The organism is Streptomyces sp. WAC 06738 (assembly GCF_003945505.1).
Lineage (GTDB): Bacteria > Actinomycetota > Actinomycetes > Streptomycetales > Streptomycetaceae > Streptomyces.
The window spans coordinates 6832429-6889335 of record NZ_CP029618.1 but is presented as its reverse complement, the minus strand read 5'-3'; the positions used below and the strand labels follow the sequence as shown (position 1 = coordinate 6889335).

47 protein-coding genes and 1 pseudogene (1 of these 48 only partly in view) are annotated in these 56907 nt (G+C 73.6%); 23 read left to right on the top strand and 25 right to left on the bottom strand.

The features are described 5' to 3' along the window. The first annotated feature begins 19 nt into the window (after positions 1 to 19). The 4 genes from DMB38_RS30070 (at position 20) to DMB38_RS30055 (ending at position 3837) form a co-directional block, all read left to right on the top strand. Positions 20 to 1186 (top strand): class I SAM-dependent methyltransferase, encoded by a 1167-nt coding sequence (locus DMB38_RS30070; RefSeq protein WP_125937782.1) that lies wholly within the window; start codon positions 20 to 22, stop codon positions 1184 to 1186. Positions 1187 to 1472: 286 nt separating this feature from the next. Continuing rightward, the gene (locus DMB38_RS30065; protein WP_346429528.1) at positions 1473 to 1790 is read left to right on the top strand and encodes an SAV_915 family protein; all 318 of its coding nucleotides are present in this window, start codon (positions 1473 to 1475) and stop codon (positions 1788 to 1790) included. Between the two features lie 646 nt (positions 1791 to 2436). Beyond that, entirely contained in the window at positions 2437 to 3288 is an 852-nt protein-coding gene (locus DMB38_RS30060; protein WP_240662546.1) for an endonuclease/exonuclease/phosphatase family protein, read from the top strand. 21 nt (positions 3289 to 3309) lie between these two features. Beyond that, a complete protein-coding gene (locus DMB38_RS30055; protein ID WP_240662545.1) occupies positions 3310 to 3837 on the top strand; it encodes a methyltransferase domain-containing protein in 528 nt (175 codons plus the stop codon). A gap of 6 nt (positions 3838 to 3843) precedes the next feature. Here the strand turns inward: DMB38_RS30055 and DMB38_RS30050 are convergent, their stop codons facing one another. The 5 genes from DMB38_RS30050 to DMB38_RS30030 form a co-directional block, all read right to left on the bottom strand. After that, positions 3844 to 5016 (bottom strand): XdhC/CoxI family protein, encoded by a 1173-nt coding sequence (locus DMB38_RS30050; protein ID WP_125937779.1) that lies wholly within the window; start codon positions 5014 to 5016, stop codon positions 3844 to 3846. 30 nt (positions 5017 to 5046) lie between these two features. Beyond that, positions 5047 to 6510, bottom strand: coding sequence for an NCS2 family permease (locus DMB38_RS30045; protein WP_125937778.1), 1464 nt, complete (start codon positions 6508 to 6510; stop codon positions 5047 to 5049). A 128-nt stretch (positions 6511 to 6638) separates the two neighbouring features. Continuing rightward, positions 6639 to 9029 (bottom strand): xanthine dehydrogenase subunit D, encoded by a 2391-nt coding sequence (gene pucD, locus DMB38_RS30040; RefSeq protein WP_125937777.1) that lies wholly within the window; start codon positions 9027 to 9029, stop codon positions 6639 to 6641. Continuing rightward, the gene (locus DMB38_RS30035; RefSeq protein WP_047018723.1) at positions 9029 to 9499 is read right to left on the bottom strand and encodes a (2Fe-2S)-binding protein; all 471 of its coding nucleotides are present in this window, start codon (positions 9497 to 9499) and stop codon (positions 9029 to 9031) included. Before DMB38_RS30035 ends, pucD begins: the two co-directional genes overlap by 1 nt. Next, a complete protein-coding gene (locus DMB38_RS30030) occupies positions 9499 to 10398 on the bottom strand; it encodes an FAD binding domain-containing protein (RefSeq protein ID WP_125937776.1) in 900 nt (299 codons plus the stop codon). The genes DMB38_RS30035 and DMB38_RS30030 overlap by 1 nt, the downstream gene beginning before the upstream one ends. Positions 10399 to 10656: 258 nt before the next feature. On the opposite strand from DMB38_RS30030, the gene DMB38_RS30025 reads away from it, so the two are divergent. Both DMB38_RS30025 and DMB38_RS30020 read left to right on the top strand, forming a co-directional pair. Next, the gene (locus DMB38_RS30025) at positions 10657 to 12474 is read left to right on the top strand and encodes a PucR family transcriptional regulator ligand-binding domain-containing protein (protein WP_125937775.1); all 1818 of its coding nucleotides are present in this window, start codon (positions 10657 to 10659) and stop codon (positions 12472 to 12474) included. 238 nt (positions 12475 to 12712) lie between these two features. Then, on the top strand, positions 12713 to 13489 hold the full coding sequence (locus DMB38_RS30020) for a hypothetical protein (protein WP_125937774.1): 777 nt from the start codon (positions 12713 to 12715) through the stop codon (positions 13487 to 13489). A 104-nt stretch (positions 13490 to 13593) separates the two neighbouring features. Here the strand turns inward: DMB38_RS30020 and DMB38_RS30015 are convergent, their stop codons facing one another. Further along, a complete protein-coding gene (locus DMB38_RS30015; RefSeq protein WP_240662544.1) occupies positions 13594 to 14505 on the bottom strand; it encodes an EamA family transporter in 912 nt (303 codons plus the stop codon). A gap of 115 nt (positions 14506 to 14620) precedes the next feature. Between DMB38_RS30015 and DMB38_RS30010 the strand changes: the two genes are divergently transcribed. From DMB38_RS30010 to DMB38_RS30000, 3 genes are all read left to right on the top strand, one after another. Then, positions 14621 to 15121 (top strand): Lrp/AsnC family transcriptional regulator, encoded by a 501-nt coding sequence (locus DMB38_RS30010; RefSeq protein WP_125937772.1) that lies wholly within the window; start codon positions 14621 to 14623, stop codon positions 15119 to 15121. A 24-nt stretch (positions 15122 to 15145) separates the two neighbouring features. Beyond that, positions 15146 to 16084, top strand: coding sequence for a LysR family transcriptional regulator (locus DMB38_RS30005; protein WP_125937771.1), 939 nt, complete (start codon positions 15146 to 15148; stop codon positions 16082 to 16084). A gap of 195 nt (positions 16085 to 16279) precedes the next feature. Beyond that, positions 16280 to 16840, top strand: coding sequence for a dihydrofolate reductase family protein (locus DMB38_RS30000; RefSeq protein ID WP_125937770.1), 561 nt, complete (start codon positions 16280 to 16282; stop codon positions 16838 to 16840). Between the two features lie 39 nt (positions 16841 to 16879). Here the strand turns inward: DMB38_RS30000 and DMB38_RS29995 are convergent, their stop codons facing one another. From DMB38_RS29995 to DMB38_RS29985, 3 genes are read right to left on the bottom strand one after another with little or no spacing between them, the layout of a single operon-like run. Then, positions 16880 to 18904 (bottom strand): FAD-dependent oxidoreductase, encoded by a 2025-nt coding sequence (locus DMB38_RS29995; protein WP_240662543.1) that lies wholly within the window; start codon positions 18902 to 18904, stop codon positions 16880 to 16882. A gap of 33 nt (positions 18905 to 18937) precedes the next feature. Then, positions 18938 to 20047 carry a Gfo/Idh/MocA family oxidoreductase gene (locus tag DMB38_RS29990; RefSeq protein ID WP_125937769.1) on the bottom strand — a complete coding sequence of 370 codons (1110 nt, stop codon included), beginning with the start codon at positions 20045 to 20047 and terminating at the stop codon, positions 18938 to 18940. After that, the gene (locus tag DMB38_RS29985; protein WP_125937768.1) at positions 20044 to 20796 is read right to left on the bottom strand and encodes a sugar phosphate isomerase/epimerase; all 753 of its coding nucleotides are present in this window, start codon (positions 20794 to 20796) and stop codon (positions 20044 to 20046) included. The genes DMB38_RS29990 and DMB38_RS29985 overlap by 4 nt, the downstream gene beginning before the upstream one ends. A 138-nt stretch (positions 20797 to 20934) precedes the next feature. Between DMB38_RS29985 and DMB38_RS29980 the strand changes: the two genes are divergently transcribed. Then, positions 20935 to 21933 carry a LacI family DNA-binding transcriptional regulator gene (locus DMB38_RS29980; protein WP_047018714.1) on the top strand — a complete coding sequence of 333 codons (999 nt, stop codon included), beginning with the start codon at positions 20935 to 20937 and terminating at the stop codon, positions 21931 to 21933. A gap of 149 nt (positions 21934 to 22082) precedes the next feature. After that, entirely contained in the window at positions 22083 to 23054 is a 972-nt protein-coding gene (locus DMB38_RS29975) for an acetylxylan esterase (RefSeq protein WP_125937767.1), read from the top strand. Between the two features lie 22 nt (positions 23055 to 23076). Here the strand turns inward: DMB38_RS29975 and DMB38_RS29970 are convergent, their stop codons facing one another. Then, a complete protein-coding gene (locus tag DMB38_RS29970; RefSeq protein ID WP_346429527.1) occupies positions 23077 to 23664 on the bottom strand; it encodes a GntR family transcriptional regulator in 588 nt (195 codons plus the stop codon). Positions 23665 to 23864: 200 nt separating this feature from the next. On the opposite strand from DMB38_RS29970, the gene DMB38_RS29965 reads away from it, so the two are divergent. The 3 genes and pseudogenes from DMB38_RS29965 (at position 23865) to DMB38_RS29955 (ending at position 29145) form a co-directional block, all read left to right on the top strand. Beyond that, positions 23865 to 24764: a (2Fe-2S)-binding protein gene (locus tag DMB38_RS29965; protein ID WP_125937765.1), complete on the top strand. Its 900-nt coding sequence runs from the start codon at positions 23865 to 23867 to the stop codon at positions 24762 to 24764. Positions 24765 to 24876: 112 nt separating this feature from the next. After that, complete coding sequence (locus tag DMB38_RS29960; protein WP_125937764.1) at positions 24877 to 25917, top strand: DUF2637 domain-containing protein; 1041 nt, start codon at positions 24877 to 24879, stop codon at positions 25915 to 25917. 94 nt (positions 25918 to 26011) lie between these two features. Next, positions 26012 to 29145: pseudogene (locus DMB38_RS29955) on the top strand (glycoside hydrolase family 38 C-terminal domain-containing protein). A 34-nt stretch (positions 29146 to 29179) separates the two neighbouring features. Here DMB38_RS29955 and DMB38_RS29950 read toward each other — a convergent pair. Continuing rightward, a complete protein-coding gene (locus DMB38_RS29950; protein WP_240662542.1) occupies positions 29180 to 30217 on the bottom strand; it encodes a protein phosphatase 2C domain-containing protein in 1038 nt (345 codons plus the stop codon). A 1399-nt stretch (positions 30218 to 31616) separates the two neighbouring features. Here DMB38_RS29950 and DMB38_RS29945 point away from each other — a divergent pair. Beyond that, positions 31617 to 32612, top strand: coding sequence for a helix-turn-helix domain-containing protein (locus DMB38_RS29945; RefSeq protein WP_125939373.1), 996 nt, complete (start codon positions 31617 to 31619; stop codon positions 32610 to 32612). Between the two features lie 108 nt (positions 32613 to 32720). Further along, positions 32721 to 33308, top strand: a complete 588-nt coding sequence (locus DMB38_RS29940) for a TetR family transcriptional regulator (RefSeq protein WP_125939372.1) — start codon at positions 32721 to 32723, stop codon at positions 33306 to 33308. 87 nt (positions 33309 to 33395) lie between these two features. Here the strand turns inward: DMB38_RS29940 and rsgA are convergent, their stop codons facing one another. Beyond that, on the bottom strand, positions 33396 to 34514 hold the full coding sequence (rsgA, locus tag DMB38_RS29935) for a ribosome small subunit-dependent GTPase A (protein WP_125937762.1): 1119 nt from the start codon (positions 34512 to 34514) through the stop codon (positions 33396 to 33398). Between the two features lie 292 nt (positions 34515 to 34806). On the opposite strand from rsgA, the gene polX reads away from it, so the two are divergent. Then, positions 34807 to 36549, top strand: coding sequence for a DNA polymerase/3'-5' exonuclease PolX (gene polX / locus DMB38_RS29930; RefSeq protein ID WP_206337851.1), 1743 nt, complete (start codon positions 34807 to 34809; stop codon positions 36547 to 36549). Between the two features lie 123 nt (positions 36550 to 36672). On the opposite strand, the gene DMB38_RS29925 is transcribed toward polX, so the two are convergent. Further along, positions 36673 to 37932 (bottom strand): YihY/virulence factor BrkB family protein, encoded by a 1260-nt coding sequence (locus DMB38_RS29925; protein ID WP_125937760.1) that lies wholly within the window; start codon positions 37930 to 37932, stop codon positions 36673 to 36675. Here DMB38_RS29925 and DMB38_RS29920 point away from each other — a divergent pair. After that, the gene (locus DMB38_RS29920) at positions 37915 to 39570 is read left to right on the top strand and encodes an acyl-CoA dehydrogenase family protein (protein WP_125937759.1); all 1656 of its coding nucleotides are present in this window, start codon (positions 37915 to 37917) and stop codon (positions 39568 to 39570) included. The two genes, DMB38_RS29925 and DMB38_RS29920, sit on opposite strands and share 18 nt — an antisense overlap. A gap of 302 nt (positions 39571 to 39872) precedes the next feature. On the opposite strand, the gene DMB38_RS29910 is transcribed toward DMB38_RS29920, so the two are convergent. Beyond that, a complete protein-coding gene (locus DMB38_RS29910; RefSeq protein WP_023536348.1) occupies positions 39873 to 40265 on the bottom strand; it encodes a helix-turn-helix domain-containing protein in 393 nt (130 codons plus the stop codon). 119 nt (positions 40266 to 40384) lie between these two features. On the opposite strand from DMB38_RS29910, the gene DMB38_RS29905 reads away from it, so the two are divergent. The 5 genes from DMB38_RS29905 to DMB38_RS29885 all read left to right on the top strand — a co-directional run bounded on the left by DMB38_RS29905 (position 40385) and on the right by DMB38_RS29885 (position 48511). Further along, positions 40385 to 42625 (top strand): LLM class flavin-dependent oxidoreductase, encoded by a 2241-nt coding sequence (locus DMB38_RS29905; RefSeq protein WP_125937757.1) that lies wholly within the window; start codon positions 40385 to 40387, stop codon positions 42623 to 42625. Then, positions 42622 to 43524 (top strand): LLM class flavin-dependent oxidoreductase, encoded by a 903-nt coding sequence (locus DMB38_RS29900; RefSeq protein WP_125937756.1) that lies wholly within the window; start codon positions 42622 to 42624, stop codon positions 43522 to 43524. The genes DMB38_RS29905 and DMB38_RS29900 overlap by 4 nt, the downstream gene beginning before the upstream one ends. Further along, on the top strand, positions 43524 to 46295 hold the full coding sequence (locus DMB38_RS29895) for a LuxR family transcriptional regulator (RefSeq protein WP_125937755.1): 2772 nt from the start codon (positions 43524 to 43526) through the stop codon (positions 46293 to 46295). The genes DMB38_RS29900 and DMB38_RS29895 overlap by 1 nt, the downstream gene beginning before the upstream one ends. 158 nt (positions 46296 to 46453) lie before the next feature. Next, the gene (locus tag DMB38_RS29890; RefSeq protein ID WP_125937754.1) at positions 46454 to 47893 is read left to right on the top strand and encodes an aldehyde dehydrogenase family protein; all 1440 of its coding nucleotides are present in this window, start codon (positions 46454 to 46456) and stop codon (positions 47891 to 47893) included. 27 nt (positions 47894 to 47920) lie between these two features. Further along, entirely contained in the window at positions 47921 to 48511 is a 591-nt protein-coding gene (locus DMB38_RS29885; RefSeq protein ID WP_125937753.1) for an antibiotic biosynthesis monooxygenase, read from the top strand. A gap of 42 nt (positions 48512 to 48553) precedes the next feature. On the opposite strand, the gene DMB38_RS36275 is transcribed toward DMB38_RS29885, so the two are convergent. The 11 genes from DMB38_RS36275 to DMB38_RS29835 form a co-directional block, all read right to left on the bottom strand. Continuing rightward, positions 48554 to 48721 carry a hypothetical protein gene (locus tag DMB38_RS36275; protein ID WP_164716140.1) on the bottom strand — a complete coding sequence of 56 codons (168 nt, stop codon included), beginning with the start codon at positions 48719 to 48721 and terminating at the stop codon, positions 48554 to 48556. A gap of 19 nt (positions 48722 to 48740) precedes the next feature. Then, the gene (locus DMB38_RS29880) at positions 48741 to 49175 is read right to left on the bottom strand and encodes a hypothetical protein (RefSeq protein WP_125937752.1); all 435 of its coding nucleotides are present in this window, start codon (positions 49173 to 49175) and stop codon (positions 48741 to 48743) included. 142 nt (positions 49176 to 49317) lie between these two features. Further along, on the bottom strand, positions 49318 to 49785 hold the full coding sequence (locus DMB38_RS29875; RefSeq protein ID WP_125937751.1) for a hypothetical protein: 468 nt from the start codon (positions 49783 to 49785) through the stop codon (positions 49318 to 49320). 86 nt (positions 49786 to 49871) lie between these two features. Continuing rightward, positions 49872 to 50399 (bottom strand): transposase, encoded by a 528-nt coding sequence (locus DMB38_RS29870; RefSeq protein WP_240662773.1) that lies wholly within the window; start codon positions 50397 to 50399, stop codon positions 49872 to 49874. Continuing rightward, on the bottom strand, positions 50396 to 50935 hold the full coding sequence (locus tag DMB38_RS29865) for a winged helix-turn-helix domain-containing protein (RefSeq protein ID WP_125937750.1): 540 nt from the start codon (positions 50933 to 50935) through the stop codon (positions 50396 to 50398). The genes DMB38_RS29870 and DMB38_RS29865 overlap by 4 nt, the downstream gene beginning before the upstream one ends. A 151-nt stretch (positions 50936 to 51086) precedes the next feature. Further along, positions 51087 to 52229 (bottom strand): Gfo/Idh/MocA family oxidoreductase, encoded by a 1143-nt coding sequence (locus DMB38_RS29860; RefSeq protein WP_125937749.1) that lies wholly within the window; start codon positions 52227 to 52229, stop codon positions 51087 to 51089. A gap of 168 nt (positions 52230 to 52397) precedes the next feature. Further along, entirely contained in the window at positions 52398 to 53120 is a 723-nt protein-coding gene (locus tag DMB38_RS29855) for an alpha/beta hydrolase (protein ID WP_125937748.1), read from the bottom strand. Between the two features lie 51 nt (positions 53121 to 53171). After that, complete coding sequence (locus DMB38_RS29850; protein WP_125937747.1) at positions 53172 to 54077, bottom strand: NADP-dependent oxidoreductase; 906 nt, start codon at positions 54075 to 54077, stop codon at positions 53172 to 53174. 115 nt (positions 54078 to 54192) lie between these two features. Then, positions 54193 to 55275 (bottom strand): MBL fold metallo-hydrolase, encoded by a 1083-nt coding sequence (locus DMB38_RS29845; RefSeq protein WP_125937746.1) that lies wholly within the window; start codon positions 55273 to 55275, stop codon positions 54193 to 54195. A 46-nt stretch (positions 55276 to 55321) separates the two neighbouring features. Continuing rightward, the gene (locus tag DMB38_RS29840; protein WP_125937745.1) at positions 55322 to 56437 is read right to left on the bottom strand and encodes an NAD(P)-dependent alcohol dehydrogenase; all 1116 of its coding nucleotides are present in this window, start codon (positions 56435 to 56437) and stop codon (positions 55322 to 55324) included. A 194-nt stretch (positions 56438 to 56631) separates the two neighbouring features. After that, positions 56632 to 56907, bottom strand: partial view of a Gfo/Idh/MocA family oxidoreductase gene (locus DMB38_RS29835; RefSeq protein WP_125937744.1) — the 3' portion only. The gene runs 816 nt beyond the window's last position; only the last 276 of its 1092 coding nucleotides appear in the window; its start codon lies beyond the right edge, outside the window; its stop codon occupies positions 56632 to 56634.

The window sequence follows — 56907 nt, the reverse complement described above, 5'->3', positions numbered from 1 at the left end:
CAGGCGGGAAAATGGACCCGTGGCCGATCACCCCATCCTGAGCTGGAACGCGGACGGGCGCGCGCGGACCGCCCGCTGGTACACCGCGGGCGGCACCCCGCCGCCGCGGCGCGTGGTGCCCGCGGACGACCGGATGTGCGCCGACATCGCGTACCGGCTGGTGTGCGAGGGCACGGCCGTGCTGTGGCAGGGCGACTACCACGGCGGGCGCCAGCTCCTCGCCGCGCTGGGCCGCCGCATCGACCGTCGCGCCACCCGCCGCGGCCGGCGGCCGGCCGCACCGGCGGGCGGCCGGGCGACCGGCCCGGCGGACGCCTTCCACCGGCACCGGCAGGCCAGGGGCCACCGGGCGCGGGTCCTCGGCATGCTGCTGGTCCCGCTCGAACCCGGCCCGCGGGGCCCGGCCGTGCCGCTGCGCCGGGCGCCCGACGTCGGCGAGGCGGCGATCGAGGCGTACGGGCCCGTGACCGAGCCGGGCGCGGTGGCGCTGCGCGAACTGCTCGGCGCGCTGGGGGCTCACGAGTGGCGCCGCAAGGGCGTGGACATACCGGCGCTGGGCGCCCGGGTGCATCCGCACTACGGGGTCTTCTCGCCGGTGCGCGGCGAGTACGTGGACCTGGTGGCCGAGGCTCCGCTGCCGGCGAAGTCGCTGGCGTTCGACGTGGGCACCGGGACCGGAGTGCTCGCGGCGGTGCTGGCGCGCCGGGGGGTGGAGCGGGTCGTCGCCACCGACACCGACCCGCGCGCGCTGGCCTGCGCCCGCGACAACGTCGACCGGCTCGGCCTGGCCGACCAGGTCGAGGTGGTGGAGGGGAACCTGTTCCCGCCGGGGCGCGCACCGCTGGTCGTCTGCAATCCGCCGTGGCTGCCCGCCAAGCCGACCTCCGCCCTGGAGCACGCCGTCTACGACCCCGGGGGCGGCATGCTGCACGGCTTCCTCGCCGGTCTCGCGGCGCATCTGGAGCCGGGCGGCGAGGGCTGGCTGGTCCTCTCCGACCTGGCCGAGCACCTGGGGCTGCGCGGCCGCGGGGAGCTGCATGCGGCGATCGAGGCGGCGGGGCTGCGGGTGGCGGCCCGCCACGACACCCGCCCCCGGCACCGCAAGGCGGCGGACCCGTCGGACCCGCTGCACGCGGCACGGGCGGCGGAGGTCACGTCGCTGTGGCGGCTCACCGCGGCGCGGTGAGAGGGGCCGGGTCGGGGGCCGGCCGAGGGGCGGCGTGACAGGGCGTGCGGCCGGGCGTGAAGGGTCGGCCGCGCGCGGAGGGCGTCCGGCATGTGGGCACGGCGCCTCCCGTCGCTCCACCGTCGCGGCGCCTCTGACCGGCGGTTGTTCCGGGAGGTTCCCGTGGGGTGGTCTCGCATCGCGGAACACGGGTGCCTGCGGGGGCAGGGGCCCGTACCGTCGGAGTGTGGACACCTCCGGACCCGCCGCCCCCGCTCCCCGACGCCGACCTCAGTTGTACGTTCCCGTGGAGGACGGAAAGGGCGGGATGCGGCTGCGGATGTTCCGTACGCCGCTGGGCACGCGCACGGCGGTGGCGTTCACGAGCCAGGCCGCGCTGGTGCGCGCGCTCGGCCCCGAGCAGAAGTGGGTGCGCCTGGGAGAGCCGGCGCTGCGCGCGCTGACCGCCCCGGTGGGCGCCGAACGGATCACCGTGGACCCGCTGCTCACCGCGCGCCGGCCGTACGCCCACTTCACCCCGCCGCGGTCCCAGGGTGAGCCGCGCCCCCAGCAGCGCCCCACGCCGCCGTCCTCCCCGACGCCGCAGCAGCCGGCGACCCACTGACGGGCGGTCCCCGCCCGCGCGCTCGGACGGTCCGCAGCTCCGGCGCCCGCCCGGGGCAGGCATCTTTGGCACCCCTTCCGCTGCCCACGGCGGCAGTACCCGTCCGGCGACCGGGGCGTGAGGCCGCCCGACTCTCCAGGGGACCGTGCGGGCACCGCCGGACCGGCTGAGGGAAGATCGGGGGCCGGAGGCGACGACAGGGGACACGGTGGGGACGCTCGACGGACAGCGCGAGAACGCCGGCGGCGGGAGGGCGCGGGACCCGGCGGAGCGCGGGAGCCGCGCGGGCGCGGGCGACGCGGCCGGTGCCGCGGACCGGTCGCACCCACCGCAGGCCGGGGCCGCGCACGGGCTCCCACGGCACAACGGCCGGGCCGCATCCGCAGGAGTTCCGCGTGCTGACACGCTCCCCGGCTCCGCAGAGACGGACGGCGGAAGCGCCGACCACGCCGGGAACGCACCCCGTCCCGCGGATCCCGGAGGGCCGCCGGGCACGGTGCGGGGTGAGGATTCCGCTCGGCAGCACGCCGCAGCGGGGGCGGCCCGGCGCTCCCCGCGCCTGCGGCTCGCCCTTGTCCTCGCCGGGGGGCTGCCCCTGCTGCCCGTCTCCGCGGTTCTCGGGTTCCGTGTCGCCGGCGGCGACGGTGTGACTCCCCTGCCGCAGCTCGCCGCCTTCCTGCCCTGGCTGCTCGTGCCCGGCGGTTTCGGTCTGCTGCTGATGGGACTCGCCCGCAGCCGGGCAGGAGTCGTGTGGGCGCTCGTCGTCGTCGCCGGGACGGCCTGGTTCGTACGGCCCTACGAGTCCGCCGCGGAGCCGCCCTCCTCTCCGCCCAGGGAGGAGTTCCGGCTGCTCTCCGCCAACCTCAGGTTCGGCGACGCCACCCCCGCCCTGCGCACCGCGCTGCGCGCGTACGAGCCGGACGTCGCCCTGGTCCAGGAGTGCGACAGCCGTTGCGTGGAGGCCCTGCGCGGTCCGGCGCTGCGGGCCGCGTACCCGTACCGCGTCATCGACGGCGGCGATCCCGCCGAGGGCTCCGCCATCCTCAGCAGGTACCCGCTGACCGAGGAGCCGGGCGTGCCCGGCACGCTGTCGATGCCCGCGGCCACCGCGCGGGTCGCGGGCGAGCGGGTGCGGCTCCAGGTGGTGCACCCGATGCCGCCGACGCCCGGGTCCATGGACGCCTGGCGCACCGAGCTGGGGCGCCTGCGGGACGCCGCCGCGGCGCGCGGGGAGGTGCCCACGGTCTTCGGCGGCGACTTCAACTCCTCGCAGGACCACGAGGCGTTCCGCGACATCCTCGACACCGGCCTGCGGGACAGCGCCATGCTCCTCGGCCGCTCGCGCACCCCCACCTGGCCGGCGTCGGCGACGCCCCTCTTCGGCACCCAGATCGACCACGTGCTGGTGAGCGACCGGCTGAGCCCCGCCGGGATCGAGTTCCCCGAGCTGGCCGGGACCGACCACCGCGCGGTGCTGGTGGAGCTGCAGTTGCGCTGAGCCGTGGCCGATACTGCCCGTATGGACCGTCACGAGTGGGCCGCGCGGACGCTGGCCGTACGGCCGGGCGACAGGGTGCTGGAGATCGGCGCCGGGCACGGGGTGACCGCGTCGCACGTCTGCGCGGAGCTGGCCGGGGCGCCGCGGGACGGGGCGCCGCGGTTCGTCGGCCTGGACCGGTCCGCGAAGATGACCGCCGCGGCCGGGCGGCGCAACGCCGCCCACGTCGCCGCCGGGCTCGCGGAGTTCAGGACCGGCGCCTTCCCGGCGGACCTCGCGTCCTGGCAGCCCTTCGACGTCGCGTACGCGTTCAACGTGCGGCTGCTGTGGACGGAGCCCGCCGCCGCCCGCGCGGCCGCCGTGCTGCTGCGGCCCGGCGGACGGCTGAGCGTGTTCTTCCAGTTGCCCGCCTGGAGCGCCGCGACCCACCGCGAGGTCGCCGCGCGGGCGGCGCGGACGCTGACCGCGGGCGGGCTGGCGGTGACCGCGGACGGGCAGGACGAGACCGTCGAGTGCGGCTACGTCACCGCCGAGACCCCGTCCGGCTGAGGCGTCTCAGGCCACGTCGCCGATCCGGCCCGCCGCCCCCCGCTCCCGGTGGATCGGCGTGTGCGCGCCCGTCAGCGGCACCCCCGTGCCGCCCCGGCGGGCCGCGACGATCTCCCCGGCGATGGAGACCGCGACCTCCTCCGGCGAGCGGGCGCCGAGGTCGAGGCCGATCGGCGAGCGCAGCCGGGCGAGTTCGAGGTCGGTGACGCCCGCCTCGCGCAGCCGCCGGTTGCGGTCCAGGTGCGTACGGCGCGAGCCCATCGCGCCGACGTACGCCACGGGCAGCCGGAGCGCGGCGGTGAGCAGCGGCACGTCGAACTTGGGGTCGTGCGTGAGCACGCACAGCACCGTGCGCCCGTCCAGCTCGCCCGCGGCCAGCGCGTCCGCCAGGTACTCGTGCGGCCACCGCACCGCCACCTCGTCGGCCTCCGGGAACCGGCGGGCCGTGGCGAAGACGGGGCGGGCGTCGCAGAGGGTGACGTGGTAGCCGAGGAACTTGCCGATGCGGACCAGCGCGTGCGCGAAGTCGATCGCGCCGAAGACCACCATCCGCGGCGCCGGCACGCTCACCTCCACCAGCAGCGTCACCGGCTCCCCGCAGCGCGCGCCCGCCGCGCCGACCGACACCGTGTCCGTACGCCCCGCGTCGAGCAGCGCGGCGGCCTCGGCGGCGGCGGTGCGCTCCAGTGCGGCACCGTCCCAGTCGGGCAGGCCGGGCAGCGGGCCCGCGAAGCGGCCGTCGTACGTGCCGTCGGGGCGTACCAGCAGCGCCTGCCCGAGCAGCGCGGCCGGGCCGCCGACGACCCGCGCGACCGCCGCGGCCCCGCCCTCCGCGGCGGCGGCCAGTGCCGTACGGAGCACGCCGTCCGCACTGACCGGCGTGACGAGGATGTCGATCTCCCCGCCGCAGGTGAGCCCCACCGCGAAGGCGTCGTCGTCGGAGTAGCCGAAGGTCTCCAGCACCGCCTCGCCGGTTTCGAGGACCTCCCGGCACAGCTCGTACACCGCGCCCTCGACGCAGCCGCCGGACACGCTGCCGACCGCCGTGCCCCCGGCGTCCACCGCCAGCGCGGCGCCCGGGCCGCGCGGCGCGGAGCCGCTGGTGCCCACGACGGTGGCGACGGCGAAGGGGCGGCCCTCCGCGCACCACCGGGCGAGGTCGGCAGCGATGTCCAGCATGCTGATCAGCTCCTCACAAGGCCCCTGGTCCTATTTGACACCCATCCACTGCTCGATCGGATGGAGCGCGAAGAAGACGACGAAGACGGCCGTGAGCACCCACATGAAGGGGCCGGGCTCGCACCACTTGCCCTGGGCGGCCCTGATCGCCGTGTACGAGATGACGCCGGCGGCGACGCCCGCCGTGATGGAGTACGTGAACGGCATGAGCACGACCGTCAGGAACACCGGCACGGCCACGCCCCGGTCGGCCCAGTCCACGTGCCGTGCGTTCGCCATCATCATGGCGCCGATGACCACCAGCGCCGCGGCAGCCACGTTGCCCGGCACGATCTGCGCCAGCGGGGTGAAGAGCAGCCCCAGCGCGAAGAGCAGCCCGGCGACCACGCTCGACAGACCGGTGCGGGCGCCCTCGCCGACGCCGGTCGCGGACTCCACGAACACCGTCTGCCCGGAGGCCCCCGCGGCGCCGCCGACCGCGCCGCCGGCGCCGTCGATGAAGAGCGCCCGCGACAGCCCCGGCATCCGGCCCTTCTCGTCGGTGAGCTTCGCCTCCGTACCGACGCCGATGATGGTGGCCATCGCGTCGAAGAACCCGGCCAGCACCAGCGTGAAGACGATCATGCCGACGGTCATCACGCCGACGTCGCCCCAGCCGCGGAACGACACCTCGCCGAGGAGGCCGAAGTCCGGCGTCGAGGTGATCCCGCCGGCCGGCAGTTCGGGCGCCCGGCCGTTCGCCCACGCCTCCGGCTTGAGGCCGGCGACCGCGTTGACGACGACCGCGGCGACCGTGCCGGCGACGATGCCGATGAGGATGGCGCCGGGCACGTCGCGCGCCTGGAGCATGAAGATCAGCAGCAGGGTGAGGCAGAAGACGAGCACGGGCCAGCCGCGGAGCTGGTCGTTCACCCCGAGGGTGACGATCTTCGCCTCGCCGGCCTGCACGAACCCGGCGTTCACCAGGCCGATCAGGGCGATGAACATGCCGATGCCCATGGTGATGGCGTGCTTGAGGGCCAGCGGGATCGCGTTCATGATCATCTCGCGCAGGCCGGTGACGGCCAGCAGCATGATCACGACGCCGTACGCGACGCACATGCCCATCGCCTGCGGCCATGTCATCTGCGGCGCGACCTGGCTGGCGAGCACGCCCGAGACGCTGAGCCCGGCGGCGGCGGCCAGCGGCACCTTGCCGAAGAAGCCCAGCAGCAGCGTGGTGACCGCGGCGGCCAGCGCGGTGGCGGTGATGAGTGCCGACGGGGCCAGCACGTTGCCCGCCGCGTCCTCGCCGCCCAGGATCAGCGGGTTGAGGAGCAGGATGTAGGCCATCGCCATGAAGGTGGTGAGCCCGCCGCGCACCTCGCGCGCGACCGTGGAGCCGCGCCGGGATATCCCGAAGTAGCGGTCGAGCCACGAGGTGCGGCCGGAGGCGGCGGTGCCGGGCGGGCGGGACGGCGCTTCGGCGCGCCGGTCGACGGAGGACTGGGTCATGCGTTCTCCCAAGGTTCACAGGGGCACCCGCGGTTGCGGGATTTGGGATGGGTGGTGCTGCACGACCCGGGGGACGGCCCGAGGCGGAGGCGGAACTGCTGGTGCGTCGGTCTCGTTTCCGGTGGGGTTCAGGTGCCGGTGAGGTGCTCCGGCCGTACCGGGGCCTTGGTGAGGGCCAGTCCCGTGGCCTGGCGGATGGCGGCGAGCACCGCCGGGGTCGCCGAGAGCGTGGACGCCTCGCCGACGCCGCGCAGCCCGTACGGCGCGTGCGGGTCGGCCAGTTCGAGCACGTCGACGGGGATGGCCGGGGTGTCGAGGATGGTCGGGATCAGGTAGTCGGTGAACGAGGGGTTGCGCACCCGCCCCGTCGCCGGGTCGACCACGATCTCCTCCATCACCGCCACGCCCAGGCCCTGCGTGGTGCCGCCCTGGATCTGCCCGACGACGGACAGCGGGTTGAGCGCCTTGCCGACGTCCTGGGCGCAGGCCAGCTCGACGACCTTGACCAGGCCGAGTTCGGTGTCGACCTCGACGACGGCGCGGTGCGCGGCGAAGGAGTACTGGACGTGGCCGAAGCCCTGTCCCGTCTCGATGTCGAAGGGCTCGGTGGGCCGGTGCCTGAAGGGCAGTTCGACGTCCACGGGCGGCTCGCCGTCGAGCACGTCCGAAAGGTCGGCGAGGACCTCGCCGCCGTCCGTGACGACCTTGCCGCCCTCCAGCAGCAGTTCGGCCGTCGCCCACGCGGGGTGGTACGTGCCGAGCTTGCGCCGGCCGAGGGCGAGGACCTGCTCGCGCACCGCCGCGCAGGCGTTCCGTACCGCGCCGCCCGTCATGTACGTCTGCCGGGAGGCGGAGGTGGAGCCCGCGGAGCCGACCCGGGTGTCGGCCGGGGCGATGACCACGCGGGCGACGCCCAGTTCGGTGCGGGCGATCTGCGCCTGCACGGTGATGCCGCCCTGCCCGACCTCGGCGGCCGCGGTGTGCACGGTGACCACCGGCTCGCCGCCGACGGCCTCCAGCCGCACCCGGGCGGTGGAGAAGTCGTCGAAGCCCTCGGAGAAGCCGACGTTCTTGATGCCGACCGCGTAGCCGACGCCCCGTACGACGCCCTCGCCGTGGGTGGTGTTGGACAGCCCGCCGGGCAGCGCCCGTACGTCCGCCGTGCCGCCCGCGCTCTCCCACTGCCGCTCCGGCGGCAGCGGCCTGGCCTGCACGCGGCGCAGGATCTCCGCGACCGGCGCCGGGGAGTCGACCCGCTGTCCGGTCGGCAGCCGCGAGCCCTCGGACATGGCGTTCACCTGCCGGAACGCCACCGGGTCCATGCCGACCGCCGCGGCGAGCCGGTCCATCTGCGCCTCGTACGCGAAGCACGCCTGGACGGCGCCGAAGCCGCGCATCGCGCCGCAGGGCGGGTTGTTGGTGTAGAGGCCGACCGCCTCGATCTCGACGTCCTCGATGACGTACGGGCCCATGGACAGCGACGCCGCGTTGCCGACGACGGCCGGGGTGGAGGAGGCGTACGCGCCGCCGTCGAGGACGATGCGGCAGCGGGCGTGGGTGATCCGTCCTTCGGCGGTGACGCCGTGCTCGTAGCGGATCCTGGCCGGGTGGCGGTGCACGTGGCCGAAGAAGGACTCGAAGCGGTCGTAGACCATCTTCACCGGCTTGCCGGTACGCAGCGCCAGCAGGCAGGCGTGGATCTGCATCGACAGGTCCTCGCGCCCGCCGAAGGCGCCGCCGACGCCGGAGAGCGTCATGCGCACCTTCTCCTCCGGCAGCCCGAGCACCGGGGCGATCTGCCGCCGGTCGGCGTGGAGCCACTGGGTGGCGACGTACAGGTCGACGCCGCCGTCCTCCGCGGGCACCGCGAGGCCCGACTCCGGGCCGAGGAACGCCTGGTCCTGCATGCCGAACTCGTACTCGCCGGTGACGATGTGGTCCGCCCTGCGGGCCGCCGCGGCGGCGTCGCCGCGGACGATCGGCTGGCGGTGGACGATGTTCGGGTGCGGTACGTGCGGCGCGTGGTCGTCGGTGCGGTCGGGGTGCAGCACGGGCGCGCCGGGGGCGAGCGCGGACTCCTCGTCGGTGACCAGCGGCAGCTCCCGCCACTCGATGCGGATCTTCGCGGCGGCCCGGCGGGCGGTCTCGGGATGGTCCGCGGCGACCAGCGCGACCGGCTCGCCGTGGTGGCGCACCCGGCCGGCGGCGAGCGCGGGGGTGTCGGCGATCTCCAGGCCGTAGTTCTTCTGCCGGGCGGGCAGGTCGTCGTACGTGAGCACGGCGTAGACCCCGGCCTGGGCGAGGGCGGCGGAGGTGTCGATCGCGACGATCTCGGCGTGCGCGTACGGCGAGCGCAGCGTGTGGCCCCAGATCATGTCCTCGTGCCACAGGTCGGAGGAGTACGCGAACTCCCCGGTGACCTTCAGCGTGCCGTCGGGGCGCAGCTTGGACTCGCCGATGCCGCCGGCGGTCCGCGAACCCTGGGTGAGGCTCGTCGGGATGCGGGTGACGTCGGACATCAGGCCCCCTCGCCCCGGCGGGCGGCGGCGAGCCGGACCGCGTCGAGGATCTTCTCGTAGCCGGTGCAGCGGCACAGGTTGCCCGACAGGCCCTCGCGGATGTCGGCGTCCGACGGTGACGGGTTGTGTTCCAGAAGGTCGTCCGCGGCGACCAGCAGACCCGGGGTGCAGAAGCCGCACTGCACGGCGCCGGCGTCGACGAACGCCTGCTGGACGGCGGAGAGACCGTCCTCGGCCAGCCCTTCGACGGTGACGACCTCGCGGCCCTCGGCCTGCCCGGCGGCGACCAGGCAGGCGCACACCGGCACGCCGTCCAGCCGTACCGTGCAGGAGCCGCACTCCCCCTGCTCGCAGGCGTTCTTCGAGCCCGGCAGGCCCATCCGCTCGCGCAGCACGTACAGCAGGCTCTCGCCCTCCCAGACGTCGTCGGCCTGCTGCTCGCGGCCGTTGACGGTGAACGTCACCCGCATCACGCGGCTCCTTCCGCTCGTGTGGCCCCCGCCGCGCCCCGGCGGTACGACTCCCAGGTCCAGCCGAGGGTGCGGCGCGCCATGACGCCGACCGCGTGCCGGCGGTAGCGCGCGCTGCCGCGCACGTCGTCGATGGGGTTGCAGGCGCCCGCCGCCAGCTCGGCGAACTGCCGGGCGAGCGCGGGGGGCAGGGTCCGGCCGCTCTCCCAGTGGCCGCCCTCGGCCAGCGCCGCGTTGAGGAACTCCTCGGCGGCGGTGGCGCGCACGGGCGTCGGCGCGGCCGAGCCGATGCCGGTACGGACCGTGCGGGTGTCGGGGTGCAGCGCGATGCCGAACGCGCACACGGCGATCACCATGGCGTTGCGGGTGCCGACCTTCGAGAACTCCTGCGGTCCGGTGGCCTTCTTGACGTGCACCCACTTGATCAGCTCGTCGGGCGCGAGCGCGTTGCGCTTGACGCCGGTGAAGAACTCGTCGATCGGGATCCGCCTGCCGCCGCGTACGGACTCCACCTCGACCTCCGCGCCCGCGGCCAGCAGCGCCGGGTGCGCGTCGCCGGCCGGGGAGGCGGTGCCGAGGTTGCCGCCGACGCCGCCGCGGTTGCGGATCTGCGGGGACGCCACGGTGTGCGCCGCCCGCGCCAGACCCGGCAGCGCCCCGGCCAGCTCCGCCACGATGCGCGCGTACGGCACGGAGGCGCCGAGCCGCACGCTCTCCGCTCCCGTCTCCCACTCCCCCAGCTCGCCGATGCGGTTGAGGTCGAGCAGGTACTCCGGACGGCGGTGGTCGAAGTTGATCTCGACCATGAGGTCCGTGCCGCCCGCGATCGGTACGGCCTCCGGATGCTCGGCCTTGGCGGCGAGCGCTTCCGCCCAGCTTGCGGGGCGCAGGAAGTCCATGGATCCTCTCGGCTTTCCCTCGAAAGTGCGGCTGCGTGCTAGTGCTGTTGACGGAACGTGGCCCAAGTACACAGAAACGCCGCCGTCCGGGTGCAGTCACGGAAAACATGAAGCAAGGGGCAGGCCGGAACCCGGTTCTTGTAGTTTCGAACGAAGTCCGGGGCATCCTTCCCCTGCGGGACATCCCACGACGACCGCCCGGCGGCCCGCCCGCACGGGTGGGCCGGCCGGCGCACGAGCGACAGCAAGGGGACGCGCATGAGGCTGCGGGCACTCCTGGACTCCGAGGCGCTGGGCCTGCGGCTCCTCGGCGGCGCGGACGAGCTGGACCGCACGGTGCGGGGCGTGATGACCACCGACCTGACGGATCCGAGCCGCTATCTGTCGGGCGGCGAGCTCGTCCTCACCGGGCTCGCCTGGCGGCACGGGCCGCAGGACTCGGAGCCCTTCGTACGGATCCTTGCCGCGGCCGGCGTCGCCGGGCTCGCGGCGGGCGAGGCGGAGCTGTCGGGGGCGGGGGTGCCGGAGGACCTGGTGCGCGCGTGCGCGCGGCACCGGCTGCCGCTCTTCGCGGTGGACGAGGACGTCGCGTTCGCCACCATCACCGAGCACGTCGTACGGCAGGTCTCGGGCGAGCGGGCCGGCGATCTGGCGGCCGTGGTCGAGCGGCACCGCCGGCTGATGTCGTCCGGGCCCGCGGGCGGCGGCCCCGATGTGGTGCTCGACCTCCTCGGCTCCGATCTGGACCTGCGCGCGTGGGTGCTCTCCCCCACCGGCCGGCAGATCGCCGGCACCGCGGCCGGTGCGGCCGGGGGGCGGCTGCCCGCGCAGTTGCGGGCGCAGTTGGCCGGCGAGCACCTCGGGGCGCTGCGCGGCGGCCGGCCGGGGCCGCACCGGGTGACGCTGCCGGCGGCTGGCGGGGGCGTGACGTACTCGCTCTTCCCCGTCGGCGGCGGGCGGGACCTGCGCGAGACGGTGCTCTCGGACTGGCTGCTGGCGGTGGAGGCGGACGCCGGGGAGTGGCCGCCGGAGCGGCTGGACCTGGTGCACGGCGTCACGCAGTTGATCGCCGTGGAACGGGAGCGGCGCGACGCCGCGCGGTCGGTGCGGCGGCGGCTGGCGCAGGAGGTGCTGGAGCTGGTGCAGGCCGGGGCGCAGCCCGCGGAGATCGCGGCCCGGCTGCGGGTGGCGGTGCCGGCGCTGCTGCCGGGGACCGGGGCGGCGCCGCAGTGGCAGGTGGTGGTGGCGCGGGTCGAGTGGGAGGTCCCGTACGGGCAGCCGGGGATCGGGGGCGGTCCTGTGGCGCAGGCGATGCTGGAGGAGATGCTCGCGGGCGCGGACCGGGACCCGGCCGAGCGGATCGCGGTGGCGCACACCGGCGACGAGGCGGTGGCGCTGGTGCCGCTGCCCGCGGTCCCGGCGCGGGGGGCGGCGGACGGGGAGCCGGAGGCGGGCGGCGCGGACCCCGGCGCGGGGGGCGGGCGGTCCCGCAAGGGCGCCGACGAGGGCGCCGGGAGCGGCCGCGCGCGCTCCGGCGGCCCGAGCGCGGTCGCCGGCCCCGGCGCGGCGGCAGGCGCGCGCGGGCTGCGCGCCGCGGCGCTGCTCGCCGCCGTACGGGAGCCGCTGTCCCGCGCGCTGGCCGACGACGGCCGGCTCACGCTCGGCATCAGCGCCGCGGTGGACTCCCCGGAGGGGCTGCGCGGCGCCCTGGAGGAGGCCCGGCACGCGCGCCGGGTCGCCGCCGCCCGGCCGGGCAGCGTGTGCGCCGCGGGCCACGAGGAGCTGGCCTCGCACGTGCTGCTGCTGCCCTTCGTCCCCGACGACGTACGCCGCGCGTTCACCGCCCGGCTGCTGGACCCGCTGCGCGCGTACGACCACCGCCACCGGGCGGAGCTGGTGACGACCCTGGAGGCGTTCCTCGACTGCGACGGCTCCTGGACCCGCTGCGCCGCCCGCCTCCACCTGCACGTGAACACGCTGCGCTACCGGGTGGGCCGGATCGAGCAGCTCACCGGCCGGGACCTGGCCCGGCTGGAGGACAAGCTCGACTTCTTCCTCGCCCTGCGCATGCGCTGACCGCCGCCGACCGCGAGAGCGGCCTCTTCACTGAACGGCTGCGTCCGCGCCGTACGTTCGTGCGCGTCGTTCCCGTGCCGCGGGCAATCCGTTGGCCAAGATCTTGTGAAGTCGTTCACGCAAGCCCTTGGCCCAGGGCAGACTTCGTGCTGAGATTCGACTCACACTGGGCTGCGTTGATTCTTGTTGTTCCTTGGCTCGACGGCGCGTTGGGGAGGCAAAAGTGGCGGATACCGCCATGGCACGGTCGGAATCGGTGATGTCGGAGGATCCGCTGGAGCGGGCGATCTGGCGGCTGCGCTCGCGCGGCTGCTGGGACGACGCCGCGGCGCTCCTCGACGACGCCGCCGGGACCGACGCCGAGGCGGCGCGGCAGCGCGCGGCGCTGCTGGTGGAGCAGTGCATGTTCACGGCCGCCGGCTGGGAGCGCGCGGAGGACGCGGTGCGCAACGCGGAGGCGCTGTCGATCGACGGGGAGAACCGCGGCGTCACGGCGTGCGAGCGGGGCTATCTCGCGTACGCCTCGACGCTCTTCCAGGAGCGCGACCGCTCCGACGAGGCCCGTGCGGCGCTCGGCCGCGCCGCGGCGCTGCTGGCGCCGACGTCGCCGTACCGGCCGATGCTCGACTTCCGGCGCGGTCTCGTCGCCCAGCACCTGACGAAGAACGCGACGGCGGCGCTGGCGGCCTTCCGCCGCGCCCACGCGGGCGCGGTGGAGCAGGGCGACCTGCTGCTGTGCTCGTTCACCTGGCGCCACCTGGCCTCGCTCGCGGCCGACGCCGGCGACCTCGCCGAGGCGCGGCACGGCTTCCGCGAGTCGCTGCGGCTCCGCGAGGAGGTGGGCTATCTGATCGGTACGGCGCCGGCCCTGATGGCGCTGGCCGACGTGGAGTCGGAGCCGGAGGCGGGCCGGCTGCGGGCGGAGGCGACGCGGCTCGTGCGGCTGCTGGACGGGGTGCCGTCGTGGCTGGCGGAGCAGTTGGGCGAGGAGCCCCGGCGGGTGGCGGCGGACTGACGCGGCCCGGGGCCCGGCGAGCGGCCGGGGCCGGCGCGTGGCGCAGGGGTGTCCGGCCGTAGGGACAGTCCATTTCCGGCCGTCTTCACCACCCGTACCCGCGGCTACGCGCGCGCCGCCGCGTCCCGCTCCCGGTGCGCCGCGACGCCCGCGACGACCAGCGCGATGCCCGCCGCCTCGGCCGCGCCCGGCACCTGGCCGAGGACGGCCACGCCCATGACCGCCGCCGTCGCCGGCAGCAGCGACAGCATCAGCGCGAACGTCGCCCGCGGCACCCGCGCCATGGCGAGCTGGTCGCACACGTACGGGATCACCGACGAGCACACCCCCACCCCGAACGCCGCCGCCAGCAGCACCGGCGACGTCACGGCCGCCGCGCCCTGCGCGAGCCCCGCCGGCGCCGCGACCACCGCCGCCACCAGCATCGCCGCGCCGAGCCGCCCCACCCCGGACGCGCCGCCGTCGGCCGCGAGCCGGTGGCCGAGGACGACGTAGAGCACGAACAGCGCGCAGTTGCCGAACGCCAGCGCGAGCCCGAGCGGTTCCGCGACCAGGTGCACGTCGGTGAGGAGCGCGACGCCCGCGAGGACCAGCGCCAGCGCGGCGACGTTCCGCCTGGTCCGCACCCCCGCCGCGGCCAGCACCACGGGCCCCAGGAACTCCACCGCCCCGACCGTCCCCAGCGGCAGCCGTTCAAGGGCCAGATAGAACGTGCAGTTCATGGTGGCGAGCACGGCCCCCATCGCGACCAGCAGCCGCCGCTGGTACGGCGTCGCCGCCCGCCAGTCGCGCCACGGCCGCCGCCAGACGGCGAAGACCAGCGCGGCCGAGGCGATCCGGAGCCAGGCGACGCCGAGGACGTCGAGGCGGGCGAAGAGCAGGACGGCGCAGGCCGGGCCGAGGTAGTGGAAGACCGCGGAGGAGACGAGGAACGCCGGCGGCGGCACCCGCTCGGCGGCGAGGGCGAGCCGGCCGCCGGAGGCAGCGGCGGGGCTGCGGGGCAGGGAGTCGGCCACGGGGGAATCGTCGCAACGCACGCCTCCGCGGACCATGGCGAACCGGAAAGCCCGGCGGCGGATCACTTTCCGCTCCGGGGTACGAAACGGGCGTCCCCCGTGCCAAGGTGAAACGGTGGACGCACTCGACCGCTCGATCCTCACCGAACTCGACGCCGACCCCCGCCTGTCCATGGCAGAGCTGGCCCGGCGTACCGGGGTCTCCGTGCCCACCGCCCGCGAGCGGGTGCGGCGGCTGGAGGAGTCCCGGGTGATCCGCGGCTACCGCCTGGACGTCGACCCGGCCGCCCTGGGCTACCCGGTGGCGGCGTTCGTCCGGGTGCGTCCCGGGCCGGGGCAGTTGCCGCGGATCGCGGCGCTGGCGCGGAGCCTGCCGCAGGTCAGCGAGTGCCACCGGATCACCGGCGAGGACTGCTTCCTGCTCAAGGTGCACGCGACGGACCTCGACACCTTCGAGGAGGTGCTCGACCGCTTCCTGCTGCACGGGCAGACGACGACCTCGATCGTCCAGTCCACGGCGGTGCCGCCGCGGACGCCGGGGCTCGGCGCGTACGCGGAGGAGGAGGCCGGGAGCGGCGGCGGCACGGGAGCCGGGGCGCGGGGCCGGGTTCCGTAGCGGCTGCGGCTAGGGTTGCCGGGCGTGGACCTCGATGCCGTGCGCACCTTCGTCGCCGCCGCCGACACCGGCCAGTTCCAGGAGGCGGCGGCCGAGCTGATGCTCACCCAGCAGGCCGTCTCCAAGCGCATCGCCGGGCTGGAGAAGGGCCTCGGGGTGCGGCTGTTCACCCGTACCGCGCGCGGCGCGAAGCTCACCATCGACGGCCAGGCGTTCCTGCCCCACGCCCGCACGCTGCTGCGGGCCGCGGAGCGGGCCGCGGCGTCCGTACGGCCCGGGAGCCGGGCGCTGCGCGTGGACGTGGTCGGGCGCCGGGTCGCCACCGCCGGACTGCTGCGCGACTTCCACCGCGCGCACCCCGAGGTGGAGCTGGACGTCGTCACCGTCTACGGCGGCGGCCCGGCCGTCGAGGCGGTACGCGACGGCACGATCGACGCGACGTTCCGCACCCTGCCGCCGCCCGGCCGGAAGCTGCCCGACGACATCGCCGTCGGGTACGTGATGTACGAACCGGTGCAGCTCGTCACCGGCCCGGCGCACGAGTTCGCGGGCGCCCGCTCCGTCAGGCCCGCGCAGCTCGCCGGGCACCGGATCTGGATGCCGGGCAACGCGCCGGGCACCGAGTGGGCCGCGTACTACGAGGACATGGCGGCGGAGTTCGGCTTCGTCATCGACGCGGTGGGCCCGGACTTCGGTGTGGAGAGCCTGCTCGACACGATCGCCGGATCGGCCACGGTGGGCACGTTCCTCAGCGAGCGGACCCCGCTGGTCTGGCCCGTCGACTACGACCTGTGCCGCATCCCGCTGCTCGACCCGACCCCCGTCTACCCGCACCTGCTGCACTGGCACACCGACAACGCACACCCCGGCCTGACCCTGCTCCGCGACTACGCCGCCGCCCGAGCCCCCCGGCACACCCCCACGGACCCCGCCGGCACCTGGGCCCCGGCGTGGTCCCGCTGACCGCCCCGCGGACCGGCCGCCCCCCCGGCCGCCCGCCGACCCGCAAGGGCACACGAGCCCGCGGCCGCCCGGGTGAGGCAGAGGCAGGCGCCGGGGCGCCGTCGCGGCGGGAGGCGGCGATGAGTTCGCGGCTGCCGGCTGGTCTGTCGTGCAGCGGGTGCGTTCGCGCCGGCGTGACGAGCCAAGGAGCCGCACATGTTCGACCTCGAACCGCAACGGGCCGCCGGCAAGGTCCTCCTCCACTTCAGCATGTCGCTCGACGGCTTCGTCGCGGGCCCCGGCCACTCCATGGACTGGCTGGCCGGCGTCACCGGCCGCGACGGCGTGCTGGAGGAGTACGTCGAGACCACCGGCGCGGTCCTGGGCGGGCGGAACGGCTGGGACCGCGACCCGACCGCCCGGCCCTACACCGAGGACTGGAAGGGCCGGATCTTCGTCCTCACCCATCGTCCGGAGAGCGCCACGCCCGCCGACGGCGTCACGTTCCTCGACTGCGACGTGGCCGAGGCGGTGCGGATCGGGCTGGCGGCCGCCGGCGGCAAGAACCTCGAAGTCCTCTCCCCCACCATCGGCCGCCAACTGCTCGAACGCGGCCTGGTCGACGAGATCGACCTGCACATCGCGCCCGTCCTGCTCGGTGACGGGATCCGGCTCTTCGACAACCCCGGCGGCCCGCCGGTAAGGCTGCGGCACGCCCAGGGGCCGCAGCCCTTCGCCGAGGTCGACGTGCGCTACCGCCTCGTCGCGGACGGGTAGAAGGGGAGGCAGCCGCCGCCGGGTGACGGCGGGCCTCCGTCAGGACGCGCCCGCCGCCGGGGTGAAGCGCACCGCGTCCGCTACCACGTAGCCGTCGGTGGCGTCGTTGCGTATCCGTACGCCCGCCGCCGTTCCCGCCGCGAAGGTGTGCCGGCCCAGCACCACCCACTGCCCGCCGCGCGAGCGCTGGTCGACGGTGTACGTCTGCGTGCCCCCGGCGTGCTCCACGTCCACCGGCACGTTCGTCGCGCGGTTGGCGTCCGCGGTCCACCACAGCGCGACGTCCCACGCGCCGGCGGCCGGCAGCTCGGGCCGGAAGCGCATCCAGGCCGTGCCCTTGCCGGTGTTGTCGTCGTGCACGTAGTCGGAGCCGTAGTAGTTCGGGATCGAGGTGCTGCTCCGCCAGGTGCCCGCGGAGGTGACGCCCGTCGCCGAGACGTTGTCGACGACGATCTCCCCCGGCTCGCTCGGCGGCCACTCCAGGAACTGCCCGTCCGCGCGCAGCCGCGCCTGGAGCGCCGCGACCGGCACCCGCTGCACCACGCCGCCGCGGTCGAGCGCCATCCGCGCGGCGGTCGCCGCGGACTGCGCGAGGATCATGAAGACCGGCTCCATCCGGATCGACCCGTACGCGATGTGCGAGGCGGAGAGCGCGACGGGCACCAGCAGGTTGGTGCACTGCGCGCGCTTCGGCGTCAGCGAGCGGTAGCTGATCCCGTACGGCGCCCGCACCCCGACCTGCACGTCGCCCTCGTTGCGCGCCACGCCGTCCACGACCAGGCGGCGGCAGTTGTGCGAGTCCATCGTGTACGAGGCGAGCCCCACGGAGTCCGGGGCGCGCACCGCGCCGCGGCAGTCGTGCTCGGTCATGACGTACGCGGAGACCATGCGGCGCGCCTCGCGGATGTAGAGCAGCGGCGGCCAGCCGCCGTAGCCGGTGAACTCGTCGCGCGGCAGGCCCCAGGCGGCGGTCTGGGCGCGCACGGACTCCGGCAGCCGCGGGTCGTTGGCGAGGAACCACATCAGGCCCTGCTGGTAGTCGGCGTGTTCCGCGTGGATGCGGGCGCGCTCGGCGTACGTGCCGGTCGGATAGCCGAAGTTGAAGCCGATGTTGTCGGTGGAGAACGCGCCGTTGTTGTTGGAGTCGGTCTTGCCGCCGCCCATCTGGTGGGTGGTGTAGAACGGGCCGCGCCAGCCCGCCTGGACGTAGCGCAGGAGCAGTTCGTAGCGCATCGGGTCGTAGCCGGCGGGCTTGGGGAAGGGGATGCGGTCGGCGGCCTGGGTGAGGCACATCCGGAAGCAGTACGCCTGGATCGCCTCGTCCGCCGTGCCATTGGGCGCCAGCGCGTCGGCGGCGACGCCGGGCAGCAGGCCGCTGGCGGGGCTGCCGGGGGTGACGTAGGGGTCGACGGGGTGGACGAACTGGTGCTTGTCGCGGTGCTGGACGCCGTTGAGGGTCTCGCCGTACGCGGCGTTGCCCTCGCGTCCGGTGGTGAAGTCGACGCCGGCACGGGCCATCAAGTCGCCCTCGTACGTCGCGTCCACGAACACCCCGCCCTCGTAGGCGCGGCCGTCGTCGGTGACGAGGAGGCGGATGCGGTCGCCGCGGCGGTCGACGGAGCGCAGCCGGGCCTCCAGGACCACGGGCACGTCGTGCTCGGCGAGCAGGTCGGCGAAGACCTCGGAGGCGACGTGCGGTTCGAAGGTGTAGCGGGCCGGGGAGTCGTCGGTGACGGGCGTGCCGTGGTACTTGGCGTACACCCGGCGGTAGAACTCCAGGGCCAGGCCGCCGATGGCGGAGGTGTTGCCGGTGTCGGTGGCGCCGAGGCCGCTGGTGGTGAGGCCGCCGATGTGCCGGGTGGGCTCCAGCACCACGGCGGTGCCGCCCATCCGGCGCATCTGCACGGCGGCGATCACCCCGGCCGAGGTGCCGCCGTAGACCACCAGGTCGGCCCGGACGGGGCCGCGGCCCCCCGCGTACGCCATCGGGCCCAGGGCGGGCAGCGCGAGACCCGCGCCGCCCGCGGCCAGCAAACCACGTCGAGAAAGCGCTTTCTCTGCCATGGTTCCGGAGTGTGCCCGCGCCCCGGAGGGACGTCAACGCATCCGTACGCCCGGATCCCAGTCGGCCGGCAGCGCCGCCGGCACGGTGAAGCCGGCGCCCGCGACGGGCACGAACTCCCCGTCCCGCGCCGACTTCTCGACCGCCGCCATGGTCTCCAGCACGTGCTGCGCCAGTTCCCCCGAGGCGCGGTGCGGCTCGCCCGCGGCCAGCGCCCTGGCCATGTCGAGCACGCCCATGCCGCGCCCGGCGGTCGCACCCGCCGCCTCGATCTCCGTCCACTCCGCCGAGCCCGTGGGGCGCAGCCGCAGGGAGCCGTCGAAGCGGTTGGGGTCGGGCAGCGCGAGGGTGGCCTCGGTGCCGGTGATCTCCACGAACCCCTGCCGGTTCAGCGGGGAGTCGAAGCTGACCACCAGCGAGGCGGTCTGGCCCGCGGCGTAGTCGAGGAGCGCCGCGACATGCGTGGGCACCTCCACCGGGAACTCCGTGCCGGCCTTCGGCCCGGAGCCGACCACCCGGGTCTCGCGCGCCCTGCTGGCCACCGCCGCGACCCGCCGGGCCGGGCCGAAGAGCGTGGCCAGACAGGTCAGGTAGTACGGGCCCATGTCGAAGAGCGGCCCGCCGCCCCGCAGGAAGTAGAACTCCGGGCTGGGATGCCACGACTCCGGGCCCGGGGTCTGCAGCAGTGCGAGACCGCTCAGCGGCACGCCTATCGCCCCGTCGTCGACGAGCCGGCGGGCCGTCTGCAGCCCGGCGCCGAGGAACGTGTCCGGAGCGCAGCCGAGCCGCACGCCCGCCCCGGCGGCCCGGGTGACCAGCTCGGCGCCGGAGACGGGGTCGAGGGTCAGCGGCTTCTCGTTCCACACGTGCTTGCCGGCGCCGATCGCCGCCGCGGCCACGTCGTGGTGGGCGGCGGGGAGGGTGAGGTTGACGACCAGCTCGACGCCGGGGTGGGCGAGGGCGTCCTCGGTGCTGCCGTGCGCCGGTACGCCGTAGGCGGCGGCCTGGGCGGCGGCACGCTCCGCGTCGAGGTCGGCGCAGAAGAGCACGCGCAGGTCGGGGAAGGCGGTGAGGTTCGTCAGGTACTGGTCGCTGATCGTGCCGCAGCCGACGACGGCGACGCCCAGGGGCTCTCCTGCGGTCATCGGCGCTTCCCCTCCAGCCAGTCGAAGCTCTCGCGGACGGCGGTGAGCATGTCGGTGGCGCAGGCGTCGAGTTCGACGATGTGCCGGCGGGCGCCCGCGCCCGCGGCGAGCACGTCCTCGACGGGCATCCGGCCGGCGCCGACGGCGGTCATCGGGTCGTCCTTGGTGACGGGCCCGTCCTTGATGTGCAGGTGCGTGACGCGCTCGCCGAGGCGGCCGAGCAGCGCGGGCACGTCCTGGCCGCCGACCGCTGCCCAGTACGTGTCCACCTCGAACTGCACCGGGGCGTCGAGCCCGGCGAGGAGGTCAGCCAGCACCTCCAGCGCGGGGACGCCGCCGACGTGCTGGGACAGCTCGAACTCGTGGTTGTGGTAGCCGAGCGCGAGGCCGTGCCCCGCGGCGCGCTTCGCGGCCTCGGCCAGCTCGCCGGCCACGGCGCGCACCCCCTCGCCGTCGGCGAACCGCTCCGGCGGCAGATACGGCACGAAGACGGTGTCGGCGCCGACCGTGCGCGCGCCCCGGAAGGCGGCGTCGGCCTGCTCGGGACCGGCGAGCACGTGCGCGTGGACGGAGCCGGCCGCGAGGCCCGCCGTGTCCAGGTCGGCGCGGAGCTCCTCGGGGTCGGTCAGTACGTCGTAGCACTCGACCTGGCGGTAGCCGAAGCCGGCCAGGGCGGCGAACGTGCCGGGGCGGTCGGCGGCGATCTCGTCGCGAACGGTGTAGAGCTGCACGCCCAGGGACGGGCTCATGGTCTCCTCCGGCGATCGTTTTCGACAATTTTTCGCTCGCCAGTTGACGCTAGAAGCCGGGCAGACCTCCGTCAACACCCTTGACAGGGTCGGAAGTCGGCGGTCAGGCTGGCCGGAGTTTTCGAAAAGGACTCCGCCATGCCGCCCGAACAGGCCACGCTCAGCGACATCGCCGCCCGCGCCGGCGTCTCGGTGTCGACCGTCTCCAAGGTCCTGCACGCCCGCACCGACGTCGCCCCCGCCACCCGCGAGCGCATCGCGCGGCTGCTCGCCGACCACGGCTACCGGCCGTCCCGCGGCGCCGGCGTCGTCGACCTCGTCATCGGCAGCCTCAACAGCCCGTGGGCGGACGCGCTCGTCACCGGCGCGGTCGAGGCGGGCGCCGAGGCCGACTGCCGGATCGTCATCGACAGCGTGCCCGACAGCGCCGACGTCCTGCGCCACACCCTGGAGCGCATCATGGCGCGCGGGAGCGACGGCGTCCTCCTCGTCCACCAGGTACCCGCGCCGGAGACCCGCGCGCGGCTGGCGGCCAAGCGCATCCCGCTGGTCGCCATCGACCCGCCGGCGGAACCGGGCGCGGGCGTACGTTCCGTGGGCTGCACGAACTGGCAGGGCGGCCTCGCCGCGACCCGCCACCTCATCGAGCTGGGCCACCGCCGCATCGCCACCCTCACCGGGCCGCTGACGATCTGGTCCGCCCGCGCCCGCTTCGACGGCTACCGCGCCGCGCTGCTGGAGGCGGGGCTGCCGGTGGCGGAGGAACTGATCCGCAACGCCGACTTCTTCGCGCCCGACGGCCGCGCCGGTGCGCTGGCGCTGCTCGACCTGCCCGAGCCGCCGACCGCGGTGGTCGCGGCGAACGACGGGCAGGCGTTCGGCGTGCTCCAGGCCCTGGCGGAACGGGGGCTGCGGGCGCCGGCGGACATGAGCGTCACCGGCTTCGACGACACCCCGGTCGCCGCCTGGGCGGCACCGCCGCTGACCACCGTCGCGCAGCCGCTGGAGGCGATGGCGGCCACCGCGTTCCGGATGCTCCGGCTGCACGGCGAGGGCGGGGCGGCACAGCCCGAGCAGGTGGAGCTGGCCACGACCCTGACGGTACGCGCCTCCACGGGCCCGCCGCCGGCCCGCTGAGCCCGGAGCGCCCGCGCCCCTCGCCGGATGCGTTCCGTACGCGCCGGGTACCGGCATTCCGTACGCGCCGCACCGCCTTCCCCCCGCACCCCGTCCGCACCCGCCGTCCCACAGCCCGCACCGCCGCCACGACCGACTGGAGCGTCCCCATGGCCCTGTTCGACCTCCCCCTCGCCGAGCTGCGCGACTACCGCCCCGAGCGCGAGGAGCCCGCCGACTTCGACGACTTCTGGACCCGCACCCTCGCCGGGGCCCAGGACGCGGCGGGCGACCCGGCGCCGGAGTTCCGCCCGTACCCGACGGGCCTGACGGCCGTCGACGTGCACGACGTGTCCTTCGCCGGCTGGGGCGGCCACCGCATCTCCGCCTGGCTCGTCCTGCCGCGCGGCGCCGACGGGCCCGTGCCGTGCGTCATGCACTACATCGGCTACGGCGGCGGCCGCGGGCTCCCGCACGACCACCTGTTCTGGCCCGCCGCGGGCCGCGCCGTCTTCGTCGTCGACACCCGAGGCCAGGGCGCCGCCCACCGCGACAACGCCGGCTCCACCCCCGACCCGTACGGCACGGGCAACGCCCAGACGCCCGGCTTCATGACCCGCGGCGTGCTCGACCCGGAGGAGTACTACTACCGCCGCGTCTTCACCGACGCCGTGCGCGCCGTGGACGCCGCCGCCGCGCACCCGGCGGTGGACGGCGACCGGATCGCGGTGAGCGGCGGCAGCCAGGGCGGCGCGATCGCCACCGCGGTCGCCGGGCTGCACCCCGGTGTGCGGGCGGCGATGATCGACGTGCCGTTCCTCAACCACTTCCGCCGGGCGGTGACGATCACCGACAAGAACCCGTACCAGGAGCTGGTCCTCTTCCTGGCGACCCAGCGGGACGCGGAGGAGCGGGTGTTCCGGACGCTCTCGTACTTCGACGGCCTCAACTTCGCGGCGCGCGCCCGGGTGCCGGCGCTGTACTCGGTGGCGCTGATGGACGAGGTGTGCCCGCCGTCGACGGTCTTCGCGTCGTACAACCACTGGGGCGGGCCGAAGGACATCGAGGTCTACCCGTGGAACGGCCACGAGGGCGGCGGGAACGACCACCGGGTGACCTCGCTGGCCTGGCTGCAGGCGTAGCGGCCCGCGGCCGTACGCCCCGTCAGGGCCGCTCCGGGGCGCCCAGCAGCTCCCGCAGCACCGCCTCGGCCGCCGCCGCGTCCCCCGCCGCCAGCGCGTCGACCAGCGCCTGCCGGCGGTCCCGCGTGGCCGCCGGGGGCCGTGCCCTGGCCCGCAGTTCGCCCGCGACGCGGGCCAGTTGGCGGTTGCCGGAGAGCGCCGCAAGCGCCTCGTGGAACTCCGCGTCGTCCCCGGTCAGCCGGCTCAGCGTCAGCAGGCGCCCGGCCGGCGGCCCGGCCGCCAGCCGGTGCAGCAGCGGTACGAGGAGCAGCGCGCGCACCTCCGCCAGCTCGGCCAGATCGCGGGCGCTGGGCGCGAGGATCCGGAAGCCGCGGTTCGGCAGTATCTCCACCGCGCCCTCCGCGGCGAGTCGCTGCATGGCCTCGCGCACCGGGGTCGCCGAGACGCCGAACCGCTCGCCCAGCGCGGGCGCGGAGTACACCTCGCCGGCCCGCAGTTCGCCGCCGGCCACCGCGGCGCGCAGCGCGTCGAGCACCTGGCCGCGTACGGAGTGGCGGCGCACCCGGGCCGGGGCGCGGCGCCGGCCGGGTCCCGCCGGCGGGTGCGGCACGTCCTCCACTGCTTCCCCCGATTCCCCCGATGTCCCGATTCGCGACGGAAGAACGCCCGGCGGGCGGCGCTCGCGCCCCACGGTAACCCGGTGCCCCTTGCCCCTTCCCGGATCAAGCGGGTTAAGGTTAGCCTTACCTCAACCCGTCGACGGGTCGAGAACACGTCACGCCCCGCCGAGCCCAGGGTGGTCACCGCACGATGTCCGCGCCCGCAGTGCCCCAGCCGCTCGCCGCCGCCGGAGCCCCGCCCGCGCGGCCCGCCGGCACCCCGGTCACCGCGGCGTACGCACGGCTCAGCGAGGTGCTGCCCTTCCTCGCCGTCACCGAACTCGGCCCCGCGGACCCGCTGCCCGCGGGACCCGGCTGGGTGGCCGCCGCCGATCTCGCCGCCGGCGGCCCCGCCCTCGACGACTTCCTCGCCTGGGACGCCGAGCAGGTCCGCCGCACGTACGGCGAGGACGCCCGCCCCGACGTGGTCGCCAGCTTCGGCCTGCACCGCTACGCCTGGTCCGCCTGCCTGCTGGTCACCCTCCCCTGGTTCCTGCTCCGCCGCGTGCCCCGCGTCCCGCTGGACGCCGTGGCCCTGCACCGCAACGCCGACGGCAGCCGCATGCGCCTGGCCGTCCACGGCGGCGCGTTCGCCTGCCTGCCCGACGACCCGGCCGCGGGACTGCCCGGCGCCCGCGTCGTCGCCGGCGAGGAGGCGCTGCGCGCCGAGGTGCGGGCGGCCGTGGCCGAGCATCTGGAGCCGGTGCTCGCCGCGTTCGGCCCGCGGATGCGCCGCGGGCCGCGGGCGCTGTGGGGGATGGCGACGGACGAGATCGTCGAGGGCCTGTGGTACCTCGGGGACCTGCTGGGCGAGGAGGAGCGGGCGATGGCCGAGACCGGGCAGCTCCTGCCCGGCACCGGAGGGGCCACCGCCCCGTACGCCGGCGGCGCCGCCTTCCGCACGCTCACCGGGCCCGCCGGGCAGTCCCTGGCCACCCGGGACCGCGCGAGCTGCTGCATGTACTACACGCTGCGGCCCGAGGACACCTGCGTGACCTGCCCGCGCACCTGCGACGCGGAGCGCGTCGCCCGGCTCGTCGCAAGCTCTTAGCACAGAAGCCATCCCATTGAGTGGCTGATTTCGTTTCCTCCGGAATCGCGCGGGAATTCCGCGAGTATCGGTCCCCGAGTCACCCGTCATCCGGCGAGGCAAGGGACATCCGATGGGATTCAACGGGATACCGCTGAGCTGGGCCCTCCCGGCCGCCGTGCTGCTGCTCGGCGTGCTCGCGGCCGTCGCCGTCGTGGTCCGCGGCCGGCAGAAGGCCGACGAGCCCGCGGACTCCTGGGAGGCCGGCGAGCAGCGCCGGCGCCGCAAGGAGGCGATGTACGGCACGCTCGCGTACGTCCTGCTCTTCTGCTGCGCCGCGGTCGCCGCCGCGCTCTCCTTCCACGGCCTGGTCGGCTTCGGCCGGCAGAACCTGGGCCTGTCGGGCGGCTGGGAGTACCTGGTCCCCTTCGGGCTCGACGGCGCCGCGATGTTCTGCTCCGTCATCGCCGTACGCGAGGCCAGCAACGGCGACGCGGCGCTCGGCTCCCGGCTGCTGGTGTGGACGTTCGCGGGCGCGGCCGCCTGGTTCAACTGGGTGCACGCGCCGCGGGGTACGGGCCACGCGGGCGCGCCGCAGTTCTTCGCCGGCATGTCGCTCTCGGCCGCGGTGCTCTTCGACCGGGCGCTGAAGCAGACCCGCAGGGCCGCGCTGCGTGAGCAGGGGCTGGTGCCCCGGCCGCTGCCGCAGATCCGGTTCGTACGGTGGCTGCGGGCGCCGCGGGAGACGTTCCGCGCGTGGTCGCTGATGCTCCTCGAAGGCGTACGCACGCTGGACGAGGCCGTCGACGAGGTGCGCCAGGACAGCAGGGACGAGGCGCGCCGGCGGGCGGAGGAGCGCGAGCAGGCCCGGCTGGAGCGGGCCCGGTTGAAGGCCCTCGGCAAGCACCAGCGCGCGCTGGCCCCCGGCGAGTTCACCGCGGCGCGTGCCGAGCCGCAGGTGGCGCTCACGCCGGAGCCGGTCACGGAGGCGGCGCGGTTCCCGCTGCGGTCGCGCTCGGCGCCGGAGACCCGGCCGGCGGTGGCCGGCGGTCCTTCCGGCGGCCAGCCTCCGGCGAAGTCCGTCGCCGCGGCCGCGGGCCCGGACGACGCGCTCGCGGCACCGCTGGACACCCTGGAGCAGAAGCTCACGGCGATGGAGAACCAGTACCGCTGACGGTGCTCCCGTGACGATCGAGGTGGTGGGTCCTCTTGCCCGGTCGGCCGCGCGCAGGTTAGGCAGATCACAGCGACGACTGTGAGGAGCCGCGATGCACGACGACCGACTGCTGGCGGAGGGCCGGCTGGACCGCGCGCTGCGCCAGTTCATCCGACCCGCCCAGTACACCGAACGCGTCCCCCTGGAGCTGTCGGTGTGGCACCGGCCGGGTGAGCCGGTGCCGGCGGACGAGGCACTGAAGATCCCCCGGAGGAGTACGAGCCCTTCACCGTCGGCACCGCCTGGGGGCCGCCGTGGTCGACCAGTTGGTTCCGGCTGACCGGCACCGTGCCCGCGGGCTGGGCGGGGCGGCGCGTCGAGGCGGTGATCGACCCCGGGTTCGGCACCGAGATGCCCGGGTTCCAGGCCGAGGGGCTGGTGTACGACGCGGCCGGTGCGCCCGTCAAGGGCGTGCACCCGCGCAACCGCCATGTGCCCATCGCCTCCCCCGCGGCCGGCGGCGAGCCCGTACGGCTGCTGCTGGAGGCCGCCGCGAACCCCGCGGTGCTCCAGGACTTCACCCCCACCCTCCTCGGCGATCTGCGCACCGCGGGCGACGCGCCGTTGTACACCTTCCGCTCCGCCGACCTCGCCGTCCTCAACGAGGACGTGTGGCATCTGGTCCTCGACATCGAGGTGCTGTCGGAGCTGATGCACGAGCTGCCGGTGGACCGCGGCCGCCGGCACGACATCCTGCACACCCTGGACCGCATGCTCGACGTGCTCGACCTGCACGACGTGCCCGGCACGGCCGCCGCCGCCCGCGCGGTGCTGGCCCCGGCGCTGGCGCAGCCCGCGGCGGCCAGCGCCCACCGCGCGTACGCCGCGGGGCACGCGCACATCGACTCCGCCTGGCTGTGGCCGCTGCGCGAGACGGTGCGCAAGGCGTCGCGGACGTTCGCGAACGTCACCGAGCTGGCGCTCTCCGGGGACTACCCGGAGCTGGTCTTCGCCTGCTCGCAGGCGCAGCAGTACGCCTGGGTCAAGCAGCACCAGCCGCAGATCTACGAGCGTATCCGCGCGGCCGTGCGGACCGGGCAGTTCGTGCCGGTCGGCTCGATGTGGGTGGAGTCGGACGCCAACATGCCGGGCGGCGAGGCGCTGGCCCGGCAACTGATCCACGGCAAACGGTTCTTCGCCGAGGAGTTCGGCGTGGACACGCAGGAGGTGTGGCTGCCGGACTCCTTCGGCTACACCGCGGCGTTCCCGCAGCTCGCGCGGCTGGCGGGGATCCGGTGGTTCCTCACCCAGAAGCTGTCGTGGAACCAGACCAACAAGATGCCGCACCACACCTTCTGGTGGGAGGGCATCGACGGCACCCGGGTCTTCACCCACTTCCCGCCGGTGGACACGTACAACGCCACCATGCACGCCTCCGAACTGTCGCTCGCCGAGCGCAACTTCGCCGACAAGGGGCGGGCGAGCATGTCGCTGGTGCCCTTCGGGTACGGCGACGGGGGCGGCGGGCCGACGCGCGAGATGCTGGAGAAGGCGCGCCGGCTGCGCTCGCTGGAGGGCTCGCCGCGGGTGGAGGTGGCCAACCCGGCGGTGTTCTTCGCGGCGGCCGAGGAGGAGTACGGGGCGGCGGCGCCGGTGTGGTCCGGCGAGCTGTACCTGGAGTTCCACCGCGGCACGTACACCAGCCAGGCCGACACCAAGAGCGGTAACCGGCGCAGCGAGCACCTGCTGCGCGAGGCGGAGCTGTGGGCGACGGCGGCGGCGCTGGCGGATCCGGCGTACGCGTACCCGTACGAGGAGCTGGACCGGATCTGGAAGACGGTGCTGCTGCACCAGTTCCACGACATCCTGCCGGGCTCGTCGATCGCCTGGGTGCACCGGGAGGCGGCGCAGACGTACGCGGCGGTGGCGGAGGAGCTGGCGGGGATCACGGCCGCGGCGGTCGCGGCACTGGGCGCCCCGGACGGCGACGGGGTCGCGGTGCTGAACGCGTCGCCGTACGACCGGGGGGAGGTCGTGGAGCTGGCCGCGGAGGAGGCGACCGCGCTGCCGCCGGAGGCGGTGACGCAGCCGCTGGGCGACGGCCGGTCGCTGGCGCGGGTGGACGCGCCGGCGCTGGGCGCGGGTACGGCGGGCGCGGCGGCCGGGGCCGAGGTGACGGCGGTGCGGGACGGCGCGCAGGTGGTGCTCGACAACGGGCTGCTGCGGGTCGTCGTCGACGGCGACGGGCTGGTGGCCTCGGTACGCGACCTCACCGCCGGCCGCGAGGTGCTGGCGCCGGGGGCCCGCGCCAACCTGCTCCAGCTCCACCCGGACCACCCCAACCAGTGGGACGCCTGGGACATCGACAAGTTCTACCGGCGCACCCGCACCGACCTGGTGGACGCCGAGTCGGTGGAGGTCACCGAGTCGGGGCCGCTGCGCGCGGCCGTGCGGGTGGTGCGTACCACCGGCCGTTCGCGGATCGTGCAGGACATCAGCCTGGCCGCGGAGAGCGGGCGGGTGGACTTCACCACCGAGGTCGACTGGCGGGAGGAGGAGAAGGTCCTCAAGGCCGCGTTCCCGCTGGACGTGCACGCGGACCGGTCCACGTCCGAGATCCAGTTCGGGCACGTGCACCGGCCGACGCACGCCAACACGAGCTGGGACGCGGCGAAGTTCGAGATCTGCGCGCACCGCTGGCTGCACGTGGGCGAGCCGGGGTACGGCGTGGCGGTGCTCAACGACGCCACGTACGGCCACGACGTGACGCGCGAGGCGCACGAGGCGGGCCTCGGCACGACGGTGCGGCTGACGATCCTGCGGGCGCCGAAGTTCCCGGACCCGGAGACGGACCTCGGCGTCCACCGCTACCGGTACGCGCTGCTGCCGGGCGCGGACGTCGGCGCGGCGGTGGAGCAGGGTCTGGCGCTGAACCTGCCGCTGCGCACGGCGCGTACGGCGGCGCGGCCGCCCCTGGTGTCGGTGAGCGATCCGGCGATCACGGTGGAGTCGGTGAAGCCGGCGGAGGACCGGAGCGGCGATGTGGTGGTCCGGGTGTACGAGTCGCGCGGGGGCCGGGCGGCGGGGACGCTCACGACATCGTTCGCGGTCGGTGACGTCCGGGTGACGGATCTCCTGGAGCGTCCGCTGGACTCGTCCGACGCGGCGCGGGAGGAGGACGGTGGGGTGTCGCTGCGGCTGCGCCCCTTCCAGATCCTGACGCTGAGGATGCGGCCCGTACGGTGAGGTGAGGGGGCCCGGCCGCGCCGGGCCCCCTTGCTCAGCTCTCCCAGAGGGCGGCGGCGGTGCGGTCGTCGGCGAAGCCCTTGGCGCGCAGTTGGACGTCCCCGAGGAACGCCGCGAGCCCGGGCGGCGCCTCCTCGCCGCGCCACCGCTCCCCCAGCTCGGCCGCCAGCCCGGGGGCGCCGCGCAGCGGCTCGGCGAACCCGGGGCTGCACAGCAGCAGTACGTCGCCGGGCCTGCCCTCCGAGGCGCGGAAGGCGAACGGGGCGGGCTCGCCGGGGTCGGGGGTGTCCACGAGCGCGCCGAATCCGGGCGGCGGCGGTCCCGCGGGGGCGGAGCGCTGCGGCTGGACGCCGAGGTCGACGGTGAGCCGGGGATCGGCGGGGGGCCCGGGTGCCGGGGGCGGGGCCTGCGGGGCCTCCTCCTCCGGCGGGGCGGGCTCCAGGTCCTGCCACTCGTCGCCGCGCAGCCGGAAGAGCCCGCCGGTTCCGGTGCCGAAGAAGACCCGGGTGCGGCAGCGGGGGTCCGCGGAGAGCAGCAGGCAGCGCAGCCCGGCGGTGTACCCGGCGGGGTCCACCCCGAACTCCTCGGCCTGCGCGCGCATCAGCCCGTACGTCCGCCCGGTCAGCCGGTGGAGCCCGCCCTTCAGGGCGGCGCGGCGCCCGGTCCTGATGTCCTCGGACAGCCGCGCCCGGCTCCTGCCGACGGCCTCGCCCATCCACCGTACGAGCGAGTCGGCGGCCCGGTCGGTACGGGGCACGCCGCGCGCGCCGGTCGCGACGGCGACGAACACCAGCGCGTCCTCGCCGCCGCCGAACCGGGCGGTGAGGAGTGCGTCACGGCGCTGCTCGCCGCGGTAGCGGGGGCTGTCACCGCGGGTGGAGGCGGCCCGTAGCGTGAAGGACCCGTACCGCGCACCGTCGAGGACGGTGTCGGGCACCAAATCCGCCAGCGCCCCGGGCGCCACCTCGGGCAAGGCGGTCGGCTCGGCCTCGTAGGTGGGCGGTCCCCCACCGACGAACTCCCCGCCGCGGCGGGCCCATTCGACGTCGGTGAGGGTGTCGGTGACGGACACCTGCCGCAGGCGCATGGTGGCGGGCGGGGGTTCGTCGGTGTCGGGCTGCGGTGCGGAGCCCGCCCGTGGGGCGGGGCAGGGGGCACGGGCGCGGGTGCCGCCGAGCCGGAAGGCAGGGGTTCGGGGGCGGTGGGCTGCGCTGGAGCGGGTGTCCGGGCGGCGGGGGGTTCCTGCCGGACGGCGGGCGGGACAGGTGCGGGCGACTCCGGCGCCCCGGGGGCCCGTTGTCCCGGCACGGGCACGGCGGGCGGCGCCGGTTGCCCGGCGGCGGCGGGCGCCTGCCGGACAGGAGGCGGAGCCGGTGACTCCGGGCCCTCGGAGGACCGTTGGCCCGGCGCAGGCGCCGCGGGGGCACCGAATCCGGCCTCCGGCACGGCGGGCGGCTTCGCCGCCGCCGGGGCGGCCTCCGGGGGCCCGGACGGCAGCGCCTCCGCGGGGGCAGGCGATACGGCGCCCACCGGGTCCGGCGACACCCCATCCGCCGGGATCGATCCGCCGGCCGCTCCTGGACCGGTCGGCGCAACGTCCACCGGGGCGCTCCGTCCGGCGGCCGACCCCGCGTCAGCCGGGGCGGTTTCCCCCGGCGCCTGGTCCACAGGCTCCGCCGAGTCCGGCGACACCGCGTCCGCCGGGGTGGGCGTGTCGCGTTCGTTCGCCTCGGTCCCCTCCCGCTCCGGCAATGCCTCTTCCGCCGGGGCGCGTTCGGCCGTTTCCCGCGGGGCGGGCTGCGAAGGAGCGCTCGCCGCGCGGTCCCGGTCCGCCGAGTCCCACCACGGGGCGGCCTCTTCCGCCGCCGGCCCGGGAGGCTCCACCGGCTCCGGCTCCGGCTCCGGCTCCGGTTTCCGGTCCGGCTCCGGTTCCCGGTCCTGGACGCGCTCGGCCGGTCGCGGCACCGGCCCGTCGTCCTCCCGCAGGCCCGCGAACACGTCGTCCGTCCAGCCGCGGCCCGCCGGCTCCGCGCGCTCCGTGAACCCCGGGACCCCCGCCACCGACGGCGGCGGTGTCGAAGAGGCGGGCGGCGGCGGGTAGTCGGGGTCCCGCATCTGGTCGTACGGCTCCGCCGCCGACGGCCGGGCCGGACGCGACGGACTCGACGAGCCGGCCGCCCCCGGCGGAGCCGCTCCGCGCGGAGCGGGGTCCGCCTCCTCGTCCACCGCCCGCGCCACCGACGCGAAGCGGTCGTCGAGGGTGTCGCCCGCGCGCTGCGGGCCGGTGTCCGGCACCCCCTCCTCGTACAGGTCGTGCCACCACTCGTCCTCGGTGCGGCGTTCCCCCGCCGTCTCCCCCTGGCGATCCATGCTCCCTATTGTTCCCCGCCGCCCCTCGCCGCAAGGGCAGGACCGGCAAGATCACGGCAAGGGCCTTCCACCCGACCCACCGGTACGGTCAGGATGTGCAGGTGCTCGGTGCCATCGGACTCGACGACGTACAGGAGACGGCCTACCGCGCGCTGGTCGCACTCGGCGCCGCCGACGTCCCCGAGCTGGCGCGGCGGTTGACGCTGCCCGAGCCGGAGGCGGTGCGGACGCTGCGGCGGCTGGAGCAGCACGGGCTGGCGGCGCAGTCGTCGGCGCGGCCGGGGCGCTGGGTGGCGGCGCCGCCGTCGGTCGCGCTGGGGGCGCTGCTGATCCAGCAGCGGCACGAGCTGGAGCGCGCCGAGCTGGCCGCCGCCCTGCTCGCCGAGGAGTACCGCGCGGAGGCCGGCGAGCCCGCCGACGTGCACGACCTGGTCGAGGTGGTGACCGGCGCCGGCGCGGTGGCGCACCGGTTCCTCCAACTCCAGCTCGGCGCCGAGCAGGAGGTGTGCGCGCTGGTGACGCGGGAGCCGCTGGCCGTACGGAGCCAGGACAACACCGCGGAGGAGAAGGCCGCGGGCCGCGGCGTGCGGTTCCGGGTGGTGCTGGAGCGCTCCCGGCTGCTGGCCCCCGGCACGGTCGCCGAGGCGGCGGAGGCGCTGCGCAGGAACGAGGAGCTGCGGGTCGCGGACGTGGTGCCGACGAAGCTGGTGATCGCCGACGGTGCGACGGCGATGGTGCCGATGTTCGCCGAGGCCGGTGAGCCGGCCGCGCTGGTGGTGCACGCGAGCGGACTGCTGGAGTCGCTGACGGGCCTCTTCGAGAGCCTGTGGCGGCAGGCGCTGCCCCTCCGGCTCACCACGGGCGGTGCGGCGGTGGTGGAGCAGGCGGCGGACGGGCCCGACGCGGTGGACCTGCAGATCCTCGGCCTGCTGCTGGCGGGCCTCACGGACGCGAGCGCCGCCAAGCAACTGGACCTGGGGCTGCGGACCGTACAGCGGCGCGTGAAGCGGCTGATGGAGATCGCCGGGGTGCACACGCGGCTGCAGTTGGGCTGGTACGCGCACGAACGCGGCTGGTGCGCCGAGCAGCGGTCCTGACCCGCCGGCGCAGCCGCCGGACGGCGACCCCCGGTGGCAGCGCGCCACCGGGTGCCGTGCACGGCATCGCCGTAAGGTTGCCGGGTGAGTTCCGGCCCCGACGTCTCGATGGCCCAGCGCAAGCGCCGGCTCGTCGCCGACGAGCTGAGCGAGGCGGCGCTGCGGTTGCTGGCGTCGAAGGGATTCGACGCGGTCACCGTCGACGAGATCGCCGCCACGGCCGGCGTCTCCAAGCGCACGTTCTTCCGGTACTTCGCCTCCAAGGAGGACGTGGTCGTCCGGTTCCTGGCGGGGCTGGGCGGCGGTATGCGCGCGGCGCTGGCGGCCCGCCCGGAGGGCGAGCCGCCTTCCGCGGCGCTGCGGGAGACCGTCCGGGCCGCGCTGGCCACCTGCGCCGACCAGCCCGGCAGGATGCTGCGGGTGGTCCGGCTGGTCCTCGGCACGCCCGCCCTGCGGGCGCGTTTCCTGGAGTGCCAGGACCGGTGGCGCGACGACCTGGCGGCGGAGCTGGCGCGGCGCCCGGGGCTTGGCCCCGGCAGCGGCCTGTACCCCCAACTGGCCGCCGGGATGGCGCTCGGCGCCTTCGACACCGTGCTGCGGCGGTGGAGCGGCAGCGACGGCGCCGAGGACCCCGCCGGGCTGACCGACCGGGCGTTCGCCACGCTGGCCCCGGCGCTGGACGCCGCCGCCGGGTGAGCCGCGGCGGCGGATCACCCCGCTGACGTACGGCGGCAGGCGCCCCCTGGAGGGCTCGGGGGGCGCCGCGCCCGCTCGCGCCCTGCCTCAGCCTCTCCCCTTGCGCGCCCGTGCCTCGCGCTCCGCCGCGTCGCGGCGCTTCCAGTCCCGCCGCCGGTCGGCCTGCACCCGCAGGTCCGTGCGCGCGGCGATGCGGGCGTTCTCGCGCTGGAGCTTGCGGTAGCTCTCCAGGCGGCGCGGGTGCAGCTCGCCGTCCTCCAGCGCCGCGAGCACCGCGCAGCCCGGTTCCGCGGTGTGCGTGCAGTCGGGGAAGCGGCAGCGGGCGGCCAGTTCCTCGATCTCCGCGAAGACCTGGCCGAGCCCGGCGTCGGCCTCCCACAGGCCGACGCCGCGCAGGCCCGGGGTGTCGATGAGGACGCCGCCGCCGGGCAGCGGCAGCAGGTCCCGGGAGACTGTGGTGTGCCGGCCCTTGCCGTCCGCGTCGCGCACCTCGTGGACGCGCTGGGTGTCCTCCCCCAGCAGGGCGTTGGCCAGCGTGGACTTCCCCGCCCCCGAGGCGCCGAGCAGCACGGAGGTGCCGGTGGACAGCGCGGCGGCCACCTGCGGGACGCCCGCGCCGGTGGCGGCGCTGACCGCGAGGACCGCGGTGCCGGGCGCGAGTTCCCCGACGTCGGCGACGAGGTGTCCGAGGACCACGGGGTCCGCGACCAGGTCGGCCTTGGTGAGCACGACCAGAGGTTGCGCGCCGCTGGACCAGGCGAGGGAGAGCAGCCGTTCCAGCCGGGCGGGTTCGATGTCGGCGGCGCTCGCCGCCGCGAGCGAGACGGCGATGACGGCGTGGTCGACGTTGGCGGCGATGACCTGGCCCTCGGAGCGTTTGGACGAAGCCGAGCGGAGAAAGGCCGTGCGGCGCGGCAGCAGGGCCTGTACGGCGAAGCGCTCGCCCGGTTCGAGCGCCGCCCAGTCGCCGGTGCAGGGCAGCCGGGTGAGGTCGGCTGTCCGGCCGGCGGCGCGGTCGGCGGCGGCAAGGCGGGCGGTGGTGGCGCGGACGGGTCCGGCCTCGGTGAGGGCGATGCAGGAGCCGCGGTCCACCCGCGCGATACGGGCCGGGATCAGACCTTCCGACTCGTACGGCGCGAAGGCGTCGGCGGCGGCCTCATCCCAGCCGTAGGCGATCAGGCGGTGGGGTGCGGGGAGGTGTGTCAACAGAGCGACCCTTCAGAAAGGAGCGGGCGTGCGGCTGTCCTGCGGGGACTGCGCCCCTGACGGCTTCGGTCATGGCCCTCACCTCCCTGGTCGATACCGGTCACGTGGTGCGCTGAAAGCGTATGCAGCCGCGCACGTATCCCGCCACGGGTTTTCCCCGCCGCCGCGATCGCCGCGTCCCGCCGCGCTCGCCCGGCGGGGCGGGGCGATCGGCGGCATGCTTGTGCGCAGGGGAGCGTCGCCGGCGCGGCTCCGCTCCCGTACCCCCGCAGCCTCCGCGACGTGGACCGAGGTGACCGACGTGGCGTCCAACGAGGAGGTCGCCGCGCTCCTTCAGGAGTACGCCGACCTGCTGTCCATCACCGGCGGCGACGCCTTCAAGGCGCGCGCCTACGAGCGCGCCGCCCGCGCGGTCGCCAACCACTCCGCCGACGTGGCCGCGCTGAACGCCAAGGAGCTCAAGGAGATCCCCGGAGTGGGCGCCTCCATCGCGGGCAAGGTCGGCGAATACCTCCGTACGGGCCACATGGCGGCGGTCGAGGAGGCCCGCGGGCGGATCCCGGCCGGGGTCCGCGAGCTGATCGCGATCCCCGCGCTCGGCCCGAAGCGCGCGCTGGTCCTCTACGAGGAACTGGGCGTGTCCTCCGTCGACGAGCTGGCGACGGCCATCGGCGAGCACCGGCTGCGCGACCTCAAGGGCTTCGGGCCCAAGAGCGAGGAGAAGCTGCTCCACGGCATCGACCTGCTGCGCTCGGCCACCGGCCGGATCCCCGTCGACACCGCGCTCGCGCTCGCCGACGACATCGTCGCGCGACTGTCCACAGTGACCGGCTGCGAGCGCTGCGCGTACGCGGGCTCGCTCCGCCGCCGCCGCGGGACCGTGGGCGACCTCGACGTGCTCGCCGCCGCGGCCGACTCCGCGCCGCTGATGGCGGCGTTCACCGGGCTGCCGCTGGTCGGCGAGGTCATCGGCTCCGGCGAGACGAAGACGAGCATCCGCACCACCGGCGGCGTCCAGGTCGACCTGCGGGTGGTGCCGCCGGGCGCCTGGGGCGCGGCGCTGCTCTACTTCACCGGCTCCAAGCAGCACAACATCCGCCTCCGCGAGATCGCCGTGCGCAAGAAGCTGAAGCTGTCGGAGTACGGGCTCTTCCACGCCCGCAGCGAACGCCGCATCCGGGTCACGACGGAGGAGGACGTCTACGCCCGCCTCGGCCTGCCCTGGATCCCGCCGCCGCTCCGCGAGGACCGCGGCGAGATCGAGGCCGCGGCCGACGGCGGGCTGCCGGAGCCGGTGACGGAGGACGACCTCCGCGGCGACCTGCACACCCACACCGACCTCACCGACGGCATCGACACGCTGGAGGCGATGGTCGAGGCCGCCCGGGAGCGCGGCTACGCGTACTACGCGATCACCGACCACGCCCCCGAGCTGCGCATGCAGCGCATGACCAGGGAGAAGATGCTCGCCCAGCGCGAGACGGTGGCGGAGCTGGACGCCCGCTACCGGCGGCGCTCGGGCGGGCTGCGGCTGCTGCACGGCACGGAGCTGAACATCGCGCCGGACGGTTCGGTCGACTGGCCGGGTGAGTTCCTGGAGACGTTCGACATCTGCGTCGCCTCGGTGCACTCGCACTTCACCCAGCCGAAGGACGAGATGACCCGCCGCTTCCTCGCCGCGGTCGAGAACCCGCACGTGCACGTCATCGGCCACCCCACCACCCGCAAGGCGGGCAAGCGGCCGGCGGTCGAGGCGGACTGGGACGCGGTCTTCGCGGCCTGCGCCCGTACGGGCACGGCGCTGGAGGTGAACGCCCACCCCAACCGGCTCGACCTGCCGGACGAGCTGATCCTGCGCGCGCGTGGCCACGGCGTGAAGTTCGCCGTGGACAGCGACGCGCACTCGGTGCCGGACCTGGCGAACATGCGCTACGGGGTGGGCATCGCGCAGCGCGGCTGGCTGACGCCCGCGGACGTGATCAACACCTGGCCGCTGGCGAAGCTGCGCCGCTTCCTGCGGGCGAAGGGCACCTGAGGCGGCGGCGGGACGGGGCGGCCGGGGCAGCGGGCGACGACACGGGCGGGCGGCATGTTCCGCGGGAGCGCCGGACCGCGGTCGGGCGCCTGCCACCGCCCGGGGCAGCGGATACGCCCGCGGTCACTTCACCTCGTGCCGCTCCCCGCCCACCCGGTCGTCCGGATCGTCCCACTCCTCCGGCCCCTGCCACTCCGCCGGCCGCACCGGCCGGCCCTTCGCCGCCGCCCTGCGGCTCTCCTCCGCCGCCTCCTCCTCTTCCTCCGCCCACTCCGGCTCGGGCTCCCGCGCCCGCTCCTCCGCCGAGGCGTCCCCGTCGAGTCCGCGCAGGCGCGCCTGCCGCTCCGCCGAGGCCGCCGCGACCAGGCGGGCCGCCGCCTCCTCCCGGGCGCGGGCGGTCTCGGCGCGGCCGGTGGCGGTGGCCACGGACGGCCAGACGCGGTCGAACGCGGCGTTGACCGCCGCGCCGACCAGCACCGCGAACGCCGACACGCCGAACCAGAGCAGCACCGCGACGGGCGCGGCCAGCGAGCCGTAGATCGTCGGACCCGCCACCGCGTTCACCAGGTAGAGCCGCAGCAGCACGCTGCCCAGCAGCCACATGCCGAGCGCCACCAGCGCCCCCGGCAGGTCCTCGCGCCAGGGTGAGCGCACGGGGACGGCCGCGTGGTAGAGCGTCGTGAGGAAGGCGACGGAGAGCACCACGACGACCGGCCAGTACAGCACCCGTACGGCCGTCTCGCTCCACGGCAGCAGCTTCACCACCGCGTCAGGACCCGCCACCATCAGCGGCAGCGCCACCACGCCCATGACCAGGGCCACGAGGTAGAGCCCGAACGCCAGCAGCCGCGTCTTGACGATGCCGCGGTGGCCTTCGAGCCCGTACATGATCGTGATGGTGTCGATGAAGACGTTCACCGCCCGCGAGCCCGACCAGAGCGCGAGCGCGAAGCCGAAGGAGATGAGGTCGGCGCGCCCGCCGCGGGTGACGTCGTCGAGCAGCGGGCGGACGATCTCGTCGACGCCCTTGGCGGTCAGGACCGTGTCGGAGGCATTGATGATGTTGTGCCGGATGGTCTCGACGTCGATGAGCCACTGGTCGAAGTAGCCCAGCAGGCCGAGGAGGCCGAGGAGCAGCGGCGGCAGCGAGAGCAGGCTGAAGAACGCGGCCTCGGCGGCGAGCCCGATGACGCGGTGCTGCATGCAGGAATTGACGGTGTCCTTCAGCAGCAGCCAGGCGACCCGGCGCTTGGGGAGGTTCTGGTACAGGGCGCGGGCCCGGCCCAGCCGACCGCGGGGTTCGCCGCGTCCGCCCAGTTCCGCACCCGTTTCCCGTTCTGCTCCCACCTGCCTACCGTAGCTGTCATGGCAGCAGGTACTCATACGGTGACGAATCAGGCACCGCCCCTGGTCGGCTACGACGTCTACGCCGCCGACGCGGCCCTCACCGAGGCGGTCGAGCGGTACGTCGCGCCCGAGCGGCACGCCGAGGCGGACGCGGAGCTGACCGCCCTCGGCCGGGCGGCCGGCTCCGCCGAGGCGCAGCGGTGGGGCGCCGAGGCGAACGCCTCGCCGCCCGTGCTGCACACCCACGACCGCTACGGCCACCGCCTCGACGAGGTCTCCTTCCACCCCTCGTGGCACCGGCTGCTGGCACGCGGGGTGGCGGCCGGGCTGACGGACGCCTGGGGGCGTCCTGACGGGCACGTGCGGCGGGCGGCCGGGTTCCTGGTGTGGACGCAGGCCGAGGCGGGGCACGGCTGCCCGCTGTCGATGACGCACGCAGCGGTGCCCGCGCTGCGCGCGCAGCCGGAGCTGGCGGCGGTGTGGGAGCCGCTGCTCACCTCGCGGACGTACGAGCCGGGCCTGGCGCCCGCCGCCGCGAAGGCGGGTGCGCTGGCCGGCATGGGGATGACGGAGAAGCAGGGCGGCTCGGACGTACGGGCCAACACCACCCGGGCGGAGCCCGCAGGGGACGGTGCGTACGCCCTGACGGGCCACAAGTGGTTCTGCTCGGCGCCGATGTCGGACGCCTTCCTGGTGCTCGCGCGGACGCCGGACGGCGCCGGATCCGGCGGGCCCACCTGCTTCCTGCTGCCGCGCGTACTGCCGGACGGCAGCCGCAACACCTTCCTGCTCCAGCGGCTCAAGGACAAGCTCGGCAACCGCTCGAACGCCTCCGCGGAGGTCGAGTTCGACGGCACGACGCTCGCCTGGCGGGTCGGCGAGGAGGGCCGCGGGATCCCGGCGATCATCGAGATGGTCGCCGCCACCCGGGTCGACTGCGCGACCGCCGCGGCGGCCGTGATGCGGCAGGCGGTGGCGCAGGCGGTGCACCACTGCACGTACCGCACGGCGTTCGGCGGGGTCCTCGCCGACAAGCCGCTGATGCGCAACGTGCTGGCGGACCTGGCGCTGGAGTCGGAGGCCGCGACGGCGCTCGCGCTGCGGCTGGCGGCGGCGTACGACGCGGGCACGGACGAGGAACTGGCGTTCCTGCGGCTGGCGGTGCCGGCGGCGAAGTACTGGGTGACGAAGCGGTGCACGCCGGTGGCGGCGGAGGCGCTGGAGTGCCTGGGCGGCAACGGGTACGTCGAGGACTCGGGGATGCCGCGGCTCCTGCGCGAGGCGCCGCTGAACTCGATCTGGGAGGGCTCGGGCAACGTCCAGGCGCTCGACCTGCTGCGCGCGCTGGGGCGGGAGCCGCGGGCGGTGGACGCCGTGCTCACCGAGATCGGCCGCGCCCGCGGCGCCGACCACCGGCTGGACCGGGCGGTGAAGGACCTGCTCACCGAACTGGCGGACCTGGCGGGCGTCGAGACCCGGGCGCGCCGGCTCGCGGAGCGGCTGGCGCTGGTGCTGCAGGGAGCGCTGCTCGTACGGCACGCGCCCGCGGCGGTCGCGGACGCCTTCTGCGCCTCGCGGCTGGGCGGCGAATGGGGTACGGAGCTGGGGACGCTGCCGCACGGGCTGAACCTGCGGGCGGTGGTGGACCGCGCCCGGCCGGTGCCCGCGCCCTAGGTGTATTGATCACGCGCGTTGTTAACCGTCGTGGGTATTGATCATGGCGAAGACCTCCGGTGTGGTGGAGGTGTCGAGTCTTCACCGCGCGGAGGTCTTCGTGTCCCACCGTAATGCCCGGCTGACCGTTCATGGCAGGCGGCTGCTGGTCGATGGCCGGCCACACCACGGGAAAGATCGTCGTGGTCCCGTAACCCGTTCCTGCCCCGCACCGCTGAAGCCACACCGCGAGCGGCCGCCCGCGCAATCACCGGCCCCGGTACGCAACGGATCGGGTGCGTGGGCGGCATGCGACCAGTTCGTCAGGTGTCCATGTCCTCGTTCTTGGCACTCCATTCGATCAGCGGATGCAGGACACGCATCAGGCTGGCGCCTTGTTCGGTGGGCCGGTACGTGATCTGGACCGGCGTCGTCGGTACCACGAGCCGCTCAATGAGTCGGTGACCCTCGAGCTCACGCAGACGCTGGGACAGAAGGTGGTTCGAGATTCCGGGGATCCGCGCTCGGTAGTCGACGAATCGGCGCGCGCCCCGCATCGCCGCCAGAAGCACCGCGGCGCTCCACTTCTTGCCCACGATCTCGACCGAGCGCTGAAAACTGCGGCACACGTCGTCGTCGATGTGTTCGTAGCCCGCTTCCGGGCGGCTCTGGCCCGCGGTGGCGGAGGAATCATCGGGCTGTCGAGGACCGGTCATACGGTCACGATACTGGAGCGTGTCACTTTTGATGACCTGGTCATGTCCCGCTTGTTGCCTGTGATCATCGCCGTGCAGCCTTGGTCCATGAACGCACACCCGGCCTGTCACCACGCGCGATGAACTACGGGCACGCGCTGAGGTTCGGGCTGCACCTGCCCTCTGACGCCGACTGCGGTCCCGGCCGGTTGGTCGCAGTGGCGGGCCTGGCCGAGCAGTGGGGACTGGACTTGCTGGTCGTCCCGGCCGGAACCGCCGGCGACGATCTCGAACCGTCGACTGTGGCGTCCTGGATCGCCGCGGCGACGGTCTCTCTCGGACTGGTGCTGGAGGCACGCCCCGCCACCCTCCATCCGGCGATGCTCGCACGAGCCGTCGCAAGCCTGGATCGGCTCACCGAAGGCAGGGTCGAACTGGCTTTCCGAGCGGGCCCGTCAGCCGCCGTGTCCGGGACAGCCGATTCGGTCGCGGCACTGGGTGAAGCGATCGCCGTCGTTCGCGAGCTCTGGAATGTCCTCGACCTTGGCCTTGGCCGGTTCACCGGCCGCTTCTACCGTCTGGCGGGAGCTGAGAAGGCCGCGCCCGCGCACGACGTGCCGATCTCCGTGGACGGCCAGGGCCAAGACCTGCTCCGGCTGGTCGGGCTGCGGGCTGACGAGTGGTCGACGGGGTGCGACGCCGTCACGTTGACGCAGGGCAACCGCGCAGTCGACGAGGCGGCGCGAGGGGCCGGCCGTGATCCCCGCGAGATCCGCAGACGGGTCACGATCCGCGGTGGCTTCGGCGAGCGGACAGGCAGGTTCACCGGGACCGCCGCGGACTGGGTGAACGACCTGCTGCCACTCGTCGTCGAGCACGGGGTGGGCACCATCGTGCTGGACACCGTGGAGCGAGACGTCGCGGCAGGCTTCGCGAGCGAGGTCGCCCCGGCCCTGCGGGCGGCCGTGGACGGGGTGCTTCCGCGCGGATGGTCGGGCGCGCGGGTCCGGCGGTCCGCCGTGCGCGCCAGGCGCCGGCCGGGGATCGACTACGAGGGCGCTCCGCCGGAGATGGCCGAGGTCGTCGAGCCCGGTGATCCGGCCTACGCCCGGCTGCGGTCCGGGTACCTGCGCGGCGGTGCGCCCGGGATCATCCTGCGGGCGGCGACGAACGAGCAGGTGACCCGGGCGCTCGCGTTCGCCCGCCGGCATCCCGGCGTGGCCCTGTCTCGGCGCAGCGCCGGACACGGGGTCTCCGGCCGCTCCACCAATCACGGCGGGATCGTCATCGACGTGTCACTGATGAATGCGATCGAGGTGCTCGACAGGAAGACACGCCGGGTGCGCATCGGCCCGGGTGCGCGCTGGGCCGAGGTGGCGGCCGCACTGGAGCCCTACGGCTGGGCGTTGAGTTCGGGCGACTACGGGGGCGTCGGGGTGGGCGGCCTCGCCACGGCGGGGGGCATCGGGTACCTCGCGCGCGGGCACGGACTGACCATCGACCGCCTGCGGGCCGTGGAGATGGTGCTCGCGGACGGCTCCGTCGTGCGGGCCGACGATTCGGAGAACCCCCATCTCTTCTGGGCCGTGCGAGGGGCGGGCGCGAACTTCGGGATCGTCACTGCTTTCGAGTTCGAGGCCGACGACGTGGGTGCGATCGCCTTCGCCCGGCTCACCCAGGACGCGAGCGACCTCGAGCGCTACCTCGTCGAGTGGGGCCGGGCGGTCGAGGACTCACCGCGAGACCTCACCAGCTTCGTCATCGTGCCGCCCCCGCGCGGTGGGCGACCAGCACTCGCGGTGAGCCGCACCATGGTCGACTCCTCGGATCCGGAGACCGTGCGCGCCCGGCTGGAGCCCCTGGCCGCGATCTCCGCGATGTACGCCCAGGACATCGTCATCACGTCCTACGCGGCCGTGATGGACAACGCGAGCGATGACCCACCGGTCTCCCACGGTGAACCGGTCTCACGCAGCGGTCTGCTCCGGCACGTGACCCCGCAGTTCGCCGCGGCGGCGGCTCGCATGATCCGCAGCGGCGCGATCGGATGGTTCCAGCTCCGCTCGGTCGGCGGCGCCGTCGCCGATGTTCCCGCGGACGCCACGGCCTACGCCCACCGCGAGGCGAACTTCTCGCTGGTGGTGATGGGCGGTGCCGACGAGGTGGTCGACCGGGCCTGGGCCCGGCTGAGCCCTTTCCTCGACGGCCTCTACATCAGCTTCGAGTCCAGCCTCCGGCCCGAGCGGATCGCCGCGGCCTGGCCCCCACGGACCCTCTCGCGTCTGCGTGAGCTGAAGAGCGTCTACGACCCCGAGGGCGTGTTCGGCGACAACTTCGCCCTCACGCCCGCCGCGAACCACCCCGGAGGAAGCACCCCATGAGCGACTACGGCCACGAACTGTGGTTCGGCAGCTTCATCACCCCCACCGCCCGCCCGCCTCAGGCGCCGGTCGAGCTGGCCCTGACCTCCGAGAGGGCCGGCCTCGACCTGGTCAGCTTCCAGGACCACCCCTACCAGTCGGCGTTCCAGGACACCTGGACCCTGATGTCGTACGTCGCCGCACGCACCGAACGGATCCGGATCAGCGGCAACGTGCTGAGCCTTCCGCTGCGGCCCCCCGGCGTACTGGCCCGCGCCGCCGCGAGCCTGGACCGGCTGACCGGCGGGCGAGTCGAACTGGGCATCGGCGCGGGCGCGTTCTGGGACGGCATCGTCGCGATGGGAGGCCGCCGGCTCGAACCGGCCCAGGCCGTGCGGGCGGTGGAGGAAGCCGTGGACGTGATCCGGGGGCTGTGGGCCACCGACGAGACCGGGCCCCTCCGTGTCACGGGGGAGTTCTACACCGTGAACGGCGCCAAGCGCGGCCCGGCGCCCGCGCATCGCATCCCGATCCGCATCGGTGCCTACAAGCCGCGCATGCTCCGGCTGACGGGCAAGATCGCCGACGGTTGGCTGCCCTCCCTGAGTTTCCTGCCCGAGGGCCCGGCATCGCTGCGCGCGATGAACCAACAGATCGACGAGGCCGCATCCGCCGCCGGTCGGGAGCCCGCGGCGGTCAGCCGCCTGCTCAACCTGAGCGGCCGATTCACGTCCGGCGCCGGCGGCGGCCTGCTGCAGGGGACTCCCGGCGACTGGGCCGAACAGATCGCCGACCTCGCCCTGCAGTACGGCGTGTCCGGGTTCATCCTCGCCTCGGACGAGCCTGCCGACCTGAACCTCTTCGGTCACGAGGTCGCGCCGCGCGCCCGCGAACTCGTCCAGTCCGAACGCGTGACGTGATGCGGTGGGCGCGTGGCGGGCCCGGTGACGGAGCTGCGACAGCGGCAGCGCCGACGGAGCTGTTCGGACGCCGCGAGGAGACCGCGGTTCTCGACGGGCTGCTTACGCAGGCCCGTGGCGGGAGCGGTGGCGCGCTCGTGGTGTGGGGCGAGCCGGGTATCGGCAAGTCTGCTCTGCTTCGCCACGTGCACGGCCAGGCCGCGGACTTCGTCCGGCTGAGCCACTCGGCCACCCGGCCCGAGTCGGACCTGGCTTTCGCGGGGCTGCACGGGCTGCTGCGACCGCTGGCCGATCGTGTCGAGCTGCTGGCGACGGCCCAGGCCGCCGCTGTGCGTACCGCGCTCGGGCTGAGCGGTGAGCCGACGGACCGCCTGGTGGTCGGGGCGGCCGTGCTGTCGCTGCTCTGCGGACTCGCCGAGCGGCAGCCCGTGCTCGTCGTGGTGGACGACGGGCAGTGGCTCGACGAGGCCACCGCGCTGTGCCTGGGGTTCGTCGCTCGACGCGTGGGAGCGCATCCCGTGGTCGTCGTGCTCGCCGATCACAGCGATCCGGCCGCCCGGCCCTGGGAAGGCGTGGCCGACGTGCGGGTCGACGGCCTGAGCGACGAAAGCGCACGGCAGCTTGTGGCGGCCGTGGCGCCGCTCACCGACAAGGCGACGACGCGGAACATGGTCCGGGAGGCCGGGGGCAACCCCTTGGCGCTGCACGAACTGGCCACGCTCGGGGGCGACATCGACGACGCCGAGCATCGCCGGAAGCGAGGACGACCGCCCGTCGGGCCGCGCCTGCAGCGGGCTTTCCGTGCCGGGATCGAGGCCCTGAGCCCTCCGGCGCAGTTGCTGACCGTGCTCGCGGCGGCCGAGGAGCACGGCGACCGGCTCACGGTGCAGCGGGCCGGCCGTGCGTCGGGTGCCGGTGACGCCGTCTGGGAAGAAGTGACCAACGCGGGCCTGCTCCACGTGGCGGGCAACCGCGTCGGTTTCCGGCACCCCGTCGTGAGCAGGGCCGTCTACGAGGGCTGCGGTGCCGCGACGAGGCGCCGGGCTCACCGCGCCCTGGCCGCCACGATGCCGGACGAGGCGGAGGAGCGCGCATGGCATCTCGCCGCCCTGGCCCACGGACGCGATGAGGACGTCGCGCGGCTCCTCGAACGGACCGCCGCCCGCTCCCGGCTCCGCGGGGCCACGAACACGGCGGCACGGGCGTGGTGGCGGGCCGCCGAACTGTCGGCCGCACCGATCGACGCCTCACAACGCCTTGCCGAGGCGGCCAGGGCTTCCTGGGACGCCGGGTGGGCAGCCACGGCGGAGCGCCTGCTCGATGACGCGGAACGGCTGGCCCCCGGTGCTCACGTCGCCCGGCGGAGCAGGGGTCTGCGGGGGATCATGGAGTTCGCCCGGGGCATGCCCGAGATGGCGCACCACTTCCTGATCACCGACATGAAGCGCGTCCCGGAACCGGGAACGGCGCTGGAACTGGGCACGCTGGCCATGCGCGCCGCCTGGTCCGTCGGACGCGGCGACCTGCGGGACAGAGCGCTGGAGCTGCTGCTCGAAGACGACGTCGGGGGCCGGACCGGATTACCCGGCACGGTTGCCTGGTGGAGCGACGACGTGTCTGCCGACGCGGCGCCGGCGGACACCCCCGACCTCGGTGATGCCGCCGCGCGGGCCCGTACGACCATCCTGCCGTTGCTGCCGCCGACACCCCTCGCCCTGGCCTGGGGGATCGACAAGCCGATGGCGGATGCGCTGCGCCGCCGGTTGCCGCATCTGCGGCGGCGCAGCGAGCGCGCTCGGCTCGCCGCCGCCCTGGCCCAGACCGCGATGCTCGACAACGCTGCCGGCCGCTGGCCGCAAGCGGAGTCCTCGGCCGCGGAGGGACTGCGGCTGGCCAAGGACCTGGGTGCCGACCACATCGCCTCCCACTGCCTCACCAGCCTGGGCTGGCTCGCCGCGGCGCGTGGTGACGAACGCGCCGTCGCGGAGGCCACCGCCAGGACTCTGGAGACGTCACTCCCGCAGGGCGTCCGCGCGCTGAGCGCCGCCGCGTACTGGAACCGCGGCATGGCCTCGCTGTTTCGCGAGCGTCCCGAGGAAGCGCTGGACATCCTGGTGCGCCTGACCGAGCCGGGCCATGGCGCGGAACACCCGACCTTCGCGCTCCTGGCCGCTCTCGACACGGCCGAGGCGGCCGTGCGCGTCGGCAGAAGCGACCTCGCGGACGAACGGGTACGGGTGCTCGAAGCCTGGGCGCGGCGCACGGGAGCGCCGTGGGCGCGCTGTGCCGCGCACGTCACGCGCGGGCTCCTCGGCGGCGCCCGGGCCGAGGGTGCCTTCCGGGCCGCACTCGACGTGCCGGGTGCCCGATCCCACCCGCTGCTCTACGCGCGCGCTCAGTTGTCCTACGGCGAGTGGTTGCGACGGGGCCGCCGGCGGACCGATGCGCGCGTCCGGATCGGCGCCGCCTTGGAGGCGTTCGACCGGCTCGGTGCCGAGCCGCTGCGCCAACGCGCGCAGCGCGAGCAGGACCTCACCGGAGCGCCGGGACGCCGGGGAAGCTCGGACACCAGGGCGATGAACCGGCTCACCGCCCAGGAACAGCGAGTCGCCCAACTGGCCGCCGAACAGCTGACGAATCGCGAGATCGGCGTACAGCTGCGGATCAGCCACCGCACCGTGGGCCACCACCTCGGGAACGTGTTCGCCAAGCTCGGCATCAACACGCGAACCGAGCTGAGCGACCTCCACGCCGGTTGTGAGCCGCCGTGAGCGGAGGGAGGCCGCGGCGGAGCGGGTACACGACGCCTCCGGCGGAAACGACGGATTGCCCGCCCGATTCGCTCACCGGCCCTGATTTGTAGCGTCGCTGACGTTGTCCCGCGGACCCGTGGCGAAACGCCGTGCGACGCATGACGAGAGGTCACCTCATGCCCACATCCGAAACCCTGCCCCACGCGCGCCACTACATCGACGGGCAGTGGCAGGACTCCGGCTCCCGCGGCGAGTCACGCAGCCCCGCGACCAACGGCCTGCTCGGCACCTTCGCCGACGGCGGTGCGCGGGAGGCGAGGGCCGCCGTGGCCGCGGCCCGAAGGGCCTTCGACTCCACCGCCTGGTCCCGCGACCGCCACCGGCGTGCGGCAGCGCTGCACGAACTGGCCGACCGGCTCGAGCAGCGCAAGGACGAACTGATCACCCTCCTGGCGCGGGAGAACGGGAAAGTACTCGCCGAGGCGGCCCTCGAAGTCGAAGGCACCGTGCCCAAGCTCCGCTACCACGCGGCGCTTTCCCTCACCGACCACGGCAGGGCCGGGGAAGTGCGGCCCGGCATGTACTCGATGACCCTGCGCGAAGCCGCGGGTGTCGCCGCGGTGATCGTGCCGTGGAACTCACCGGTCATCCTCTCGGCGCGATCCTTCGCACCCGCCCTGGCGGCCGGCTGCACCGTGGTCATGAAGATGCCGGCGCAGAGCGGCCTGGTCAACGGAGTGCTGAGTGAGATCGTCGCCGACACTCCGGGCCTGGACCCGGGCGTGTTCAACGTCTTCACCGAGAGCGGCAATACCGGGGCTCCGGAGCTGGTCTCCTCCCCGGACGTCGACGTGATCAGCTACACCGGTTCCACCGCGGTCGGCCGCGTGATCATGGAACAGGCCGCCCCGACGCTGAAAACGCTCTCCATGGAGCTGGGCGGAAAGACGCCGATGCTCGTCTTCGACGACGCCGACCTGGACGCCGTCGTGCCCGTGCTCACCAAGGCCGTCACCATGTTCGCGGGCCAGTTCTGCATGACGGGCAGCCGGATACTGGTCCAGCGCGGCGTGGCCGACGAACTCCGGCGGCGGCTCGTCGCCGCCCTCGAAACGGTCCGGGTCGGGCCCGGCGACGACCCCGCCAGCGAGATGGGCGCCATGATCGACGAAGGAAACGCCCGACGGGTCGAACAGACCGTGGCCGCCGCGGCCGGCTACGCCACCGTCCTCGTGCGGGGCAAGCGGGATCGGGCGCTCCTCGGCCCGTCCCTGATCGAGGTCGCCGACGTGTCCTCGCCGATCGTGCAGCGCGAAGTGTTCGGGCCGGTCGCCACCTTCGAGGTGTTCGACTCCGAGGCCGATGCCGTGGCGCGTGCCAACGCCACCGAGTTCGGCCTGGCCGCGAGCATCTGGACCCGTGATGTCGACCGCCCCCTGCGCGTCGGCCGCGAACTGCAGGCCGGGACCGTCTGGACCAACACCTGGGCCATGGTCCACGACCAGTTCGAGGAGGGCGGCTTCAAGCAGTCGGGAGTGGGCCGCCTGAACGGCATCCGCGGGATCGAGGAATTCCAGGAGACCAAGCACCTCGTGCATGTGGCACCGCAGCTCTGACAGCTCTCGACGGCGGAATGAGAATCGATGACCGAGACGGACGACGTCGGCCCGGCCGACGTCACCCTGCTGACCGCGCGCGTTGTGGAACCCGGCTACGAGCAGGTCTTCCGGGAGTGGTTCGGGCGGGTGACCGACACCGCCTCAGCGTTTCCCGGGCACCTGGGGGACGGGTTGTTCCGGCCCGCCACGGCCGCCGGGCCATGGGTTCTGATCCACCGGTTCCGCGACCAGGAGGCCGCGCGGCACTGGACGACGTCACCTGAGCGGGCCGCACTTTTCGACCACTGCGAGGGCCATCATCAGAGCGAGGTGGCGCGTCGCGAACTCTCCGGAATGGAGACCCTGTTCACCACTGCGCACGACACGCCCACGACGGCGCCGCCTCGGTGGAAGATGGCGCTCGCCGCCTTCGCGGCCGTACTCCCGATCTCCCTGATCGGCAACGGTCTTCTGGGGCCGGCGCTCCGTGCTTGGCCGCTTGTGGCGCGGGTGCTGATGCTCGCGCTGCTGTTCAGTACGTTGATGACGTATCTGATGATGCCGGCTGTGACCCTCGTCCTGCGCCGTTGGCTCTATGCCGCCACCTCGACCGCGCGCGAGGGACCGACGCGATGACGCGGCCCACGGGGCGGACCGCGCCGTCTTGCGGCTCGGCTTTCAGCGGGACAGTTCCATCGTCTGACGCAGCAGTTCCAGGGCCTGGTCCACGCCTCGGTCGGCCAGGTGGACGAATCCGGCTCGTTGGCTGGCCCGCTGTGGGACGGTGAGGTTGGTCTTGCGCAGCCAGCGCTTCAGCGGGTTCGTTCGCGCGTCGATCTCCGCCACAGCCCGCGCTCGCTCTGCTTCAGCCCGGTCGCGACCGCGTTTGATCGAGCGGCGCACACTCGCCAGCGCCCACGCGGCCGGGAACACGACATGGGTGAGCGGCAGAAGCCATCCGGGCCTCGCCGTTTTCACCGGGACGCCTCAGCTTCGCCTCGGCCGCTGCGATCGCTAACTCCGCCGAGGCCTGCCGCTCCGCGGCATCGAACACGAGGAAAAGCCCCATCTCGATGGCAAGCGCGTAGACGACGACGCTCACCGGAACGACGACGAACAGGTCGCCGCGGCTCGCGGTGTCCACGGCCCGGGCGATGACAGCGAGCACCAGCGCCGGCGACAGCAGGACCGACGCGATCAGCATGCTGTACATCGCGACAGAACGACGCGCCTCGCTCGCTTGCCCAGGAGTCCCCTTGTCGACCGCGGCGATGATCCGCGCATGGAAACCGAGCAGCACGGTGGCGTAGATCCCCAGCCCCCACCCGAGCGAGTCCGCCGCCGGGATGGAGGGCGAGGTCGCGCTGGTCGGCAGAGTTCTTCGACACGGTGCTACTGAACTTGAACTCGTGATGTCGGGTTTCCTCGCGGGCTGACGTGCGTCAGATGTGGGCCCTGACTTGCTGGACTGGATGTCCGAGTGCGTGCCCGATGGCAGTCAGTTCATCGTCGCTGAACCAGACACGCTCGGGGTTCCAGATGGCGATCTCGAATCGAGCAAAGCCACAGGGCCAGTCGTAGTCCAGTACGTCCAGCGACGTCGCGGTGCCGCAGCAGGAGACCACCACGGCGAGGGTTGTGAAGCCGTCGTCGCAGTGGGCTTCGAGTAGGTCGGCCCACCACTCGATGTCGATCGACGCCCTGCAGTGGGGACAACCGATCTTCTGCAGGTTCTGACCACAGTCGACAACGGTGAGCGTGTCGTGCCAGGTGACGTCGATCTCGACATCGACGCCGTCAGGGAGGCCGGGGGCAAGGTCCTCCACGATCGACGCAGTACGGTCAGCCGCAGCCTGTTCGGGCTGCCAATACGGGTCGGTCGGAATGACGGAGAGGACATCGTCACTCATGAGCTAACTCGATTCGTCAGGCGGGAACCTCATCCAGGCGACGTGATGCTACTGAACGCGCATTCGGATGGCAGGTCCCAAGCAGGTCACTCGTCGAGGGCCAGGCCGGTGCCAGCAAGACAGCCGTCGAGCAAACGGGACCGATACTGCAGCATCTTGAGCTTGCGTTTCACGGTCCGGGTGACCTGCCCCAGGTCGGCGGCGGCGAGGTTGCCCAGGTCCTGCTTGACCAAAGACCACACGCCTTCCTGCGGGTTCAGGTCTGGGGAGTAGGCAGGGAGTTGGAACACCGTAAGCCAGTCGGTGTTCGCTGCGAAGAACTCGCGCAAGTCTGCGGTCAGGTGAATACGGACGTTGTCCCAGACCAGCACGATCGGACCACCAAGCTGGATCCGTGCGCGGACCAGCAGGTCACGAAAGTCCCGCGAGCCGAAGCCCTTGGGCTGGCCCTTGCGTCCGCGGTATTCGCGCACTGCATAGATCAGCCGCGACCGTTCGCCCGCCTTGTAGCAGGTCATGCCCGCCATGGACACCCGGCCCGAGCCTCGGCCTCGGCCTCGCACCACCGGGGTCCGGCCGATTCGGCCCCAGGTTCTGGCACGCGGCGGCGTCAGCGACTGGCCGGCCTCGTCTTCGAAGACGATCCAGCCGTTGCAGGCCGCCGCGGTGCTCTTACCCGCGGCCAGACCTCCTTCTTCCACAGCTCCACCGCGTCGTCGTCACGCTCGATCGCGCGGCGCGCGGGCTGCTGCCACGACCAGCCGTGACGCTTGAGCAGTCGCCATGTGCCCTCCACCGTGTACGAGATACGGAAGAGCCGACCGATCAGTTTCTTGACTCGCGCCAGGGTCCACCGCTGGTCGGCCCAGCCGTGTGCGAGCGGGCCACGCTCCAACTCCCGTTCCAACCTGGCGACCTGGGCACCGCTGAGCCTCGGCCTACCGGGCGACCCCTTCGAGGCGACACCAGCCGCCCCACCCTCACGCCACTGCCGCCGCCACCGTTCCACCGATCTTTCAGACACCCGCAGAGAGGCAGCGATGCCCTTGTTCCTGTCCCCGGCTTCGAACCGAGCCACCGCATCCAGCCGCACTCGCTCCCGGGCTCCCCTCTCGGCGCCGGTCAAGCCGCCGCCCTGCGCGTACCTCACGGTCACAGCAGTACAGCGCAGAGGGCTCAACGCTCAGCCGAACGACCCGACATCACCCAATCAAGTCCAGTAGTCAGCTCTGTGTGATCAAGTCAGGGTTAGCTCGCGGATCGCCGTCTCCTCGGGTCCTGCGGCAGTGCCTCTCCCGGGTTCAAAGAGTGGAGTTCATTCGGTCGGGGCGGGACAGATGCTGCCGATGACCTGTTTCAGCCGCCCATGTGATCGCCTCGAGTACCCGGTGGCGATCGAGTGCGACCGCGAAATCCGGCGCATCGGCGGTTCCGTCGCGGAGGTCGGCGGCGAACTGGGCGTAGAGGCGGGCGACCCCCGCTGCGGGTGCGTCGAGTTGCAGGTCAGGAGCCGCATAAGCGGGGGGGACCTGTAGCACTTGGACAGGCTCGCTGCCGCGGCGCAGCGTGATGGTGAAATCGGTGAAATGGATGTAGCCCGACGCCGACTCCACACGCACACTGCCCTCGGTGCCCTGGATCTCCCATACCGTCGCCGGGCCGGCGGACTGCCCGGCACTGTAGTGCAGCGAAGTGACGATCCCGCCTTCGAGAACGCCGGCGACGACGATCTCATCCGGCGCGTCCTTCGGCAGCGACGCGCCATCGGAGAGGCGGACGCCGTCACCGCGCTGATTGGCGACGACGGCGGACAGACTCGCGAACGTGCCGAGCACGCGCGCAAGCGGTTCGAGCCCGTGGCCGAGCATGATGCTCAGAAGCGTGGCGCCATGCTTTGCGTGAGCCATGTACTCGACCGGCGGGTCATATCGGCCGACCCACATGTCGTCGGTCAAATGCGCTCGGATGCTCGTGCTGAGCGGCTTGCCAATCACGCCTTGCGCGATGAGGTCGCGAAGGAAGAGGATCGGCGGGTGCAGGCCGCCCTGCAACCCGACAACCGTCCGCAGCCGCCGCTCGCGGGCAAACCCCTCCAGCGCTTCGGCCTCCGACAGGTTTCTTGCGAGCGGCCATTCGCAATAAACCATCTTGCCCGCGGCCAGCGCGTCGGAAACAATCCGCTTGTGCTCCGGCACCTTGACCGCGACCACCACCAGGTCGACCTCCGGTCGCACGACCAGAGCCTCATGTGTGTCGAAGGCGAGATCGGCGCCCAGCCGACGAGCGGTCGCGTTCGCGCTCTCCATACGAGTCGTACTGACGGCGCGGATCTGGAACGCGTCGAGCGCCTGCAGCGCTGGGGCGTGAGCAATTCCGCCCCAACCCCGATCGGCACTAGCCCCGACAAGGCCGACGCCGATCCGGGTATTTGCTGAATTCGTCATGAGGATGCTCCTGCCGTGTGCAGCCCCGGCAACGCTCTCCGGGCTGCGTCACGATGATTCGTTTCCTGACAAATGCGTGGGCACTCGGGCTCACCATGGCGAGCGAGCAATTATTGCCGTTCGCGTAGCGGCCGCGGGGTTTGAGCCCGAGTGACCCAAGCGCAGGTTTTACACGTGAGCCCAGTGGGCCTCGAGTTCGCGCGCGACATCGGCCGGACGCTCTATCATCGGCCAGTGCGAGCTGCGCAGCTTGAAGACGGCACGTGCGCGTGTGGCATTACCGAGCTCGTCGGCGAAGCGGTGAGGAAGAAACGGATCGTCCAGGCCCCAGATCACTAGCGCTGGTGCGGTCACGTTGCTCAAACCTGGCTTCCACTCCGCCCCGACCTCGATCGCCGAACGGTAAAGGGCGAGAATGCTTGCTCTCATAGTGGCATCAAGATGCCGGACCGATTCGTTTGCCGCGTCGCGCGGCATCTGCGCCTCGTTGAGGCTTGCTGCGAACGCCTCGAGGTCGAGGTCCGCCATCCATTGCTCGCCCTCGCCTGGCGTTTGCCAGATCTTGGCAAGATAGTGCCACGGATACTCCGGATCGATGGGTCCGCTGATGCCTGTCCATGTCCGCACCAGATCCGGTCGGATAGACGCGAGACGGCCCGTGAGCAGAGACCCCCAATCATGACCGACCAGGTCGACGGGTTCGCCGATTTCTTCGATCTTCTCAATAAGCCAATCGAGATACTCTTCTTTCGTCGACGTGAATCCCGTTGGTAGGGGTACGCCAAACCCGGGGAGGTCGATCGTCACAATATCTTCGCGTTGAAGATAGGAACGGACGGTGTCCCAAAGCCGGTGGGTATCAGGTACACCGTGGACGAGGACTGCAGGCATTTCGGATTCTCCAATTGATTGTTGTCGTGGTTGAATGGCCGGTCGGCCGAGTCAGGGAAGGAGGATGACTTTTCCGTGGGTGTGGCCCGTGGCGACGAGGCGATGAGCGTCCGCGGCCTCGTCGAGTGGGAAGCTCCGGCCGATGCGTGCGGTCCATGCGCCGGCGGCGATCAGATTCAGGGCTTCCTGGACAGGGCCGCGGTCGCGGTTCCCGCTGCCCCCGGGGCTGAATGCGACGCCGTGTAGTGCGGCATCGCGGTCGGCGAGCGTCACGATCCGGTCGGCGCCGCCGAGAAGATCGACGAGGGCGGGAAGGAGCCCCTTGCCGGCGGTGTCGAGCGCGGCGTCGACCCCGCCCGGAGCGGCGGCACGGATGCGATCGACCAGGCCCGGGCCGTGGGCGACAGGGGTTGCTCCGAGACTCCTGACGAAGTCGGCGTTGTCAGTCCCGGCGACGCCGATCACCGTCACACCGCGCTGTCGCGCGAACTGCACGGCGGCGCCGCCCAGAGCACCGCTCGCGCCGGTGACCACGAGCGTTTCACCCGGGCGCATGTTCAGAAGCCCGAGAGCCCTCGCCGCGTTGTCGGCGCCGATGACAGTAGCCGCGGCCTCCTCGAAGGAAACGCCGTCGGGGATCGTCGCGAAGTTGCTGCTGACCGTGTACTCGGCGTAGGAGCCCTGGGTGGCGGAGTCCGGCCACCCGGCGACGCGGTCGCCGACCACGCCCTCGTCGACGCCCGGGCCGACCGCCTCGACGACGCCGGCGAACTCGAATCCGATGATGGCGGGAGCACGCAGGCGGAACACTCCGGCGCGTGCCTGGATCTCCGCCGGGTTCACCCCCGCGGCGTGAACCCGCACCAGTACCTGACCCGGACCCGGCACCGGTCGCGGAGCCTCCGCAACCCGCAACACGGAGGGTTCGCCGAACGAGGTGATGACGACGGCTTTCATGGTGATCCTTCTCCTTCTCATATCGAGCCGGCGGCACTTCCGCTGCGGCGTGCTTCGGCGTGCTCGCTCACGCAGACCCGGTAAGGGTCATTCGCTCGCACCGTTCAGAACGGTGTCAGGTCAGGAAGACCGGAGGATTCTCGCCTCGCAGGCGGTAGTCGGGTCGGGGCCGTTCGAGGCGGATCGATTCCAGCGCGGTGTACGCGTGGTACTTGGTCTGGGTGGTGGCTCCTGCCAGCCGTTCCCACCAGAGCCGGCCGTCGCTCGTCTCCTTCTCGAGGACGTGGCGGGTGGTGTAGTTCGCCATGGAGCTGATCCAGTTCTCGGTACCGACGAAGATCCTGTTCCAGCCGGTGCCGGTCACGATGTCGGCGAGCGCATCCGAGCGGCTGAACCGCTCGACCGCCGCAGTCGCCCCCTCGAGCACGTCGGTGAAGTACTCCACGCACAGCTTCACCTGCTCGTAGGTGCCGTAATGCATGTGGTGCCCGCCGACGAAGTAGTCGAAGTCGTATTCGAGGATCTGGGACTGAGCTTCGTACCAGCCGGAGATGTTCTGCGAGGCGTCGCAGTGCATGAACGTGACGCTTCCCGGACTGACGATGTCGACGGCCGTGAGCACCTTCTGCTGCGGTGCGTAGATGAAGATGTTGCCGGGGCAGTGGTTCTCTCCCCTGTAGGAGAGCTGCAGGCTCACGCCGCCCACTGCGAGGACGAGTTCGTCGTCGAACGTCCTCGTCGGCAGGGGGCGCTTCGGGTCGGGGAAGCGCTCCAGGAGTTCCTTGGTGATGCGGTGGGCGACGATCTCGGCGTCGGGACCGAACACGGAGGCCGCGCCGATGTGATCGGCGTGCCAGTGGCTGTAGATGACGTGGGTCACCGGTCGGCCGGTGACGTCCTCGATCGCCGCCAGCATGTTCTCGCCCAGCGTCGGGGGTGCGTCGATCGCGACCACGCCCTCCTCGGTCACCACGAATGCGGCGTCGTAGCCGGCACTGGTGACCCAGTAGAAGCCGCCGCGCAGTTCTTCCACGTGGTAGCCGTACTTCTGGAAGTGCTCGCTCTGGAAATACGGGGGGTAATAGCCCTCGGGGTCCAACGGGTCGTCCGCCCCCGCGCGGGGGAATCCATAGTGGTCGATCCCGTAGAAGCTCGGGGTTTCTTCGACGCTGATGGGTATCTGACTGCTCTGGCACATCGACGGGAGCCTCTTCGTGTTCTTGGGAATCTGTCGAACGGGTGGTCTATCCCGGTGACGTGAATCGAAGGACCGCCTTGGTGACGCGGCCCGAGCCCGCATCCTCGAACGCGGTGTTGATATCGGCGAAGTCGTAGAAGGACAGCAGTCGGTCGATGGGGAACCGGCCCGCTCGATAGAGCTGGGCAAGGTCGTTGATCAGGAGCGACGAGACGGCGTCGCCCTGGATGATGCCCTGAAGCGACTGGCCGAGCGTGAGCCGGCCGGCGTCGAGCATGGCGCCCGTTCCTTCGTGGAACGCCACGAAGCCGAATCGGCCCATCGGTGCCAGGGCGCCGACCCCGGCGGCGAGGTTCTCCGCGCGGCCGCTCGTGTCGAGGACGTACTCCAGACCGCGTTCGTCGACGGTCCGGAGCGCGCCGGTCAGATCCTCGACCCCGCCGGGGTCGACGAGGTGCGTCGCTCCGAGATCGCGGGCCAGATCGAGGCGGTCGGCGGCGACATCGACGGCGACGATGGTGGTGGCACCCGCGACATGTGCCGCCATGACCGCCGCCAGGCCCACCGCTCCCACGCCGAAGACCGCGAAGGACGCTCCCGCCGGCACGGCGAGGGCCTTGAGTACGGCCCCCGCGCCTGTCTGCAGCCCGCACCCCAGCGGAGCCATGACGTCGAGGGGCAGATCGCGGGGGACCTTGATCGTGTTCCGTTGGTGCGTCAGGGCGTGGGTGGCGAACGAGGACTGGCCGAAGAAGTGACCGTGCGGCTCAGCACCGTGGGCGACGTGGAGACCGTTCGAGCCGTCCAGGCGGGCACCTGCGAAGTTGGCCGCCCAGACGTTGTCGCAGTAGGCCGCGTGCGAGGACATACACGGCTTGCAGCGGCCGCACGAGTGGTAGGAGAGGACGACGTGGTCACCGGGCTCGACGGTGGTGACAGCGGCACCCACGCGTTCGACGACTCCTCCTCCCTCGTGCCCCAGCACCACCGGCAGCGGCGTCGCCATTCGCTGTGCCCGCACGTGAGCGTCGGTCGCGCATATTCCGGTCGCGACCATGCGAACGAGTACCTCGTCGGACCGCGGATCCTCGATCTCGATGTCGCGGAAATCGAAGGGCCCGTCCTGCGCTTCGAGAACAGCGGCGCGCGCGGAGGTGGTCATACGCCGTGAGCCTGCCGCGAAGCGCCGCGAGGGCCATGGTGACGAGCGACTGACATCATCAACGACTCCCTGATCGGGGGGTGGGCCTCAGGAACCCTTCAGCGGGTCCGAACCTATGTCGGCCGCCCGTGCCCGCGGATCGGTCGCCGTATCCGTCACGGCAGTAAGGCACGGTGCCGCGAGGTGCGGTGGCGTCAGTGCCGGACGCCGGTCCGGGCGGCTTGTTCGACTCGGGCGATGAGACGGCTGTTGTGGGCGGCGTGCTGGAAACCCGGGGTGTGGTGGGTGCCGTTCGTGATGTCGCGGGCCAGGCTGGCGTAGACCTCGCCGACGTTGATGGAAGCGCCCGTCCAGATGTCGGCGGCGGTGGGTCCCGCGCCGGTGGCGACCGGGCGGTCGGGCGCGGTGAAGTCGACGCTCGACGAGAGGGTGAGGTCGCCGACCTGAACGCCCGCGGGGTGGTCGCCCGT

What these genes read in the sequence shown, in the direction of transcription:
- DMB38_RS29980 (WP_047018714.1), top strand. Translation starts at nt 20,935, where the DNA reads ATGCCGCCCGAACAGGCCACGCTCAGCGACATCGCCGCCCGCGCCGGC.
- DMB38_RS30020 (WP_125937774.1), top strand. Translation starts at nt 12,713, where the DNA reads ATGGCACGGTCGGAATCGGTGATGTCGGAGGATCCGCTGGAGCGGGCG.
- DMB38_RS29985 (WP_125937768.1), bottom strand. Translation starts at nt 20,796, where the DNA reads ATGAGCCCGTCCCTGGGCGTGCAGCTCTACACCGTTCGCGACGAGATC.
- DMB38_RS29850 (WP_125937747.1), bottom strand. Translation starts at nt 54,077, where the DNA reads ATGAAAGCCGTCGTCATCACCTCGTTCGGCGAACCCTCCGTGTTGCGG.
- DMB38_RS29990 (WP_125937769.1), bottom strand. Translation starts at nt 20,047, where the DNA reads ATGACCGCAGGAGAGCCCCTGGGCGTCGCCGTCGTCGGCTGCGGCACG.
- DMB38_RS29965 (WP_125937765.1), top strand. Translation starts at nt 23,865, where the DNA reads ATGTCCGCGCCCGCAGTGCCCCAGCCGCTCGCCGCCGCCGGAGCCCCG.
- DMB38_RS29905 (WP_125937757.1), top strand. Translation starts at nt 40,385, where the DNA reads ATGAACTACGGGCACGCGCTGAGGTTCGGGCTGCACCTGCCCTCTGAC.
- DMB38_RS29855 (WP_125937748.1), bottom strand. Translation starts at nt 53,120, where the DNA reads ATGCCTGCAGTCCTCGTCCACGGTGTACCTGATACCCACCGGCTTTGG.
- DMB38_RS29975 (WP_125937767.1), top strand. Translation starts at nt 22,083, where the DNA reads ATGGCCCTGTTCGACCTCCCCCTCGCCGAGCTGCGCGACTACCGCCCC.
- DMB38_RS29875 (WP_125937751.1), bottom strand. Translation starts at nt 49,785, where the DNA reads ATGAGTGACGATGTCCTCTCCGTCATTCCGACCGACCCGTATTGGCAG.
- DMB38_RS29920 (WP_125937759.1), top strand. Translation starts at nt 37,915, where the DNA reads ATGGCAGCAGGTACTCATACGGTGACGAATCAGGCACCGCCCCTGGTC.
- DMB38_RS29885 (WP_125937753.1), top strand. Translation starts at nt 47,921, where the DNA reads ATGACCGAGACGGACGACGTCGGCCCGGCCGACGTCACCCTGCTGACC.
- DMB38_RS30045 (WP_125937778.1), bottom strand. Translation starts at nt 6,510, where the DNA reads ATGACCCAGTCCTCCGTCGACCGGCGCGCCGAAGCGCCGTCCCGCCCG.
- DMB38_RS30050 (WP_125937779.1), bottom strand. Translation starts at nt 5,016, where the DNA reads ATGCTGGACATCGCTGCCGACCTCGCCCGGTGGTGCGCGGAGGGCCGC.
- DMB38_RS29995 (WP_240662543.1), bottom strand. Translation starts at nt 18,904, where the DNA reads ATGGCAGAGAAAGCGCTTTCTCGACGTGGTTTGCTGGCCGCGGGCGGC.
- DMB38_RS29900 (WP_125937756.1), top strand. Translation starts at nt 42,622, where the DNA reads ATGAGCGACTACGGCCACGAACTGTGGTTCGGCAGCTTCATCACCCCC.
- pucD (WP_125937777.1), bottom strand. Translation starts at nt 9,029, where the DNA reads ATGTCCGACGTCACCCGCATCCCGACGAGCCTCACCCAGGGTTCGCGG.
- DMB38_RS30055 (WP_240662545.1), top strand. Translation starts at nt 3,310, where the DNA reads ATGGACCGTCACGAGTGGGCCGCGCGGACGCTGGCCGTACGGCCGGGC.
- DMB38_RS29860 (WP_125937749.1), bottom strand. Translation starts at nt 52,229, where the DNA reads ATGACGAATTCAGCAAATACCCGGATCGGCGTCGGCCTTGTCGGGGCT.
- DMB38_RS29925 (WP_125937760.1), bottom strand. Translation starts at nt 37,932, where the DNA reads ATGAGTACCTGCTGCCATGACAGCTACGGTAGGCAGGTGGGAGCAGAA.
- DMB38_RS30025 (WP_125937775.1), top strand. Translation starts at nt 10,657, where the DNA reads ATGAGGCTGCGGGCACTCCTGGACTCCGAGGCGCTGGGCCTGCGGCTC.
- DMB38_RS30030 (WP_125937776.1), bottom strand. Translation starts at nt 10,398, where the DNA reads ATGGACTTCCTGCGCCCCGCAAGCTGGGCGGAAGCGCTCGCCGCCAAG.
- DMB38_RS30035 (WP_047018723.1), bottom strand. Translation starts at nt 9,499, where the DNA reads ATGCGGGTGACGTTCACCGTCAACGGCCGCGAGCAGCAGGCCGACGAC.
- DMB38_RS29840 (WP_125937745.1), bottom strand. Translation starts at nt 56,437, where the DNA reads ATGACCACCTCCGCGCGCGCCGCTGTTCTCGAAGCGCAGGACGGGCCC.
- DMB38_RS29890 (WP_125937754.1), top strand. Translation starts at nt 46,454, where the DNA reads ATGCCCACATCCGAAACCCTGCCCCACGCGCGCCACTACATCGACGGG.
- DMB38_RS29910 (WP_023536348.1), bottom strand. Translation starts at nt 40,265, where the DNA reads ATGACCGGTCCTCGACAGCCCGATGATTCCTCCGCCACCGCGGGCCAG.
- DMB38_RS29940 (WP_125939372.1), top strand. Translation starts at nt 32,721, where the DNA reads ATGGCCCAGCGCAAGCGCCGGCTCGTCGCCGACGAGCTGAGCGAGGCG.
- DMB38_RS30000 (WP_125937770.1), top strand. Translation starts at nt 16,280, where the DNA reads ATGTTCGACCTCGAACCGCAACGGGCCGCCGGCAAGGTCCTCCTCCAC.
- DMB38_RS29845 (WP_125937746.1), bottom strand. Translation starts at nt 55,275, where the DNA reads ATGTGCCAGAGCAGTCAGATACCCATCAGCGTCGAAGAAACCCCGAGC.
- DMB38_RS29960 (WP_125937764.1), top strand. Translation starts at nt 24,877, where the DNA reads ATGGGATTCAACGGGATACCGCTGAGCTGGGCCCTCCCGGCCGCCGTG.
- DMB38_RS29895 (WP_125937755.1), top strand. Translation starts at nt 43,524, where the DNA reads ATGCGGTGGGCGCGTGGCGGGCCCGGTGACGGAGCTGCGACAGCGGCA.